We start from the raw sequence: 56805 nt of genomic DNA on the forward strand, positions 1-56805 counted from the left end.
TTCGAGGCCACCGACGGCACCGATTTCCGCGAGGGCGATCGCCTCTGGCTGTCCTGGGCGATGGCCAACCGTGACACCGAACTCTTCGAGGATCCGAACCACGTCCACCTGGACCGGACCGGCAACCGTCACTTCAGTTTCGGCCTCGGTATCCACCGCTGCATCGGATCGAACGTCGCCCGTACCGTCTTCAAGCGCATGCTCGTCGCGGTGCTCGACCGGATGCCCGACTACCGGTGTGATCCACAGGGCGCGGTGCACTACGACTCGATCGGGGTGATCCAGGGGATGCGTCACCTGCCCGCGACATTCACTCCGGGGCCGCGCACCCACTCGAGCCTCGCCGACACCCTCGTCGAGGTGCAGAAGATGGTGGACGACGAGAATCTCGCCGAACCTCTTGCCCTGTCCCGAGCGCAGCAGAAAGGGTAGGGCGCGTGCCCGAGACCCCTACACGCCCCCTTCCCCAGCTGACCCCGGCCAACGAGTTCTACTGGAAGTCGGGCGCCGACGATCAACTGCGCATCCAGGAGTGCACCGGCTGCCGGGAACTGCTCCATCCGCCGCAGCCGGTGTGCCGCTATTGCCATGGGACCGAGCTCGGCGAACGTGTGGTGTCCGGCCGTGGCATCGTCGCAGGCTTCACCATCAATCAACGGTTCGCGCTGCCCGGTCTGTCGCCGCCCTACGTCGTCGCGCAGGTCGCGTTGGCCGAGGACCCACGAATCCGGCTGACCACCAACATCATCGATTGTGACCCCGAGGACGTCTATCTCGGGATGACCGTCGAGGTCGACTTCCTCGAGATCGGGGACGTCTGGCTACCCCTCTTCCGACCCGTCGGCGATCAACCGTCCGAACCCGCGGAGTTGCCCGACGACGAGATCGACCCCGCCGACTTCGCCCGGTATGTCCGTCCGATGGTCACGACCGACAAATTCGAGGACAAGGTCGCGCTCACCGGGGTCGGGATGTCGCAGATCGGCAGGCGTCTGATGAGACCGCCACTGTCGCTGACGATCGAGGCCTGCCAGGCGGCGGTCGCCGACGCGGGCCTCACCATGGCAGACATCGATGGCATCGCCACCTATCCCGGTGGCGGTAACGTCGGCGGCTTCGGAGAAGGCGGCGTCACCCCGGTGGAGGCAGCCCTCGGGATCCAGCCGACCTGGCACAACGGCGGCATCGAGACCTTCGGTCCGGGAGGCTCGGTCATCGCGGCCATGCTGGCCGTCGCCGGCGGCCTCGCGAGACATGTGTTGTGTTACCGCACGGTGTGGGAATCCACCTACGGTGAGCTCCTGAAGAACGGCACGATCGTCCAACCGTCCGGACGGACATCGAGTTGGATGGTGCCCTTCGGGGCGACCTCCGCTGCCCACACCCTGGCGCAGAACGCGCAGCGCCACTTCCATCGCTACGGGACCACCAAGGAGACCCTCGGCTGGATCGCACTCAACCAGCGCGCCAACGCCGGGCTCAATCCGACAGCGGTGTACCGCGATCCGATGACGATGGACGACTACCTCGGGGCCCGTCCGATCACCACCCCGTTCGGCCTCTACGACTGCGATGTACCTTGCGACGGTGCTGTCGCGGTGATCGTGTCCGCCGTCGAGGCCGCGAACGACCTGGCCCATCCCCCGATCCTCGTCGAGGCCGTCGGTACCCAGATCATCGACCGGATGGATTGGGACCAGAGCACTCTGACCCACGAGCCACAGGTGCTCGGACAGGCCGCACATCTCTGGACCCGCACCTCGCTTCGCCCCGAGGACGTCGACGTCGCCGAACTCTACGACGGATTCACGGTGAACTGCCTGTCCTGGATCGAGGGCCTCGGGTTCTGCGGCATCGGCGAATCCAAGGAATTCCTCGACGGCGGGAAGAACATCTCACTCCAGGGTCAGATCCCGCTCAACACGCACGGCGGGCAGCTCTCCCATGGCCGCACGCACGGCATGGGGCTACTCCACGAGGCCGTCGTGCAGTTGCGCGGTGACGGCGGTGACCGGCAGGTCGCCGATGCACGGGTCGGCGTTGTCAGCAGCGGTGGGCTCACCCCGAGCGGCGTGATGTTGCTCCGGAGCGTGGCGTGACCGCCGAACAATGGCTCGACGACTCCCCGGATGTCGTCCGTTCCGGCGTCGTCGACGTCGACGGCGTGCCGATGTCGGCGCTGATCGCCGAGGCACCCGACCCGCGGGCGGTGATCGTCGCGATCCACGGCGGTGCCACCAAGTCCGCATACTTCGACTGCCCCGGACATCCGGCCGCGTCCCTGCTGCGCGTCGCGAGCGCCGCAGGCTACACGGTCCTCGCCCTCGACCGACCCGGTCACGGGACCTCGAGACCGCATGCCGCCGAGATGGATGCCACGCGACGGGTGGAGCTCACCTATGGTGCGATCACCGGACACCTGACGGGCCTACCGACCGGTGCAGGAGTCTTCGTCTGGGCGCACTCGGTCGGCTGCGAACTCGCCGTCCGTATGGCCGCGGACGAGGCCCGCGCCGCCGAACTGTTGGGGCTCGAGTTGTCCGGGACCGGATTGGCGTATCAGACCGCGGCACAGGAGATCCTCGGGAGCCACGAGCGCAACGCACCGCCGGCCGGAGTGCGAAAGCTCTTGTGGGAACCCGCGGCTCTCTATCCACCCGGCATGCCCGGGGGTTCCGCCCTCGCCTCACCCACTCCCCCGGGCGAGGGAGCGGTGATACGTTCCTGGCCGCGCCGGGACTTTCCGACGCTGGCACCCGCGGTGGCGATACCGGTCCATTTCACTGCGGCCGCGCATGAGCGCATCTGGCGCAAGGACCCCGACGCTCTGCGCGACATCGCGGCACTGTTCACCGGTTCGCCTCGGGTCGTTGTCGACGAGCTGGCGGGCGGCGGCCACAATCTGAGCCTCGGCCACATGGCCCGCGCCTACCATCTCCACGTCCTCTCCTTCGTCGAGAGCTGCGTGGTGGGACGTATGCACCCGGATCTACCGTTCTCCTGACGTCGACCCCGGAAAGGGATGAGAGACATGCGAATCGGATTCATCGGATTGGGCAGCCAAGGTGGCCCGATGGCCCGACGGATCATCGATGCCGGTGAAGAGGTGGCCCTCTGGGGGCGGCGGCCGGAGACCCTGGTCCGGTACGCCGAGACCGGCGCGAAGATCGTCGGCAGCCCGGCCGAGGTCGGTGCCGCGAGCGATATCGTCTGTCTCTGCGTGGTCGCCGATCAGGACGTCCTGGACGTCGCCACCGGCCCCGACGGCGTGCTGTCCGGAATGAGCAATGGCGGGATCATCGTGGTGCACAGCACGGTTCACCCCGACACATGTCAGCGACTCGCCGACACTGCCCGCGACGTCGGGGTGACCGTCGTCGACGCACCGGTCAGTGGCGGCGGGCGGGCCGCCGAGACAGGCGACCTGCTGGTCATGGTCGGCGGCGCCGACGACGACGTGGCGCGGTGCCTGCCGATCTTCGAGATCTACGCGAATCCCGTGGTACATCTGGGGGATCTGGGTAGTGGCCAGACCACCAAACTGCTGAACAACCTGCTCTTCACCGCCAACCTCGCCACCGCCGTCGACACGATCGGGCTCGGAGACGCCCTGGGCGTGGACACCGCACGCCTTGCCGAGGTCATCACCCACGGCACCGCCAACAGTTTCGCTCTCGGACGCGTCGCTTCTGCCGGGGGCACGCTCGACCGGATCGCGATGCACGCGGGCGGACTGCTCCGCAAGGATGTCGGGTTGCTCGAAGGCATTGCCGGGGAACGGCGGAGCCACGGCGAGGCGGTTCTCGCCGCCGCCCACGCGGCCTTGCAGCGGATGGGATCGGAGTCATGACCGAGGTCGCGTGCGTCGGAGTCGGGCGGATGGGTCTGCCCATCGCCGATCGCCTCGTCCGGGCCGGGCACACCGTCACCGCATTCGGCCGCACAGCCGAGACACGTGAACGGCTACACACCAAAGGGGTTCGCGCTCACTCCGACATCGCCGACGTCGCCACGCCGAGCACCGACATCGTGCTGGTCACCGTGCTCACCGATGAGCAGGTGCGCGAGGTGTGTCTCTCCGGCCCACTCGGTTCTCGCCTGTCGCCCGGGTCCACGATCGTGATCCACACCACCGGTAGCCCCACTACCACCGAGGAGATCGCGGAGGTGATGGCGCGCCGCGACATCCGGGTGATCGACGCCGCCGTCAGCGGTGGCCCGCACGACATCGCAGCCGGTGGGCTCACCCTGTTCGTCGGTGGCGACAGCGACACCGTCGATCACCTCCGACCGGTTCTCGGCGCGTATGCCGACCCGATCCTGCATGTCGGCGCGCTCGGCAACGGGCAGCGCGTGAAGCTCGTCAACAACGCCCTGTTCGCAGCACAGATCGGGCTGGTCCGGGCCGGCGTCGGCCTCGGCGCCCGACTCGGCATCGACGAGTCGACCCTCTTGACGGCACTTCCCCATGGCAGCGCCGACAGCCGGGCTCTGGCCGGCATCGCGCGTCGCGGATCGGTCGACTCGTTCGCCGATGCCGTCGGCGAGTTCGTCGGCAAAGACCTCGAGATCGTCCGGTCGGTCGCCGCCGAACTCGGTGGCGATCTCGGCCCGATCGAAGCCCTTCTGACCGAGACCGCACGCTCGATCTGAGATGGCTGAGGTCATCGTGAGTTCGATCTTCTTCCGCTCCGACGACGAGGACGACGGCCCTGCGATCCGAGAGTTGCTGATGGACGCAACCCTGGCGGTGATGCAGTCCGACGGATATCCCGCCGTGACGCCCACGAGGATCGCCGCCACCTCTGGTGTGGCACAGGCCGTGGTGGCGCACCACTTCCCGAGCATGGACGCACTGTTCGTGGCCGTTCTGCAGCGTGACGCCCAGGCGGCCCTCGGGCGATGGCGTCGAGCGCTCACCGACGACGATCCGCTCGGCGCTCTGTGGCTGATCAACAGTGAGAGCCGGACGACCCAGCTGAACGCTGAATTCATGGCCCTGGCCATCCACTGCGAGGCCGTGGCGGTCGAACTGAGGACCTACGCACGCCGAGCACGTGAGATCGAGACGGCCGCTTTCGACATGGTGCTCCGTGCCCGCGGCATCGACGTCCAGAAATATCCCCCGGTGGTCCTGGCGACGATTCTCAGCGGTATCGGCCGGACCATGACCGGCGAGGCGGCGCTCGGCATCACCGGAGCACATGCAGAGACCATGGAGTTCATCGAGCGTTGTCTGCGACAGTTCGAGATCGCCTCGGCCTCGGACAGATAGGCCGAGGCGACTCGTAGGCTCCTACTTGAGCAGGCTGCCCCCGTCGACCGGGAGTGCGACACCGGTGATGAAACGGGACTCGTCGGACGCCAGGAACAGCACCGCGCTGCTGACGTCCTCGGGCTCCACCCAACCGATCGGCAGCACGTGCATCATCTGCGCGACGATCTTCATGTCCTCGGGTCCCGGGTTCTCCAGATCCGGCCGGAACAGTTTCATCGTCCCCTCGTTCATGAACATCGGGGTGTTGACGTTGGTGGGGAGGACGGAGTTGACTCGGATCGATTCCGCGCCCAATTCGACGGCAAAGCTCTTCATCAGGCCGATCACGCCGTGCTTGGCGGCGATGTAGTGGCCGGTGTTCGGGTACGCCTTGGCGCCACCGACCGAGCTGGTCAGCACGACCGACCCGCCGTTCCCCGTCGCGAGCAGATGTGGCACAGCCGCTTTCACGGTCTTCCAGACGCCCGCCAGGTTCACGTCGATCATGTCCTGCCAGTCCGACTCACTGGTCTTGTCCAGCGTCTCACCACCGTTGCCGATGCCGGCGTTCGCCACCACCACGTCGAGGCGGCCGAGCTGTTCCACTCCGTTGTCGAGCGCGGCCTTCAGCGCGTCGTAGTCACGGACGTCGGCCTCCGCCGCGACGATACGACGATTCTGGCCCTTGACGAGCTCCACCGTCTCCGCGAGATCGGCCGAGGTCGCTGCAGCGATCGCCGAATCGGCGGTCACCGGTCCGCAGACGTCGACGGCAATGATGTCCGCGCCTTCGGATGCCAGCCGGACCGCATGACTGCGTCCCTGCCCTCGTGCTGCCCCGCTGATGAAGGCTACCTTGCCTTCCAGGCGTCCACCCATGTCTCCCAACCTTTCATCTTCAATCACATTCGGTCTGTTCAGGTTCCGTCGCGCCGGACGACTCCTCGCGGCAGGATCAAGGGGAGATCGTTGTAGGTGACGATCCCCGGCGGGGCCGCGACGACAGCGGGTATCGCGTTCAACGGCGGAATCGCCGTCATGATGTGCCCGAGCACCATGAACTCTTCCATCGTGGTCGCCTCGAAATCCGGCGGTGGCAAGAATCCCACCGTCATCCTCACCGTCGGCCGACCGGCCACCTCGATGACCCAGCCGTCCTGATCGATCTTCCAATCGGGTTGCAGCGTCTGGCCCTTTCGCCACCGCACGTTGATCTCCACCGCCGTCTGGTCACCGGCGATGCCCTTCCAACTCGCATGAACCCCGGCGACACATCCGGCCGGAATCGACCAGGAACCGAGGTCCAGATCCTCTGTGGTCTGCGCATATTCGGCATCGCAGCGCACATCGTCGAGCTCGATCCCGAGTGCGTCGGCGACCATGCGCACGGCCTCGCCGAACACGCCGGTACCCTGCGCCGTCATGACCGGCAATTCCGGGTCATCGATGGGCCTGCCGAAACCGACCGGTTTCTCCGTCTCCGGGGAGTCGTAGAAGGTGGTGTCGGCGGCCTCGTTGACCGTGATGCGGTCGACCCGATCGCAGATCCCGGCCGCGACGATGGACAACTGGTTCACGTAACCCGGACTGATGCCCGACCCGAACATGCTCGATCCGCCGCGCAGGCACGCCTCGGCGATGCGCTCGCGCCCCTCGCCCTGATTGTGCCCGGTGATGAACGACGCGGTGGCCACCACATTGATCCCGGACTCGAGGATTCGGACCAGCTCGTCGACATCGATCCACATCGGGTTGTAGACCACGACATCGGGTTTGAGCCGCAGGAGCGCCGCGACGTCGTCGGTCGCCGCGATACCCAGGGGCCCGACACCGGCGAGCTCACCGACGTCCCTGCCGACCTTGTCCCTCGACCAGGCGTAACACCCGACGAGCTCGTAGGAGGGATTCGCCGCGATGGCCGCGACCGAACTGCGGCCCACATTGCCGGTGGTCCACTGCACCACCCGGTGGACGGGTTTGTCGGACATGCGATCTGCTCCTTCGTGTCGGCCGGATCAGATCTTGGTGTAGACGGTCTTGGTCTGCAGGTAGGCCTCGATACCTTCGCGACCGAACTCGTGTCCCCAACCCGACTGCTTGTAGCCGCCGAACGGCATCGCGTGGTCATAGACCATCTGGCAGTTGAGTGTGACCGTGCCCGCCTCCAGTCGCTTGGCGAGTCCGTGCGCGCGACTCACATCATTCGTCCATGCGGTGGCCGCGAGTCCGTAGCTCGAGTTGTTGGCCATCGCGATCACCTCGTCGTCGTCGTCGAACGGCAGGATGGCGACAACCGGTCCGAAGATCTCACGTTGGAACAGACGCATCTCGGGATCGACGTCGGTGACCACGGTGGGATGCACGAAGTAGCCTCTGCGGTCCAGGCGGTGCCCACCGGTGACCACCTCGACCCCGTCTTTGCGTCCCTCGTCGATGAAGCCCATCACGCGCTTGAGTTGCTTCTCGCTGATCAGCGGACCGATGTGCACGTTCTCTTCCTTGGGACCGCCGAGCTGCAGACCGTTCGCCACACCCGCGATGCCTTCCACGACCTGCTCGTACACCCCGCGCTGCACAAAGATCCGCGACCCGCAGATACAGCCCTGACCGGAGTGGATGAAGATTCCCATCGATGCCATCAGGATCGCCTGATCGAGATCGGCATCGTCGTAGATCAGGACCGGGGACTTGCCGCCGAGTTCGAGTGTGACCCGCTTGAGGTTTCCGGCCGCGGCGGCCACGATCTGTTTGCCGACCTCGGTGGAACCGGTGAATGCGATCTTGTCGACATCAGGGTGCTCGGTGAGCGCCTTGCCGGCCGTGTGGCCGTACCCCTGCACGAGATTGACGACTCCCTCGGGGACGCCCGCCTCGTCGAGGATCTTGTGCAGCAGCATCGCCGACAAGGGGGTCTCCTCGGCGGGCTTGACCACGCAACTGCAGCCGGCAGCAAGGGCGGGAGCCAGTTTGGTGGCCCAGTTGAAGACGGGTCCGTTCCACGGGAAGATCAGCCCGACAACGCCGTACGGTTCCCGCAGGGTGTAACCGTGCGCGTTGGAGAACAATTGCGCGACCCCGCCGGTCATCTGGATGTCGTGGGCGATGCCGTTGATCTTGGTGCACCATCCGGCGTAGTACCGGAACATCTCGGCGGCAGTACCCATGATCGCCTGCGCCTGGTCGACCGGCATCCCGGTGTTGAACGAGTCGAGTTCGGCGAGGTCCGCGGCGTGGTCATCGATCAGATCCGCGACGCGCCACAGGATCTTCGCGCGCTCGCTGGGGGCCTTTCCCACCCACACCCCGGATGTGAAGGCATCCCGTGCCCTGGCGACGGCCTCGTCGACGGCCTTGGCACCGCCGTCGGTGAACTCGGCGATCTGCTCCTCGGTCACCGGATCGATGACCGGGATGACGTCACCGTAACCGGCGCGTTTTCCGAGCTCATCCACTATTGTCTGTACAACCATCCTCGCTACCTCACTTGACTCGGCTGACCCCGCGGACTACACCACGAGGGAATCGTGATCGGACCAATACTGTTCGCGCAGTCTGCGTTTGTAGAGCTTCCCATTGGGATCCCTGGGTAGGGATGCGACGAAATCCATTGCACGCGGGCACTTGTAGCCCGCGAGGCGCGATCGGACGTATGCCAGGAGCTCGGCGGCGAGTTCCTCGCTCGTTCCCGCGCCGTCGACCGGTTGCACGAGCGCCAGCGCAGACTCGCCCATCTCGTCATCGGGTACCCCGATCACCGCGACATCGGCCACCGACGGATGGGTGGCGAGTACGTTCTCCGCCTCCTGCGGATAGATGTTCACCCCGCCGGAGATGATCATGTGCGCGGCCCGATCGGTCAGGTAGAGATAGCCGTCCGCGTCGAGTCGCCCGATGTCACCGAGCGTGCGCCACCCTTTGTCGTTGGTCGCCGCCGACGTCTTGCCCGGGTCGTTGTGGTATTCGAACGGCCTGCCCCCCTCGAAGTAGACCTCGCCGGTCTCACCGGGCGGCAGCTCGGACCCGTCGGGGCCGACGATGTGACACGTCTCCATCGGTCGCCCCACCGATCCGCGATGTGACATCCATTCCTGCGCCGTGATGAAGGTGGTGCCCACATCTTCGGTGCCCGAGTAGTATTCGCTGATGATCGGGCCCCACCACTGGATCATCTGCTCTTTCACTCCGATGGGGCACGGTGCGGCGGAATGGATCACACTTCGCAGGCTCGACAGATCATGGCGCTCCCGCTCCGCCGTGGAGAGCCGGAGGAACCGGGTGAACATGGTGGGCACGAATTGCCCCGTGGTGACGCGATACCTGTCGATGAGCTCCAGGCCCTGCGCCGCATCGAAGCGCTCCATCACGACCACCGTCGCCCCCAGCCGTTGCCATGACATCGAAAAGATCAGGGGCGCACCGTGGTACAGCGGGGCCGGGCACAGGTACACCGCGTCGTCGGTGTCGCCGGTCATCGCCAGACCCGCTGCGATCTGCACGGTCGGCGCGGAGGGATCGCCCAGAGGCGTCAGCGGCAACGGCTTGCGGACGCCTTTCGGTCGGCCGGTGGTTCCCGACGAATAGAGCATCTCGCGTCCCTCGCACTCACCGTCGATCGGGCCGGGTGGCGAATCGCGCAGCAGTTGCTCATAGCACTCGAAGCCGTCGACCTCGCCGTTCGCAGCGATTCGCACCGGGATCCGACTCAGGTCGAGGCCACCGATCACATCGGCCAGCTGCTCGCTCGTCACCAGGGCCACCGCCCCGCTGTCGTCGAGGATGTACTGGACCTCCTCGGCGGTCAGATGCCGGTTGACGGCGGTGAAGTACAGGCCGCTGCGTTGTGCGGCCCACGTGACCTCGAGATAGGAACGGTTGTTCTCCATGAGGATCGCGACGACTGAACCCGTCTGGACTCCCCGCTGCCGCAATACGCCGGCCAGTTGCCTCGATCGCACCTCGAGATCTCGGAAGGTGACGGTCTCGCCGTCGGCTCCCATCACGATCGCCGGCCTGGTCGGCGTCCGCAGGGCATGCCAGGCGAGGGTCATCGGCGCGGCGTTCACGATCGGCACCCCCTCCGGAGAAGAACAGAGTTCTGTCAGAACAAGAATGGCATTCCGCGGCGGGATCGACAAGCGTTTCGAGAAAGAATCCTGAGCGAGTGCTCAGCAGGGTGTGGCGGTGCGGAACGTCCGCCGACACAGCCACGCGGGCAGACCGCGCAGACGCGGGCCGTCGACCACCCTCGCCCCCGGCCGACCCCCGTTCAGGACGTCACCCGAGAAGCCGAAAACAGGCCGAGACGATCCGTGAGATGTCGTGGGCAGTAGGCGAGACCTTGCGCCACAGGTAGTCCGACAGCGCCCCGACAGTGGCGTTGGAGATCAGTCGCGCATCGAAAACGGGGTCCCCGCTGCCGAGTTCGCCGAGTGGCTCGTGCAGCAGTTCGGCAAGACGCGCGTTGACAGACGGAGGTGACGACATGACCTCCTGGTTCACGCTCCCGACATTCCACAGCACCGCACGAGTCGTCTGCGCCGAATCATCCTGCGCCTGTGACAGCACACCTTCCACCCACCGAACGACCCGTCCGCGAGCAGTCCCCTCTTTTCCCATCTGATGGTCCAGATAGCTGCAGAGACGATCGGTGCCGTCCTCGAGGATCGCGGCGATCAGGTCGTCCTTCGAGCGGAAGTGACGATAGAAGGCGTCATTCGACAGTCCGGCCGCGGCCACGATGTCGGCAACGCGAGGCACCGACGCGTGACCCGACCCGGCCATCACCGTGCGGCCGGCATCGATGAGCCGACGGATCTCGTCGGCATAGCCCGACTCGCGCTTGGCGACGGACCGTGCGGCGATCCGCCGAGCCACTCCCGATCCGTCCGACATGCGCGTTCCCCGATCCGTCGACTGTTCTGACAATTCAGAATTGCATTCTGTGGTTCGAGAATTATATTCTCATTGTGGAGAGGGGACAACATGGCATGGGATTTCGAGACCGATCCGGAGTATCAGGCGCAACTGGACTGGGCCGACGAGTTCGTCCGGAATGAGGTGGAGCCGCTCGACCTCATCTGGCCGCACGAGCAGTTCGTCCCGTTGGACGGCGCTCGCCGAAAAGCGATCGACCCACTGAAAGAACGCGTGCGGCAGAAGGGCCTGTGGGCCACGCACCTCGGCCCAGAACTCGGCGGTCAGGGACACGGGCAGCTCAAACTGGCGCTGCTCAACGAGATCCTCGGACGGTCGTCGTGGGCGCCGGTGGTGTTCGGCTGCCAGGCTCCCGACACCGGTAACGCCGAGATCATCGCGCACTTCGGCACCGCCACACAGAAGGAGCGTTACCTCAGGCCCCTGCTCGAAGGCGAGATCTTCTCGTCCTACTCGATGACCGAACCCCAGGCAGGAGCAGACCCGGCCAGGTTCGAGACGCGTGCGACACGCGACGGCGACGGGTGGGTCATCAACGGCTGGAAGTACTTCTCGTCCAACGCGGCCACATCGTCGTTCCTGATCGTGATGGCCGTGACCGATCCCGACGTGAGTGTGTACAAGGGCATGTCGATGTTCCTGGTCCCGTCGGACACGCCCGGCATCGAGATCGTCCGGAACGTCGGGTTGTACGGCGAACCGATGAACGGCGGATCGCACGCGCTGATCCACTACGACAACGTCCGGGTTCCCGACGACGACCTGCTGGGCGGAGCCGGGCAGGCGTTCGCGATCGCCCAGACCCGCCTCGGCGGTGGCCGAATCCACCACGCGATGCGCACCATCGGGCTCGCGCAGAAGGCACTGGACATGATGTGCGAGCGAGCGCTGAGCCGCGTCACCGCCGGCAGCGCGCTGTCGGACAAGCAATTCGTCCAGGGGTACATCGCCGATTCGTACGCGCAGCTCAAGCAGTTCCGGTTGTTCGTGCTGTACACGGCGTGGGAGATCGACAAGTACCAGGACTACAAGCGCGTGCGCAAGGACATCGCCGCGGTGAAGGTCGTGATGCCCACCGTGCTCCACGACATCGCCTGGCGTGCCATGCAGGTTCACGGCGCACTCGGGGTCACCAATGAGATGCCGTTCTTCACGATGATCCACGGTGCCGGAGTGATGGGCCTCGCCGACGGCCCCACCGAGGTGCACAAGACCACGGTCGCCCGGCAGGTGCTCCGGGATCACTCACCGACCGACGACATCTGGCCGAGCGAGTGGATCCCCAAGAAGCAAGGGGCCGCACGCGAGAAGTATGCGGAGTTCCTCGAACACGAAGTGGGTAACCGATGATCGACACCGAACGACTCGCAGACTGGATGGACGGTACCGGCCTCCCTGGCAAGGGTGAACCGATCGAGGCCCGATTCCTTTCCGGTGGAACGCAGAACGAGATCTACGAGATCACCCGCGGCGCAGAGCGTTGCGTGATCCGCATACCACCCGCGGCAGCGCCCCGGGATCGGGACAAGGGCATCCTGCGCGAATGGCGCATCATCGAGGCACTCGACGGCACCGACGTCCCGCACACCACCGCGATCGCGGCGTGTGAGGACACCACCGTCCTCGGCAGAGCGTTCTATCTCATGGGATTCGTGGACGGTTGGTCACCCATGGAGCACAAACGCTGGACCGAGCCCTTCACGTCAGATCTCGCGCTGCGACCGCAACTCGGGTATCAGCTCGCCGAGGGCATCGCACTTCTGTCCAAGGTGGATTGGCGCGCCCGCGGTCTCGACGGACTGGGCAGGCCAGAGGGATTCCATGAGCGCCAGGTCAGCCGCTGGACGGGCTTTTTCGAGCGCATCAAGGGCCGCGATCTCGACGGTATGGATGTCGCCACCCGGTGGCTGGAGGACAACCGCCCGATCGACTTCATTCCCGGTCTGATGCACGGCGACTACCAGTTCGCAAACGTCATGTTCCGCGACGGCACGCCCGCACGCCTCGCCGCCATCGTCGACTGGGAGATGGGGACCGTCGGCGATCCCAAGCTCGACCTCGCATGGATGGTGCAGGGCTGGCCGGAGGACACCTCCTCCGAGAAGGCTTCCGAATCCAGCTATGTCGACCTCCGCGGGATGCCCTCCCGAGATCAGATGGTCCAGCACTATGCCGAGGTCTCCGGTCGCCAGGTCGACGATCTCGACTATTACCTCGTGCTCGCCAAGTGGAAGCTGGCGATCGTTCTCGAACAAGGTTTCCAACGTGCCGGCGACGATCACAAGCTCCAGGCCTTCGGCGCGATCGTGCCCGAGCTGATGCGGTCGGCAGCCGACCTCGCGGAATCCACGGACTACCGGTCATGACGACGGCGACCGAGGAACTCCTGCAGGAGCGACACGGCGAGGTCATCGTGTTGACTCTCAACCGCCCCGACGCACGGAACGCCCTCACCGGCAGCCTGATCCGCTCCATCGGAGAAGCCCTGCTCGCGGCCGAGAGCGATACCGACACCCGGGCGATCGTGCTGACCGCGAGTGGCGACCGCGCGTTCTGCGCCGGCATGGACCTGCGCGCTTTTGCCGAGGGCGGTGACGTCGGCAGCGGGTCGGATCCGGCCACCGAGGCCTACTACCGACTCACCCGGGGAGAGACACCGATCCCGGTCATCGCTGCGGTGAACGGTGCCGCCACCGGCGGCGGTCTCGAACTACTTCTCGGCTGCGACCTCATCATCGCCTGCCGTGAGGCACGATTCGGACTGCCTGAGGCCAAACGCGGCCTGTTTCCTGGTGGGGGCGGCACGAATATCGGCACCCGAATCCCGCTCGGCGCCGCGCTGGAGATGACCATGACCGGGGAGTTCGTCAGTGCACAGCGAGGTTACGACCTCGGGCTGGTGAACGCGGTGGTCGATGCCACCGAACTCGTCGCCACCGCCCTCGACTACGCGCGGCGCGTGGGTGCGTGTGCGCCGTTGAGTCTGGCCGCGTGTAAAGAGTTGGTCCGGCTGGCGGTGACCGACCCGACGAAGGTCGCCGAAAGACTGCCGCATTGGCAGTCCGTGGTCTTCACCAGCCAGGACGCCATCGAAGGGGCGACCGCATTCATGCAGAAGCGGGACCCACTGTGGAAAGGCCGTTGAGGTGACGATTCGTGCGGCACTCTGCACGAGCCACGGACCGCCGGAAAACATTACGGTCCAAGAGATTCCATCTCCCACACTGGGTGACGGTCGAGTACGGATCCAGGTCGAGTTCGCCGCCGTGAACTTTCCCGACGTGCTCGTCGTCGCCAACGACTATCAGGTGAAGGTCCCGACCCCGTTCGTACCGGGCAGTGAGTTCGCCGGAATCGTCTCCGAAGTCGGCGGCCACGATGTCGGATTCGCGATCGGTGACCGGGTGATGGGGACAGGTCTGTTCGGTGCGTTCGCTGCTGAGGTGGTGACCGAGACCCGTTCGCTCAGCCATGTCCCGGATGGCATCGACACGCGTCTGGCGGCCGCGTCCGGCGTCGCATACCGCACCGCATACCACTCGCTACGCTCGGTCGCCCGGGTCGAGGCGGGCGATTCGATCGTCGTGCTCGGCGCCGGTGGCGGTGTCGGCCTCGCGGCCGTCGGCCTGGGAACAGCTCTTGGAGCCGACGTGATCGCAGTCGCGTCATCGCAGGAAAAGCTCGACGTGGCAAAGCGATACGGAGCAACAGGGCTGATCAATCACCGAGACGCCGACCTGCGCGCATCCCTGAAGGAGCTACTCCCCCAGGGCGCGGCAGCGGTGATCGATCCGGTCGGCGGGTCGCTGTCGGAGCCCGCGCTGCGTTCCCTGCGCCGAGGAGGCCGATTCGTGACGATCGGCTTCGCTTCGGGGGAGATACCGCGAATCCCGCTCAATCTGGTCCTGGTCAAGGGAATTCACATCCTCGGGTTCCAGTTCGGCGATGTCGCTCCCGACGAGTTCACCCGCAACGAGGAGGAACTCCGAACGCTCCTCTCCTCGGGTCAGGTCGTGCCCCACGTGGGGGCGGAGTTCCCCCTCGCCGAGGCCGCGCAAGCCCTGCGCACCGTCGCGGACGGCCGTGCGGTCGGGAAGGTCCTCATCCGCGTCCGCGGAGACTGACCGCGATCACCGGTCCACAGTTGACGACGGCCCGAACTCGTCGTGGTGCCGGGGAGATCGCCGACACCGTACGTCGCCGCACCGATTCTCGGAGCGGTGCGGCGACGTCCCCCGACCGTGTGACCGACGTCAGGGTGTCAGCTCGCCGGCACCAGGTGCGGCGGCGTCATGGCATGGTCTGCCGCGGTCCTGAACGACTCGATCGCGGTGAGCGAGTCCGGATCGACGTGAGCCGCCGCGAACGCCTGTCGTTTGAATGCCTGCGCCGCACAACTGAGCCGGTGTGACGTCGTCAGACAACGCTCGTCCAGTTCCAGCGGCAACCCCTCACCCCACAGCCGGATGTCGGCGAGTCCCCGATCGATCACCGATGTGGCCCCTGCCCGAATCCGCTCGTCCGCCGCGAAGACCTTTGCCGATATCGCCAGGGCCTGTGGCCACGGGCCCGCGCCGGGCTGATCGAAAGCCTTTCGGTTCACCAAGGAGTCGTGGAGATCGAAGAGTGGTGCGCCGAGGATCGCCAGCGGTCGGGTGTCCCCTTCCTCGATCACATGGACAGAGACATCCCAACCTGCCATCGACTGATCGAAGAGCCAGCCACCCGCGTGTTCGATCGCCTCCAACGGGTCGGTGGCGATCACCGCGAGCCGGTAGCGCAAGGGACGACGCCGCGCGACAGTTCGCGCTCGAGAGATCTCGTGTACTCCCGGAATACGGGCACCAGTGGAATTGACGGATCGAGCAACCATGATGTTTCCATTCCATTGATAAAGGCGATGACTTCCACGGCCTTTGCGGCCACATCCAGGTCCGAACGGAAGCGCCCCTCACGCTGACCGCGCCGAATTCCTTCGGCCACGGTCTCGACCGCCGCGTGATAGCGGAACAACAGCCGGTCGTGGAGCGGTGTGTCCGGTTCGAGGTTCTCCGCCTGTAACACGGTGAACATCCGAACCTGCTCCGGTGACCGTTCGAATCGGAGTGCGACGTTCTCGAGTTGCTCGAGAATGTCGCCCGTGCGATCCGCGTGCTCGTCGTCATCGGCGTCGCGAAGCTCCAACACCGCATGGAGCAGCTGCGCCTTCGACTCGAAATGATGCAGGAGACCTGCAGGCGTGACGCCCGCCTCCGCCGCGATCTGGGCCAGCGTCGTATTGCGCCATCCGTTTCGGCCCAGCAACTGCTGTGCCACTTCCAGGATGCGCCGCTTGCGCTCCTCACCTTTGGCAAGGAGTGCGTCATACGGACGTGTACCAGACGCCTGACTCACAATTTTCGTTCCTGACTGACCAGCGAACAAGTTCGGGGGGCTGCCCGAATCCAACCTAGTGAACACATAGTAGGTAGGTTCCGGGCATGTGACAAGCGTCTCATCTGACATCGATCACTGTCACGGTCACACCGCGCGACCGAGCGGGATAAGAGGCGTCCGATCGCAATTACGAGAATCACCCTCTCTTGTCACGATAGTATCGTTCTCAACAGGACGGCGCGAGAGGATCGCCGAAATCCTGCGACCGCGGCCGGTAACGCTGCACGTCACAGCTCTATCACGAGGAGATCATGCGTTTCATCTATCACTACCCCGAGACCAGCGGGCCCGACGGCGATCTCTTCGCTGCCGGCGGGATCAAGGAAGTGGCCGTCCACGCGGAACGAGCGGGATTCGAAGCATTCTCACTCAGTGAACATCCGGCTCCGGGCGCCCGGTGGTTGGCCACCGGTGGCCATCAGACCCTCGATCCGTTCGTCACGCTGGGATATGTGGCCGCCGCAACCGAACGACTGAGACTGCTGACCTACCTGGCGGTGGCGCCGTATAGGAACCCGCTCTTGCTCGCGAAATCGGCGGCCACCCTCGACACGCTTTCCGCCGGCCGGCTGATCCTCGGTCTCGGAGCCGGTTACCAGAAGAGCGAGTTCCATGCTCTCGGCGTCGACATCGCGGAGCGCAACGCATTGCTCGACGAGGCCCTCGACGTCCTCCCACTGCATTGGAGTGGCGAGGCGTTCACGTTCCAGGGCAGGCATTTCAGCGCACGCGACGTGATGTGCCGCCCCCGACCCGTGCAGTCGCCTATCCCGATCTGGATCGGCGGGAACTCGCGGCTCAGTCGTCGCCGGGTCGCGCGGGCAGGTCAGGGATGGATGCCGATGACCGGTGGCGCACAGTTGAGTTCGACTGCCCGAACCCCGATGCTCGATCCGGGTTCGCAACTCGGCGACATCATCGCCGAACTGCGTGGTGCCGCCGACTCGGCGGGCCGGACGGAGCCGATCGACGTCCTGTACTCCTATCAGGCAGAGGGGATCTCCGACCCCGCCGCCGACGCCGAGCGACACCGGGACGCATTCGCCCAACTCGAGAAGGTCGGTGTCACCTGGATCCTGGTATCGAGCCGGACCACCGACATCTCCGCGACCGCCGACTTCCTGGATGCCTTCGGCGCCACGTACCTGGCGCCCGGGCAGCGCTGATCTCGTGAGCTGGTTCGACGATCGGAGCGGGCTCGACGACACGGTGTCGGTGATCACCGGCGGCGCAGGCGGACTCGGCGAGAGCATTGCACTGGATCTCGCCGCCAACGGCGTTCGCCCGGCGGTGATCGACATCGATGCCACAGCGGTGGATGCGTTGCGCCGAGTTCTCACCGAACGGGGCCACGACGCGATCGTGCACTGCGGGGACGCACGGGACCCGCAGGCACTGGAGAAACTGTTCGGTACAGCGGCCGAACGTTGGGGACGAGTGGACATCCTGGTGAACATCGTGGGTGGCACCTTCCGTGCCGACTTCGTCGACAGCACCCCCAAGGGGTGGGATGCACTCCTGCGCACCAATTTCCACCATGTCCTGCATGCGTGCGCACTGGCGGTGCCGCGTATGCAGGCGGCGGGGCGAGGCGGCAGCATCATCAACATCACCACCATCGAGGCACATCGTGCCGCACCAGGGTTCGCCGTCTATGCGGCGGCGAAGGCTGCCGTCGAGCAATTCTCCCGGACGCTGGCGGTCGAGGTCGCGCCCGATCGGATCCGGGTCAACAACGTCGCACCCGACTTCGTGCCGACCCCCAATCTCGCGAGGTTCGGCCACGGAGAGACCCCGCCGATGGCCACCGCGGCAGGCGCTCGCATCGCGATCCCGATGGGGCGCGTCGGCGAGGTATCGGACGTCTCGAACGCCGTGGTGTTTCTCGCCTCGGGTCTGTCGAGCTATATCACCGGCACCACTCTGCACCCGGACGGCGGGACACTCGCCTCTTCTGGCTGGCTCAACTGGCCCGAGAGCGGCTGGGCCAACTATGCGCCCACATCCGTTCTCGCCCAGCTGAACACCGAAGTCATGGATGGTTCCGAAGCATGAGCGCAGTCTGAGGAGCGCCGGTCCGATCAGCCGATCGGCCACCCCTGATCTGCCCGGGCAACCAGTTCACGAACTCGATGCTTCTGCACCTTGCCCGACGCAGTGCGTGGAAAGTCCTCGACCTCGTGAATCTCCTCCGGCCACTTCTGGCGTGCCACGCCGGATTGTCTGAAGTGCCCTCGTAGGTCTTCCATGGTGGGCATCGGATGACCACTGCGCAGTCGCACCACCGCCGCAACACGCTCGCCGAGACGCGGGTCGGGGGCAGACACCACCACCGCGTCCGCGACCGCGGGTAGGGTCAGCAGAACCTCTTCCACCGCGGCGGCACTCACATTCTCTCCACCGCGAATGATCATGTCGGACTTGCGATCGATGATGGACAGGTAGCCATCGGCGTCGATCACGCCGATATCTCCGGTGTGGTACCAACCTTCGTCGTCGAAAGCACCGGCGGTCAGGGCTTCGTCGGTATAGCCCAGGCACAGGTCAGGACCGCGACTGAGCACCTCGCCGTCATCGCCCAAGCGGATCTCGACCCCTGTTCGAGGGGTTCCGTCCGTACACAGTCGCTTGTCCTCCGGCGCGGAACCGCTCGTGCCGGTCACAGATGGATGTTCGGTGCTGCCGTACGCCCGCGTCACGGTGATCCCCAGGCCGGTCAGACGCCGCGTCACCGCAGCGGGAATCGTGGAACCCCCGAGTCCGATGTGACTGACATACCTCAGGTGATCATTTCGGAAGTCCGGGTGATCGAGCAGACTGGTGACGAAGTACGTCGGTCCGCCGCCGAAGCCGACACCGTCGGAGTCCATCAGGCCGATCACCACTTTCGGATCCCATTCGTCGCACAGGTCGACCGCGGTGCCTTCGAGGATCGGCACCAGGAACGCTGTCAGCATGCCCATGAAGTGACCAACCGGAAGCGCATTGAGCTGGCGACCGCGGTCCCGCTGGTAGTTGGCGATCTGCTGACGAGTCTCGAATCCGAGGGTCTGGTGTGTGTGGACCACACCTTTCGGGTCGCTGGTCGTCCCTGAGGTGTAGGCGATCAGTGCCGCATGGCCGGGGTCCACGTCGAGGACGCCCTCCAACGGTTCGTCGGAGAGCAGCCCATCGAAACTGCTGCCGACGACACCGACGATGGGTACGTCGGCACTCACTGCCGGATCGTAGGTCATACGTCCGTGCCGCTCCGCGGTGACAAAGACCCTCGGCCGCGCATCTGCGAGGATGAATGCCACCTCCTTCGGTCCGTAGAAATGCACGATGGGGACCACGACGGCACCGAGAATCGATGAGGCCCAGAAGGTTGCGGCCGCTTCCATCCAGTTCGGCAACTGACAGGCGATCACGTCTCCGGGCCCGACACCGCGCGCCCTGAGACCCGCCGCCAAGCGACGGGCCACCATCTCCACATCGGCGAGCGTTCCTGCGTATGGCCGCACTTTGGAGTGGACGTGAAACCCGAGGTCTGCGTGCTCGTGCAATCCGCGGCTGAGTATCGTCCCCAGCGACTCATCGCTCCACCACCCCATCGCCAGGTAGTGGCTCCTCAGATCGTCGGGAATCGATCGCATCGGGACCGTGATGCTCACCGGCCGATCACAATCCCAACGATTTCGCGACGATCGTCCGCATGACCTCGCTCGTCCCCGCATAGATCCGCGCCACGCGCGCATCCGTGTAGAGGCGGGCGATCGGGTACTCCATCATGTACCCGTAGCCACCGAACAACTGCAGGCATCGATCCACCGCACGAGCCTGCATCTCGGTGCAGAACAGCTTCACCCGCGCGGCATCGGCCCCCGACAGTTCACCGTCCACCAGGGCCAGCACTGCCTGGTCGAGCATCGCCTGCGCCGCCTCCACCTCCGTCGAGACCGATGCCAACTCGAACTTGGTGTTCTGGAAGCCGGCGACCGGTTTGCCGAATGCCTTGCGCTCCGAGACGTATTCGATGGTCGCCACGAGGGCCGCCCGCGCTTGGGCGACCGACCCGGCCGCCACGGTCATCCGCTCCTGGGACAGATTGTGGCCCAGGTATCCGAAGGCCGCGCCTTCCTCGCCCAGGACGTTGGACACCGGAACCCGCACGTCGGTGAACGACAACTCCACGGTGTCCTGGACCTTGCAACCCATCTTGTCGAGCACCCGGCCGCGCTCGAAACCCTCCATCCCGTCCTCGACGACGAGCAGACTCAGTCCGGCACGGCGGTTCTCCGGATCTGTCGACGTCCGTGCGACCACGATGACCAGGTCCGCCAGCAGGCCGCCGGTGATGAAGGTCTTGGCGCCGTTGAGGACGAAATGATCGCCATCGCGTACCGCACTGGTGCTCACGCCCGCGAGATCCGACCCGGTCCCGGGCTCTGTCATCGCGATGGCCGTGAGCAACTGGCCGCTCGCCAGGCCGGGGAACCACCGGTCACGCTGCTCGGCATTCGCATAGCGCAGGAAATACGGCAGGATCACGTCGAGTTGGGTGCGCACGGTCGAGAGGGTGACCAGCGCCCGGGAGGCCTCTTCCTGCAGGATCACGTTGTAGCGGAAGTCCTCCTGTCCTGCCCCGCCGTACGCCTCCGGAATGGCCATGCCCAGCACGCCGAGTTCGCCGAGCCGGCCGAAGACGTCGCGGGGCATCTGACCGGCCTTTTCCCACTTCGGGTACTCGCCGACGACCTCTTTCGTCACGAAGTCCCGGACGAGCGCGCGGAACGCCTCGTGATCCTGGTGGTAGATCCCACGTCGCATGTCGGATTCCTCTCAGGCCGTCAGCTCGACCAGGGTGGCGTTGGCGGTGCCGCCGCCCTCGCACATGGTCTGGAGTCCGTATCGAATGTCGTTGTCGCGCATGTGGTGCAGCATTCGGGTCATCAGGATCGCGCCCGAGCCGCCGAGTGGGTGTCCCAGAGCGATCGCCCCGCCGAGCGGGTTCAGCCGTTCGACAGGAGCACCGGTCTCGGCGAGCCACGCCAACGGCACGGGCGCGAAGGCCTCGTTGACCTCGAATGTGCCGACGTCACTGAGCGACACACCGGTTTTGGCGAGGACCTTCTCGGTGGCCGGGATGGGGCCGGTCAGCATCAACACCGGGTCCGAGCCGGCCACCGCCCCACCTCGGTAGTGCGCGAGCGGAGTGAGGCCGAGATCGCGCGCACGTTCGGGTGTGGTGATCAACAGAGCCGCGGCGCCGTCGGAGATCTGAGACGAGTTGCCCGCGTGGATCACCCCGTCGTCGCGAAACGCCGGCCGGAGACCGGCGAGCTTCTCGACGGTGGAACCGCGCCGAACCCCTTCGTCGACCGACACCGTTCCGGCACCCGTCGCGACCGGGACGATCTGCTCGACGAACGCACCTCGATCGATGGCCGCGGCCGCCAGTTCATGTGACCGGACCGCGTACTCGTCGAGGACTGTACGGGACAGACCCCACTTCTCGGCGATCAGCTCGGCCGAGATCCCCTGGTTGAAGGTGAAATCGTCATAACGGGTCAAGACCCTGGGGCCATACGGCATCCCGGTGGAGCGCGCAGAACCGAGCGGCACCCGACTCATCACCTCCACACCGCCCGCGACGACGACGTCCTGCTGGCCCGACATCACGGCCTGGGCGGCGAAGTCCAGCGCCTGCTGGCTGGAACCGCACGCGCGGTTGATGGTGGTACCCGGGATCGACTCGGGCCATCCGGCCGCCAGCACCACGTACCGCCCGATGTTGCTCGACTGGTCGCCCACCTGCGAGACACAGCCCCACACGACGTCGTCGACGATCGTCGGGTCGATGCCCGTACGACGGGCCAACTCCTGCAGCACCACCGCGGAGAGATCAGCGGCGTGCATCTCCGACAATCCGCCGTTGCGTTTGCCGACCGCGCTGCGCACGGCTTCGACGATGACGACTTCACGCATGTCCACTCTCTCCGATCTCGTTTCCCGGCACGCTCCCCGGCGGAGGTACTGCCCACCGCCCGGTGAACGCCGGCTGCTTCTTCTGTGCGAACGCGGCGTACGCCGTGCCCGCGTCCGAGGTCCCGAAATTGATCACCTGCGCGCGCGACTCACGGGCCAGTGCTTCGTGCAGCGAACCGTCGGCCCCTTCGTTCAGCAGGGATTTGATCTGGGCAAGCGCCACCGGCGGACCTGCGGCCAGTTGCTGCGCGATCGTCTCGACAAAACCGTCGATCTCGTCGGCATCGACCACCCAGGTCACCAACCCCAGCGCGTGCGCCTGCACCGCATCGATCATCTCCGCCAGCAGCGCAAGACGTTTCGCCTGCTGCAGCCCGACGAGACGTGGGAGGTGCCACGATCCACCGAGGTCCATGGACAGGCCCCGACGAGCGAAGATCTGCGAGAAGCGGGCATCGGGGCTGGCGACCACCAGGTCACAGCCGAGGGCCAGATTCCACCCGGCACCGACCGCGACACCGTCCACCTTGGCAATCGTCGGGATCGGCAGGTCATGCACCGCCATCGCGACATCGGCCAGGATGCGCATCTTGTCCACGGGATGGCGCGGATCGGGTTTCGAGATGTCGGCGCCCGAACAGAACGAGCCACCGGCGCCGGTCAGGACCAGGGCCCGAGGACCCTCCGCACGTGCGGTGTCCTCCAGCACATCTCGGAGTGCGCACCACGCGGTCCAGTCGAGGGCGTTCTTGCGACCGGGCCGGTTCAGCGTCACGGTGCGGACGCCCGACGCGTCGTCGGTGACCACCACCCCCGTATCCGCGTCGTGGGTGCTCATCGGTCGAACGCCGGACCGACTGCCCCCTGGGTGCGCAACTCGGCGATGTCGTCGGCGCCGAGTCCGAGGCCGGCCAGCACGCTGTCGGTGTGCTCCCCCAGTCCGGGGATCGGACCCATGACGGGGTCGAAACCGGCGATCACCGGCGGTGGCAGGATCGCCGGTATCGGCCCGTTCGGGGTGTCGACCTCCCGCCACCGGTCACGCTCGGCGAGATGCGGGTGCGCGATGACATCGCTCGGAAGGTTGAAGCGTGCATTGCCGATACCCGCCGCGTCAGCGGCCTTCTGGATGTCGAGGAGATCGTGCTTCGAGCACCAGTCGCCGATGGCCGCGTCGAGGATGTCGCGATGGTCGACCCGTCCGGCATTCGTGGTGAATCGGGGGTCGGCCGCAAGATCGCCGCGCTGCAGGATCTCTGTCGCGAGTCGTTGCCATTCACGATCATTCGTGGTTCCGAGTACGACTTTCTGCGCATCGGCCGTGGGGTAAGCGCCATACGGGGCGACCGCAGGCGAACCCATACCGCGCGGCTGCTGGTCGATCCCGGTGTGCCGGGTGTAGTTGAGCGCGTAGCCCATCAGCTCGGCCATCGTGTCGAACAGGCTCACCGCCACGGCACCCCCGCGTCGGGGCCGTTGCGTGTCGCGTCCCTGTCCCACCATCAGCGACAGGATGGAGATGGCCGAATAGAGCCCGGAACAGACGTCGGCCATCGGCGGCCCCGGCTTGGCAGGCGCGTCAGGGTATCCGGTGATCGCGCACGCACCCGACTCTGCCTGGGCGAGAAGGTCGTAGGCACGCTTGTGCGACAGCGGACCGCCCGGTCCGTACCCGTCGATCTCCACCACGATCAGCTCGGGATGACGGTCCGCGAGATCATCTGGGCCGATGCCCATCTTCGTCGTGGAACCGGGTGCCAGATTGGACACCAGGACGTCGGCGTCACCGAGCAGCCGGTGCAGCACGGCCATCCCGCCGGCCGACTTGAGATCGATGGTGATGGACTCCTTGCCGCGGTTCACCCAGACGAAGTGGGCGGCCATGCCGTTCACGACGTCGTCGTAATGGCGTGCGAAATCCCCACCGTTGGGGTTCTCGACCTTGATCACCCGGGCACCCAGATCGGCGAGGGTCCGCGTACACATCGGCGCGGACACCGCCTGCTCGAGAGCGACGACGGTGATACCGGCGAGCGGCCCGTCCGATGGCGTTGCGGCGGTGTCGAATGCCTCGACCGACGTCGACATCACATCACCATGCCACCGTCGACCGGCAGCACCTGTCCGGTTATGAACGACGCCGCATCAGACGCGAGGAAGACGAATGCGCCTGCGACCTCGGACGGTTCGGCCCAGCGCCGCAACGGAATCCGGTTGAGCATGGTCGGCGCGAAACGCTCGTCGGTGCGAATGGTCTCGGTCATCGGCGTCGCAGCCAGCGGCGCCAGGGCGTTGACCAGGATCTGCTTGCGCGCCAGCTCGCGGGCGAGCGATTTGGTGAGTCCGATGATCCCGGCTTTGGCCGCAGAGTAGTTCACCTGCCCGAGTGTTCCGGTGATCCCCGCCGACGACGTCACGTTGATGATGCGGCCGGTGCCGTCGGTCGCCAGGTGGGGCAACGCCGCCTGTGCACAGTTGAACGCGCCCATCAGATGGATGTCGAGCATCCGCCGGATGCTGTCCCCGGTGGTGTCGGCGAACATGGCAGGTGCCGTCACCCCGGCATTGTTGACCACGATGTGGACGTGCCCATCCCCCAGTGCGGCCGCACGACTCATCACGCCGTCAGCGGCGTCGCGGTCGCTGACGTCGAGTGCCATGCTGTCGGCCTTGCCGCCCGAGAGCGAGATCTTCTCGGCGACCTCGGCCGCGGCCGATTCGTTCACATCGGTCACCATGACCGCCGCTCCCGCGGTGGCCAGTGCCGCGGCCACCGCCGAACCGATGCCACCGGCGGCACCGGTGACGACGGCTGCGCGGCCCGTCAGGTCGAACATCGTGTTGTGGCCCATCAGTAACTCCTCGGCATGCCCAATGTGTGCGATCCCAGATAGTTGAGGATCATTTCCTGACTGATCGGAGCGATCCGCATGACACGCGCCTCGCGGAAGTAGCGTGCCACGTTGTACTCCTCCGAGTACCCCATGCCGCCGTGGGTCTGAAGAGCACGGTCGGCGGCGGTGAAACCTGCTTCCGCACAGAGGTACTTGGCGGTGTTGGCTTCGCGGCCACAGGGTTTCCCGTTGTCGTAGAGCCAGGTGGCCTTGCGTAACACCAGTTCTGCCGCATCGAGGTGTGCGAGGGAGTCGGCCAGCGGGAACTGGATGCCCTGATTCATCCCGATCGGACGGTCGAACACCTCACGTTGCTTCGCGTAGGTCACGGCCCGGTCGAGTGCGACGCGGCCGATGCCGAGCGCCTCCGCTGCGATGAGCATGCGTTCCGGGTTGAGTCCGTCGAGGAGGTACTTGAAGCCCTTGCCCTCTTCTCCGACGCGATCCTCCTCCGGCACGTACAGGTCGTCGATGAACAGCTCGTTGGAGGTGACCGCATTGCGGCCCATCTTCTTGATGGGCCTGATGTCGACGTGTTCCCGATCCAGATCGGTGAGGAACAGCGTCATCCCGTCGGTCTTCTTCTCGACCTGGTCATACGGCGTCGTGCGGGTGAGCAGGAGGATCTTCTCGGCCTCCATCGCCTTCGAGATCCACACCTTGCGTCCGTTGATCACGTAGCCGTCACCCGTGCGCCGCGCTGCCGTGGTGATGCGCGACGTGTCGAGGCCCGCACCCGGTTCGGTCACGCCGAAACACACATGCAGGTCGCCGTTCACCACGCGCGGCAACGTCCGCTGTTTGAGTTCTTCGGATCCGTGGACGACAACCGGTTGCATACCGAAGATCGAGAGATGGATCGCAGTCGCCGCGTTCATCGCGCCGCCCGACCGCGAGACCTGTTCGAGGAGGATGGAGGCCTCCGTGATCCCCAGGCCGTGCCCGCCGTACTCCTCCGGGATGGTCATGCCGAGCCAGCCGCCGTCGGCGATGGCCTGATAGAACTCGGTCGGGAACTCGTGTGCGAGATCCTTCTCCATCCAGTACTGGTCGTCGAAGCGACCTGCCAACTCGGCAACCGACTTCCGGATCAGCTCTTGATCCTCGGTCAGATCGAAACTCATCCCTGCCGACATGCAGGAACCTCCTCTCACGAAGTGGCGGACACATGTCCGCACCGGCTCATGCCCAGTGGCGCGAGCCGGTGCGACATCGGTCCGTCAGTCTGATGCGGGCAGCGATTTCGCCGCTTTGAGGCTCATCGCCTCGCCGTTGCACTCCAACGATCCCGATCCGGAAGACGTACACAGGAGCTCGACCGTCTCGTCGCCGGTGACGTACCGCTTGCCGATCAGCGTCGCGGGCTGCGATCCGTCGGGTGCCGGCGATGTCACGGTCTTCGCAGCCTGCAGAACAGTTCCACCGCAGGTGATCTCCGGATTCACCTCGGATGTCGCGGCGACCACGACCACCTTGGTGGAACACGTCGAGCAGGCCAGTTGTTCACCCGCGCGCAATGGCAGCACTTCCGTGGTCATCGTGAATGCCCTCCTTCACCTGTGTCGAATGTGCACCGACCGCCGGGGCACTGCCCGTGACGAGCCGGTCACCGAAACTGTCGAGATCGAATGCCTGCCGCGCCAGCCAGAACCGCAGGAAGTTCGTCAGGGAGTACCTCAGGAACACTGCCGAGCCCACCACCGCCACCGCGATACCGGTGAGTGCGATCGTCAGCGCATCCCGCTGCACCAGTGGGTCGGACGTGTTGTGCGACATCAGATAGGCGATCACCCCGAGGGCGATCCCCAGCACCATTCCCACGACCCCGAGCCTGACCCAGAGCTGGGATCTGGCGGCGGCCGGATCCGGGATCTTCAGCTTGTCGAGTTCTCGCGTGAATCGTTCTGCCCGGTCATCGGATGCAGCGGTCATGTGGCGCTCCCTAAGTAGAGGTTGGCGAGTTCGTTCCTGAGTGATCGGCCGGGTGGCCCGTCGTATTCGACCCGTCCGCGGACGAGGACGGCGGCATGATCGGCCATGTCCAGGACAGCCGACGCGAATTGCTCGACGACGAGGACCGCGACACCGTCGCGCGCGATCTGCGCGACCTGCTCGTAGAGCTTCTCGACCACCAGAGGAGCCAGGCCCATGGACAATTCGTCGAGAAGCAGCACAGCTGGGTCCGTCACCAACCCACGCGTCAGGGCGAGCATCTGTTGTTCACCGCCCGACAGGGTGCCGGCGGTCTGGGAGGCTCGTTCCTTCAGGATCTGAAACCTGGAGAATGCGAGTTCTTCGACCTCCTCTCGCGACTTGCCGGTGAACGTCATCATCCAGAGGTTCTCGCGGACGGTCAGATTCGGGAATACCCCGCGGCCCTCGGGGATCAGACAGATACCGGCCGACGCGGCATCCCTGGAAGCGATACCGGTCACGTCACGACCGCCGTACAGTAACCGTCCCGCATCGGCCGGATGCACTCCCGCTGCCACTTTCTGGGTCGTGGTCTTGCCGGCGCCGTTGGGTCCCAGCAACGCCACCACCTGACCGGCACCGACACTGATGTCGACACCGTGCAGGGCCGTGATGCCTCCGTAGCCGGCACGGACGTCGCGGAGTTCGAGTAGCGGTGGAATCATGCTGTCCCCAGATACGCGTCGAGTACTGCAGTGTTCTGCCGCACCGTCTCCGGTGGACCTGACATGATGATCGTCCCCAGATCGAGGACGTGGACCTCGTCACAGACACCCATGACGAGTTCCATGTCGTGCTCGACCAGCAATACCGCTACGCCGTCCTGCGCGACCGAACGTAAGATCTGTGCGAATCGTTCGGTCTCGTCGGCGTCCTGTCCGGCCGCCGGCTCGTCCAACAGAATCAGATCCGGTTTCGTGGTGAGAGCCCTGGCCACCTCAACCTGACGGCCGACACCAGTCGGCAGGGAATCAGCCAGCCGGTCCACATACGCTCCGAGCTGCACCCGTTCGATCACTCCGTCGACCATGTTGGCCGCGTCGCGGCCGCTGTGTCGGAGTTCGGCTGCGACGAGCAGATTGTCGCGGACGCTCAGCCGACCGAAGAGCTCCAAGCCCTGGAACGTCCGTGCCATTCCACGCTTCGCGCGTTGCGCCGGTCCGAGGCGAGTGATGTCTTCGCCGTCAAGGAAAACAGAGCCCGAGCTCGGCCGCCGCAACCCCCCGATGACGTCGAACAACGTGCTCTTTCCTGCGCCGTTCGGGCCGATCAACCCAGTGACGTGTCCACGCTCGGCGGACAGCTCGACGTCGGAAAGCGCGCGGTGCGCGCCGAACGACACGGATACATCGTCAACTCTCAGTAGCGATGGCACGATCCAACACCTCCTCATCGTCGTTCACCCACGGACGGCTGATCCCCCACCATTCGACGGGGATCTCGGCATCGGGATATTCAGGTCCCTCACCGTTGGAATGGGCACGCCGGTCTCGCCATCCGGCGATCGCCGGGGTCAGCAAGGCAGCGGCAAGCATCGCGACGAAAAAGAGGTAGCCGTTGATGGCATCGGCGAGTCGCAGCAACCAGAACACCAAGGTCCACACCACCAGCGCCGCCATGACGAGGGGATCCGCGAAGGCGGCGTTCCATTGCTTTCGCATTGCAGCGATGCCCCCCTCCTTCACCGCCTTGGCTCCGAATGCGATGCCGAGGAGTGCCGGAATCGCCTGCGACACCTCCCGCAGCATCGGCCACAACACTCCGATTGCGTTGAGTGGCCCAGCGAGCGCCGCACCCGTGAACAGGCCGCTCCCCACTGTTCCCAATCCGGCCAACACCACGACCAGGAAGATCGGAAGTCCAGAGATGAAGCTGAACTGGTCTCCAGTGACCGAACCGAGTTGCATGCCGTACAAAGCGCCTCCGAGTCCCGCGAGCGCGGAACTCAAACCGAAGACAAGCATCTTGGATAGCAGCAGATTGCCGCCAAGAGTCGCGTAAGCCGCCTCACTGTCTCGCAGCGCGATCAGCCTCCGCCCGAGGCGTCCTCGCCGCAAGAGCGCCACACCGAACGTGGCCACCGCGAGGACAGCCGCGGTGAAAACGGTGATGCGCTGCGGAGTATCGATCGCGTACCCGAGCAGAGTCGGCCCCGGCACCTCCACCGAACCCTGATCGAAGAACGAAACCCGCAACCCGAACAAATCAAATGATGGGAGGGTGAAAATCCACCGGTCGAAGATGACCGCGATTGCGGCCGTGCCCAGTGCGAGATAGACCCCAGACAACCGCAATGCCGGCAGCGCGATCGCTGCTCCCACGATCCCGGCGATCACCATGGCTGCGATGATTGCCCACCACTGACCGTTCGCGCCGAGATGACCGCAGACGATCGCACCGATACCGGCGAGAGTGATCTGACACAACGAGATCTGGCCCGCATACCCCGCGAGTGGTACATACGACAGGGCCAGCACACCGAACGCGAAGATCTGCCCATAGGTGATGAGGTCACTATCGCTGAGCACCGTCGCGAGAATCAGACCGGACCACACGGTCACGAGCGCGAGGAAAACCGCTCCTCGAAGGGACGGCAATGGCACCGGGCTCAGTTGCCGATCCCTACCCCGCAACCGTCCGTGCGGGAACGCAAGTAGGGCAAGCAGGAGCAAGATCGCGGGAGCCGCCAAGCGGATTCCGGGCAGGTACGCGTTCTGGGGGAGGTAGCCCGTCAGGTAACTCTCCATGCACCCGACCACTACCGCGCCGAGGAAGGTGAGCGGAAGGCTCTTGAGGCGACCGAAGATCGCCGCGGCATACGCGCTGACGATCACCAAGGAGAGTGACATCGCATCCAGCGCGACAACCGGGGCGATCAGAACACCGCCGATGGCGGCCAGTTCGATCCCCAGTATCCACGCGATCCGATTTGCCCGCACCGGGTCTGCTCCGGTGAGCCCGACGAGCGATCGGTCGTCAACGGTTGCACGCATCTCGGTACCGGCCCGTGTACGGAACAGCAGCACTCGAAGTCCCACGGCAACCAGGATGGCAACGATCATGGTGAGTGCTTGATGCCATGTCACCGTGGCGCCGAAGACATGGAACGGCTGCTGGTCGGCGAAGAACTGCGGCAGGTTGCGCGGTTCGTTCGGATCCCAGATCCACCGCGCGAGCGCAATGAGGCCGCTCAACAACGCAACCGTCATCACCAGCTTCTCGGCCTCACCGAGAGGCTGCACCGGACGCATCGCGACCTCGACGAGCAGTCCGAACAGCGGCGTCAGCACGCCGAGTACCACCACCAGCGACAACCAGACAGGCCAGCCCCAGCCAATGCTGAACTGCCAGTATATGAATGCCGCCATCATGCCGGCGGCACCATGAGCGAAGTTGAAGACACCTGTGGTGGTGTAGGTGACGACCAGCCCGCCGCTGATCACTGCGTAGATCGCGGCGGTGCTGAGTCCGACCACGCCAAAGGCGAGGAATTGATCCATTACTGCACGTCACTCATGCTCTTGCCGACATCGGTCAACTTCATTCCGTTGCCGTATTGACCTGTCCACTTCTTCACTGGGATGTTGCAGCGGTACGCTCCCTGGTCCGCACCGAAGTCGGCAGGCTCCCAACCGTTCGCGGTCGTCTTCTCGACGTTGAAGCACGGCGACGGCGCCGCACCCGGCGTGAGATTCTGCGGTGCCTGCAGGCCACCCGCGGTCCATTGCGTTTCCTTCGTCGCGGCGCTCATCAAGCACGATCGCGTCAGATTGTCACCGCAGCTCGCGGCGGACTTCGCGAACACCAGCCACGACGAGAAGGCGCGAAGTGAAGGAAGGGTGATGGTCGCGCCTGGAGCATATTTCTTGTATAGCTCCTTGAGCTGGTTCATCACCGGTTCGGTGCTCTCTATCGGCAGGACACCACCGAGGTCGACGAGGTTGTTCTGCTTCGCCGCGGATGAACCGATCAGATCGAGGAACGCCTGACTGTAGGCGTTGTTGTTCGCGTCGATCCAATCCGGCTTGTAATTCATACTGGTCAACACGCTTTCGAGCTTGGCGAGTTGGTTGTACTGCCCGAAGAAGATCAGCCCCTTGACCCCCTTGTTCTTGATTGCCTGGGCATAGGGGGTCCAGTCGGAGACTCCTGCGGCCGGGTACAGGTCGTTGTATACGAAGGTGCCGCCGGCGGCCTTGACGGTCTCGGTCTGGATGTCGCCGAGGACCTTGGTGACCGGCGAGTCCCCGTTGATGATGCCGATCGCGTTCGCGGACTGCGGATAGGCATCCTTCAGCAGCCACTCGCGGAACTGATAGTAGGGCAGATACCCGAAGACTTGCGACGGCGAGGCCTGCACGCTGAGGTCCGCACCTAGCTCGGACATTTGAGCGACCTGCGCGGGAAAGTTCGGAAGCAGACAGGACAGTCGTTCTTTGGTGCCCAGGCCATCCAGAGCGGCGCCGCCGCCGACAAGTGCGAAATCCTGCTTGCAGGCCTCAGACATCTGCTGTCGCACCGCCATGAGCTTGGTGTCATGAGTGTTGGCCACGATCTTGCGGCCGTTGATCCCGCCATTGTCGTTACACCACGAGGTGAAAACCTTTGCAGCGTCCACGAATTCCGCATTCTTGGTGAAACCGACGTCGGAGAGCACGCCGACCTGTATCTCCGAATCGCTGACGCCCTGGGCGGTGGCACCTTTTGCGGCCCCCTTCTTGCACACATCCGTCAGATCACCGAACGAACTCGAGACGCTCGACGAGGACGCTGTACCCTCTGTCCCGGTTTCCTCGGACCCGCTGCCATCTCGGCCACCACATCCTGCGGCCGCAAACGCCACCACCACCATGGCGGTCGCGAATATTCGCTGTGCTTTCACCTGATTCTCCTCAATGACGTCTCCGGGCCCGCAAATCCCACCGGGATCGAGAGCGTCTGGCGAAGGCTGCCGAACAAGCACCGCAGCACAGCCATGACATCGATGCTCTCGCTAATGAGAAACTAGCTTCTCGTAAACGAAGAATCAACAGATTTGGAGACCCAGATCACAAACGATCCCAACCCCGACCTCGCGACGTCGCCGAACGCACCCGACCCCCTGAGACCGGGCCCACCCCGTCCGCCGTCCCCGCCACGAAGTATGCGCCGATGGATTGACTCGAGCGGCAACTCGTGAAAACGTAGTACTCGTCAATGAGAATATGATTCTCCAAAGGAGGGCCGGATGCGGCTGACACCCTTGCCTGGCGAACAGTGGGACGACGACGTCGATGCTGCACTGGCCGGAATGCTGCCGAAGCGACGCCGAAACCCCCAGGGCGCGGGAAACGCGCTGGCAACCCTCGTACGTCATCCAGATCTGACCAAGGCCTTCATGCCGTTCAACGTGCACTTGTTGTTCCGGTCCACGCTGTCAGACCGGATGCGAGAGGCCGCGATCCTCCGGGTGGCGGAACTGAGCGAATCGCCCTATGAGCTCGAGCACCACAGGGGGATGGGCCAGGCCGCCGGAATGACACTCGAGGAGATCGAGGACGCCCGCATGGGCGTCGCGCTCGAACCCGTCGAACAACTCGTCCTCGATGCAGTCGGTGAGCTCGATCGTCACCACGCGATCCTCGACGGGACCTGGGCTTCCCTAACCGAGCATCTGACCGACCGGCAGATGATGGACCTGGTCTTCACCGTCGGCGCCTACGCCACCTTGTCCATGGCATTCAACACGTTCGGCATCGAGCCGGATCGCGAACTCCAGCCTGAATACGAAAGGTAAACCATTGGCACACTTCAAGAAACCCGCCGAGGGAAGTTGGACCGAGCACTTCCCCCAACTCGGGACCGATCCGGTGGACTACACCGACTCGATCGATCCCGCGTTCTATGAGAGCGAACGTGAGGCGATCTTCAAGAAGACCTGGCTCAACGTCGGCCGGGTCGAGCGGCTCCCGAAGAAGGGCAGCTACTTCACGCGCGAACTGGCGGCGGCGAACACGTCGTTGATCATCGTCAAGGGCAAGGACGACGTCGTCCGGGCCTTCCACAACGTCTGCCGGCATCGTGGCAACAAACTGGTGTGGGACGACTTCCCCAACGAGGAGACCTCCGGTACCTGCCGGCAGTTCACCTGCAAGTACCACGCCTGGCGGTACGACCTCACCGGCGATCTGAGCTACGTCCAGCAAGAGGGCGAGTTCTTCGACCTCGACAAGCAACAGTTCGGACTCAAGTCGGTCCGGTGCGAGATCTGGGAAGGGTTCATCTTCATCAACCTCGACCCGAACGCCGAGTCGCTCGAGGACTATCTGGGCACCTATGGCAAAGGGCTGCAAGGCTATCCGTTCCACGAGATGACCGAGGTCTACAGCTACCGCGCCGAGGTCGGCAGCAACTGGAAGCTCTTCATCGACGCCTTCGCCGAGTTTTATCACGCCCCCGTCCTGCATCAGAAGCAGGCGGTGAAGGACGAGGCCGACAAGCTCATGAAGGTCGGTTTCGAAGGCCTGCACTACGACTTGCAGGGCCCTCACTCGATGGTCTCGTCGTGGGGAGGCATGGCTCCGCCCAAGGATCTGAACATGGTCAAGCCGATCGAGCGCATCCTGCGGTCGGGCCTGTTCGGTCCATGGGATCGGCCCGACATCGAGGGTCTGGATCCCTTGCCGCCCGCGATCAACCCCGCAGGCGCGGTCCCCTGGGGCGTCGACGAGTTCGAGTTCTTCCCGAACATGTCGCTGCTGTGCTGGGCGCCGGGCTGGTATCTGACGTACCACTATTGGCCAACCGCGGTCGATCGGCACATCTTCGAGGCCAAGCTGTACTTCGTGCCGCCGAAGACCGTCCGCGAGCGCCTCGCCCAGGAGCTGGCCGCAGTCACCTTCAAGGAGTACGCGTTGCAGGACGCCAACACCCTCGAGGCGACCCAGAAGATGATCGAGACCCGCACCGTCACCGATTTCCCCTTGTGCGACCAGGAGATCCTCCTGCGTCACCTCCACAAAACGGCCGTCGACCACGTCAAGGAGTACGAAGATGCCAAAGCTGCCAGCTGAATTCGCCGAATTGGAGAAGTACTCGGACTGGTGCCTGCCCACCGAGGCGCAACGCTATGCCAAGCGGCTCGAGTCGAGCATGGCGGACATGCAGGAATTCTACGACGCGGCGATGAAGCGCCTGGACGACGCGTGCGTCTTCGGTGACAAATTCCCCCTCGATGACCTGCCCGAGGACGTACGTTCGCTGGTCCACCTCATGCAGTCGCTCGTGATGGTGTCGTTCCCCGTGGAGGTCTGGAAGCAACCGCGTGTCCCCGACAGCGGTGCCGCCTGGGCGGAACTCGTCTCCGAACCCGTGGTCTGATGGTCACTCTCAAGGCGGCCGGTCTGGTCGACGTCGACACGGGTGAGCTGATCACCCCAGGCATCATCCGTGTCGACGGCGATCGGATCGTCGGAATCGGTGGCGAGCCCGACGGCGAGATCATCGACCTCGGCGACAACATCCTCCTCCCCGGATTGATGGACATGGAGGTCAACCTGCTGATGGGTGGGCGGGGCGAACGGCCCGTCTACTCAACGGTCCAGGATGATCCGCCGACCCGGATGCTGCGTGCGGTGGGCAATTCCCGCCGCACGCTGCGGGCCGGCTTCACCACCGTCCGCAACCTCGGACTCTTCGTCAAGACCGGCGGATACCTGCTCGATGTCGCGCTCGGCCGGGCCATCGACGCCGGCTGGGTGGACGGCCCCCGTGTGGTGCCGGCCGGACACGCGATCACCCCGACCGGCGGACACCTCGACCCGACCATGTTCGCGGCCTTCGCGCCGCACGTCATGGAGCTCACCCTCGAAGAGGGGATCGCCAACGGGGTCGACGAGGTCCGCAAGGCGGTGCGCTATCAGATCAAGCACGGCGCCCAGCTGATCAAGGTGTGCGTCTCCGGTGGCGTGATGTCCCTGACGGGAGCACCGGGGGCGCAGCACTATTCGTTCGACGAGTTGTGCGCGATCGTCGACGAGGCCCACCGCAGAGGGCTACGGGTCGCCTCGCACACCCATGGCGCGGAGGCCGTCAAACAGGCGGTCAAGGCCGGCATCGACTGCATCGAGCACGGCTTCCTGATGGATGACGAGGCCATCGAGATGTTGGTCGCCAACGACAGCTTCCTCGTCCCGACGACGCGCCTGGCCGACGCCATGGATGTCTCGCACTCCCCACCGGAGTTGCAGGCGAAGGCTGCCGAAATGTTCCCGAAGGCCCGGATCTCGGTGAAGAAGGCCTACGACGCCGGGGTCAAGATCGCCGTGGGCACCGACGCGCCCGCGATCCCGCACGGCAAGAACGCCGACGAACTCGTCGCGTTGGTGGAGCGCGGCATGCCGCCATCCGCGGTGTTGCGCGCCGCCACCGCGACAGCGGCCGAGCTGATCAACGTCGAGGATCGGGGCCGGCTCGCCGAAGGTCTGCTCGCGGACATCATCGCGGTTCCGGGAAACCCCCTCACGGACATCACCGTCACCCAGGATGTCCGATTCGTGATGAAAGGCGGCAAGGTCTTTGTCCAGAAGTGACACCTCCAGAAATGACGACCTGATCGAGATCGAGCAACTGCTCGCCAAATACGCGGTCACGATGACCAAGGGCGACACCGACGGCGTGGTGTCGGTGTTCACGCCGGACGGCACCTACAGCGCGTTCGGTGAGATCTACCCCCTCGACCGTTTTCCGCAACTGGTCGCCGCGGCACCCAAAGGCCTCTTCCTGACCGGAACGGCCCTCATCGACCTCGACGGCGACGGTGGCGAGGACACCGCAACCGGCACCCAGCCACTCTGCTTCATCGACCACACCCAGCAGGACATGCGCATCGGTTACTACGACGACACCTACGTCCGCACCGACGACGGGTGGCGATTGCGCACCAGGGCGATGACGTTCATCCGTCGCAACGGTGAGCACAATTCCGGTCGGCCCCACGCGATCTCCTTCACCGGGGAATGAACACACAGGAGTTCCGGGCGGCGGTGCGCGGGTGGCTCGACACCCATGACCTGTCCCCCGGTGACGACCATTCCTTCGACGCCCAGGTCGCCCAGCTGTCCCGTGTCCGACGGGCTCTCCACGACGCCGACTGGATGCGCTACGGATGGCCCGCCGAGGTCGGCGGCCTCGGCGGCGAGGCGGTGCTGCGGGCAGTGCTCGGCGAAGAGGTCGCGACACGCAACCTGGCCGAACCCGGCATCTACTCGATGATCGAGGTGCTCGCGCCGACTGTCATCTCCTACGCGCGGCCCGAGTTGGCTGCCGAGATGGTGCCACGACTGCTCAACGGCGACGAGCAGTGGTGCCAGGGCTTCTCCGAACCCGGATCCGGCAGCGACCTGGCCTCCCTGAGTACGCGCGCTGCACCGGATCCCGACGCAGACACGTGGATCATCAACGGCCAGAAGGTATGGACCAGTCTCGCCCAGTTCGCCGCCCGGTGCGTGCTGCTGACTCGCACCGGCCCCGGCCACGAGGGCATCACCGCGTTCTTCGTCGACATGGACACCCCGGGCATCACGGTGCGACCGCTACGGACGATGCACGGCGTCGACGAGTTCGCCGAGGTCTGGTTCGACGACGTCGTGGTACCGGCCGATCGGATGCTGGGTCGGCCGGGCGACGGGTGGCGGGTCGCCATGGACCTGCTGCCACATGAGCGATCGACGTGTTTCTGGCATCGCATCGCCTACCTGTACTCCATCCTGGACAATCTTGTGCAGCAGTCGGATCCCGCTGACGACCTCGATCTCGGCGCGGCCTACCTCGCGGCGCACACCGTCCGGTCCCGCTCGTATGCGACGCAGCAGCGGCTCGGCGCGGGCGGGCGTCTCGGGCCCGAGACGTCGGTCGACAAGGTGCTGCTGGCGACCGCGGAACAACAACTCTTCGACACCTGTCGCGATCTCGTCCCCGGTGCGGTCGAGTGGACTGACCCGGTGCTGCGTTCGGAATATCTCTATTCACGTGCAGCGACCATCTACGGCGGCACGGCCGAGATCCAGCGCAACATCATCGCGCGCCGACTACTCGATCTGGGAAAGGGCGACAGTGGATAGCGCCGAACAGGATCTCTTCGCCGACACCCTGCGCAAGGTCATGTCCTCGAGTTCCGGGCCTGTCCTCGACAAGGCGCTCGGCGAACTCGGATGGTCGGAGATGCTGGCCGACATCCCCGACGTCGCCATCCCGCTCGTCTTCCGCCTACTCGGCGAAACCGGCACGCACAGTTCCGTTCTCAACGACGTGCTGTTGATCGACCACGACGGAGAACCCGGATCCGTGGTACCGCTGCCGTTTGTGGGCCGGCGGTGGGTGGAGTGGGCGCGAGAGCACGCAGACGGGCATGACTCGATCGATCCGGAGCTCCCCCTTCACGAAGTGGCCCGTGGCGTCGAGGTGCCGATCGCGCGGGCTCGTCTGGCGCTCGGATGGTGGCTGCTCGGATCCAGCCGGGCCATGCTCGATCTGGCGCGGACCCACGCCCTCGACCGCACACAGTTCGGTCGACCGATCGCCGCCTTCCAAGCGGTTCGTCACCGACTCGCCGAGACCTTGGCGGCCATCGAGGGGGCCGAGGCCACTCTTCTGGTTGCCCAGGACGACTTCGGCGCGCTTCTCGCCAAGGCAGCGGCCGGCCGGGCCGCCTCGATCACGTCTCGTCATGTCCAGCAGATCCTCGGCGGGATCGGCTTCACCGCCGAACACCCGTTCCATCGACATGCCCGCAGGGTCATCATGCTCGATTCGCTGCTGGGTACTCATCGGGAGCTGACACGCGAGGCCGGTGCCCGGATCCGGGCCTCGCAGACCGCTCCGCGGTTGATCGACCTCTGAGCACGGGCGTCTCACCCACGTCGCCATCGCATACCGGTCATCACACACTTCGGGCCGGCCTCGAATCGATGCCGGCCCGAAGGGGTTTCCGTGTGTCAGGCACAGGCAGGAATCTGTCCCCCGTCACCCTGCACCGCCATCAACGCGCAGAAGGTGTCGGCGGAGACCTTCCACTTCCCGTCTTCCTTGATCGCCTGTCCGGTCTGACCCGGCATCACCGGGTTGGCCTGCATCAGCAGGTCATACGTGACGTCGGCATGGTCGGCGTCGGTGACCTTCACGTCCTTCACCGCCACCGTCGTCTGCATGGACTGCGGATTCTTCGTCAGCCCCTGCAGCACCGGCAGGAACGCGTCGCCGTTCTCGATCAACGCGGCCCGTTCCGCAGGCGGGGTCTGACCGTTGAAGAAGACCACATATGCGTCGGTGATCTCCTTGGTGGTGGCCGGGTCCGCGGCGGCCGCGGCCATCGATGTCGATGCCATCGAACTGGTTGCGCTCGAGCCGGAATCACTCGAGTCCGAGTCGCTACAACCGGCAGCGACGCCGACGATCATGACCGCCCCCGCACACATGGCCAGAGCCCGCGCGGTGAAAGTTCTGCGCATGGTGGTGTCCTTTCTCGTGGACGCTCGACATCACGAGCCGCCCAACTGATTCATGAAGCGTCGACGGCAGTGGGTGCCGGCGACCGAGTGTGATAATCACATTCTCTCCCTAGAGAATAGGACAATCACCTGCTCGTTTCTGCCGAAACTGAGAATTTCCTATGAGCAATATTGTTGCCGCGCGGACCATTTGACCCCGCCCGACCGACTCAGCCCATTCGGCCCTTCATCTCGTCGAGATGGACGAGCACAGGAAAACCACTCATGCTCAGCGCATTTCCGTGTCCGGTCTGATGGATGTCGAACACCGACTGGATCGCCGCATAGAAGCCCTGGACATCGAGCGTCTGGTTGACCGCCCGCTTGGCCTGACGCAAGGCGAAGGGAGGCATGGTCGCGATCTTCGCCGCCATCTCCGCGGTACGCGCATCGAGCTCGTCTCGTGGAACCACGAGGTTCACCATGCCGGTCTGCTCCGCCTCCGCGGCCGTGACCGGGCGTCCGGTGAAGAGGATCTCCTTGGCCTTGCGCGGGCCCAGTTCCCAGGTGTGGCCGTGATATTCGACACCACCGATACCCATCATCACGACGGGATCGGAGAACTTGGCATCCTCCGATGCGATGATCAGGTCGCACGGCCAACAGAGCAGAAGGCCACCTGCGATGCAACGACCCTGCACCGCAGCGATACTCGGCTTGGGGATGTTTCGCCAGCGCAGGCTGTAGTCGAGGTATCGTCGGGACTCCGTGCCGTAGACCATCTCCAGAGTGATCTTGTCCGGCCTCGGGCCACCACCGTTGAGGTCATGCCCGGACGAGAAGTGCTTGCCCTCGCCGCGCAAGACGATGACGCTCACGTCCGGATCGTCGGCCGCCCTGGTCCACGCCGCGTCCAGCTCGTCGAGGAGCTCGGCGTTCTGGGCGTTGGCCACCTCCGGACGATTCAGCGTGATCGTCGCGATCCTGTCCTTCACGTCATACAAGATGTTCATCTGTGTCCTTCATCGATACCGCCTCAGCGCCTGGGTAATCCGAGCACTCGCTCCGCGATGACATTCCGCTGGATCTCCGAGGTACCACCGGCGATGGTGTAACCGAAACTGCGCGCATAGCGTTCGAACCAACTGGTGTACAGCATCTCGAGATCCATGTGGTTGTACGGTGCGGTCAGCCCGGGGTGCGACAGCCCGGCCTCGCCTGCGGCGGCGAGTGCATGCTCGGTCGCGTTCTGCACGGCTTCCGAACCCATGAGCTTGAGCACCGACAACGCGGGCACATCCTGCTCGCCCCGGGCCGCCCGGCCCAGCGCCTTCGAGCCGAGCAACCTGAGTGCGTACGAGTCCATCACCAGCGTCGCGTACCGATCGCGGTCGAGTACGGTCTCCGGTCGGTAGTCGCGGAGCAGATCCTCCAGACGCTCGGCAAAACTGAGCCACAACAGGGTTCGCTCGTGACCCAGCGACCCGTTGGCGACGTGCCACCCCCCGTGGAGCTCACCGATCAGATTCTCGGCAGGCACCCGCACATCCTCGAAGAAGACCTCGTTGAAGTCGAGATCCGTTGGAGACGAGATCGCCCCGAACGGGCGACGGGTCACGCCGGGCAGATCAGTCGGGATCAGGATCGCGCTGATGCCCTTGTGTTTGGGCGCATCGGGGTCGGTGCGCACAAAGGTCAACAGGACGTCGGCGTCATGGGCTCCCGACGTCCAGACCTTCTGGCCGTTCACCACGAACTCGTCGCCCTCGAGTCGCGCCTTGGTGCGCAGGGAGGCCAGATCGGAGCCGGCCCCCGGCTCACTCATCCCGAGCGACGCGGTGATCTCGGCACGCAGGATGCGCACCGCCCACCTGCTCTTCTGCTCCGGGGTCCCGAAGGTCAGCAGCGAAGCCGCGATGATGCCAAGACCCTGTGGGTTGTAGCTGTGGTAGATGCGCCGTCGCGACAGCTCGACGAGATGGACGTATTGCTGCAGGATTCCGGCGTTGCGTCCCCCGAACTCTGGCGGGTTCCCGGGCTGTAGCCATCCGTGATCGAATTGCAGGCGTTGCCACTCACGTGCCCAATCCGGTATGTCCGAACTGGATTTCGTCCTACGGACGGCTTGCGCCTCCGTCGGGAGATGCTCGTCGAGGAATGCGACGAACTCCGCCCGGAACTCCTCGACATCGGTGTCAAAGTTGAGTTGCACGATACTCCTCGGTGATCAATGCCCGGTGTTCGTCGGAACCACCGAGCATCAGTTCTCCTGCCTTGGCACGCTTGAGTGGGAACTGCAGATCGTTCTCCCACGTGTATCCCATCGCACCGAACAGCTGATAACCGTTGCGGAAGACCAGCGACTGACACTCTCCCGCCGAGGCTTTCGCCATCGACGCCGCCAGTCGCATGTCGGCGCTGCCCGTCGCGATCGTCAGCGCGCTGTAGTACGCGAGCGCCCGGGCCCGCTCCACCGCGACGTGCATGTCGGCCGCCTTGTGCTTCACGGCCTGGAAGCTGCCGATCGCGACACCGAACTGCTGGCGATTGGTCACATGCTCGAGGGCGAGGTCGAGGATGCGCTGGCACGCACCGACCATCGTGATGGACATCCCCATCAACGCGACGGCGCGTGCACGCGCGACGTCGGGAACCGGATTGCGCCGTGAATCCGGGACGCGAACAGACGGAAACGTGATATCAGCGACATGCATCAGCGGGTCGAAGCACGGCACCCGCGTCACGATCGCGACATCCGCGGGGATCACGAACACCCCTGCGGCGGTCACCACGGCGAATTGCTCGGCGCGGTCGCCATCGAGAACGGTCCGGCAGGTACCCGAGAGCAGCCACCCCTCGTCGTCGAGATGTGCGGTGACACCGGTCGGAACCGCCGCACCCGTCCTGCCGGGTTCGGCCAACTCTCCGGCCAACGGCGCGAACTGTGTCACGGTCGCGAGGAACGGCGTCGGATCGGTCGCCGCGCCCATGCCCTCCAAGGCGATGGCGAGCTCGACGGATTCGGCGGGTTCCACCAGTTCCGTCCAGCCCTGATCGACATACGTCGCCCAGAGTGGCGCCGGATCGACGTCGTCGTCGACCACCTGCCGGATCCATGCCGGCGAGCATTCCTTCGCCAGCAACTCCCGCACGGTCTTACCCCATAGCCGCTGGTCGGAATCGAACTCTACGAGCACGGACACTCTCCTCTCGGCTTCCTGTGTGCCCCGACGACTGACGACGACGGAGAGACTGATCTATCCACAAATTGAGAATAGCGTTCTCCATTTGAGAATGGAACACTTTCAACTTGTAGAGCGCCCTTCGCCGCGATGCATTGTTCACTCAGCTAAACTCGGCCTATGCATAGGCAACTCGGCGGAAATCGGGCGCTATGACAAGCGCGAACGAAGAGCCCGCATGGAAGCAGCGCGCGGTCGAGCGGTCGATCAAGACCGCCAAACTGCGTGCCGAACAACGCGTACAACGCTTCCTCGACGCTGCGCAGGCGATCATCACCGAGAAGGGCACGACCGAGTTCACGGTGCAGGAGGTCGTCGAGCGGTCGAAACAGTCCTTGCGGAGTTTCTATCTGCAGTTCGACGGCAAGCACGAATTGCTCCTCGCGCTGTTCGAGGACGCGCTGAGCAAGTCCGCCGACCAGATCCGAGCGGCCGCGGCCACCGAGACCGACCCCATCGAACGGGTCCGGGTCGCGGTGACCCTGCTGTTCGAGTTGTCCCGACCGGACCCGAATGCCAAGCGGCCCTTGTTCAGCGACTTCGCACCGCAGCTGCTCCTCACCCATCCGACCGAGGTGCGCGTCGCACACGCGCCACTGGTCGCCCTGCTGTCGGAATTCCTCGAGGAGGCCTCCGCCGCAGATGAATTGCGCGAGGGCCTGAATCCACGGCGGGTGGCCGCGATGGTGATGCAGACGGTCATGTTCATCGCTCAGTCGAGCGCGCCCACCGAGGACCCCGACAATCATCCCATCACCGCCGACGAGGTCTGGGAGTTCTGCGCGCAAGGATTCAGTCGCGACGCCTGACGTCCGAGAATCGTATTCTCATTTTCGCAATCTGCGATTACACTGCCGTCATGGCAACTGACTGGCGTGAGCTGATCTCCGTTCTCGACCTGCGTGACTGCACACCGATCGGTGTCGGCGCCTCCGATCGTTCCTCGGCCACCACCGGGGCTACGTCGGTGCCCACCGCGAGTTGCTACCGCGGCACCAACCTCTCGCTCCCGTATCGGCGTCTGTTCGGCGGGCAGTTGCTCGCGCAGTTCGTGGCGGCGGCGGGCGTGGCCAGTCCGGAGAAGACCATCAGGTCGATACACGCCAACTTCTTGCGAGAAGGAATGGTCGACGAAGACGTCACCTACGAGGTCGACCATCGACACCGCGGACGTTCTTTCGACACCTTGCAGATCAGTGCCACCCAGACCGATCGGCTCATCGCCGTGGCGACGGTGGCGATGCATGTCGCCGACGAGGGGCCCGACATCCAGACGATCGACCCCGTCCCCGATCTGCCCGGCGCCGAGGACGAGATCACCGTCGGATTGTTGCCCTGGGAGATCCGGTCCCTCGACGACCTCGACGACCCGGCCTCTGCCGCACCGCACCACGAGATGTGGATGCGAACACCGCCGGCCGATGACGACCGTGCGTATCCCTGCGTCGCCGCATACGCCACCGATCTCACCGTCATCGGTACGGCGCTGCGACCGTTGGACGGATTCAGCCAGGGCGGCAACGGAACCGCCTTCCATTCGGCGGTGACCTCACACACGATGTGGTTCCATCGACCCGTTCGCACCGACCAGTGGCTCCTGATCCGACAGGACAGCCCGATCATCGCGGGCGGACGGTGTTACGGCCGAGGTGACATCATCACCGAGAGTGGCTCGCTGGTCGCCTCTTTCGCGCAGGAGGCAGTTGTCAGGATGGCGTCGTGACCGCGGCCGCCGTCTCGCCCGCGGTAGCCGGTGCGACCACACCACGTCGTCATCGGTGTGTCCAGTGGGCCACCGGCAACATCGGCGCCCGCTCGCTGCGCGCGATCATCGAGCACCCCCACCTCGAACTCGTCGGGGTGTACGTGACCTCGCCGGAGAAGCACGGAGCCGATGCAGGCGATCTGTGCGGAGTGGCAACGGTCGGGGTGAAGGCCACCGACAGCGTCGATGACATCATCGCGCTGACACCCGACTGCGTCGTGTACATGCCCGCTGCGCTCGACGTCGACGAGGTCGCCCGGCTCCTCGAAGCCGGGATCGACATCGTCACCACGCGCGGCGAGTTCCACCGTCCCGCGAGCATGGACGCCGGCCTGCGTGAGCGTATCGAGCACGCGTGTCTCGCCGGTGGTACGTCGATCCATTCGACCGGCAGCAGCCCGGGGTTCATCACCGAGGCGATTCCGTTGGTACTCAGCTCCATCCAGCGCCGCGTCGACATGATCGCGATCGACGAGTTCGCAGATCTCTCCCGTCGGAACTCCCCCGACCTGCTCTTCGGCATCATGGGCTTCGGCGGCCAGGCGCGCGAATTCGAGGACTATCGTCTGGAGTACCTCCGCGGCAGCTTCGGTCCCTCGCTCCAGCTCGTCGCCGAGTCGATCGGGATGCCGCTGGATGCGGTCGAGGTACACGGTGAGGTCGGGCTGACGACGCACGAGGTGTCGATCGCCGCGGGTATGCTGCCCGCGGGTTCGGTCGGCGCCCAACGGATCACGGTCTCCGGCATACGCGGCGGCCGGGAGATCCTCCGTTTCCGCGCGAACTGGTACTGCACCTCCGACATCGAACCACGGTGGGATCTGCTGGCCACCGGCTGGCGCGTCGTCGTCGACGGGGACGCGCCGCTGTCGGTCGACATCAACATGCCGATCGACCTCGATCACATGGCCGAGACCACGCCCGGCTACACCGCCAACCGAGCGGTGAACGCGGTACGCCACGTCTGTGCGGCCGCTCCCGGAATCCGCACCTCGGTCGACCTCCCGCAGATCGTTCCCGACCTCTCCTGAACCGCCGACAGCAATCCGGTTGCTGTCGGCGGAATTCGGGTTGCTGTCGGCGGGTTCGCTAGACGGGGGCGATCAGTTTCTCGGCCGCCGTGTACGGATCCATCCCACCGGACACCACGGCGTCGACGAGCTCCGACAACGCCGGGTGCGTGCGCAGCCGGGTCATCGCGAGTGACAGGATCTGACCGCGCAGCCGAGCCGCGCGGCGCACCGGGTCGTCGTCGCGACGATGATTCTCGATCGCCTCCACCAGCTCGCTCACCCCCTCCCCCCGCGAGGCGACGAGCGTCATCACCGGCACCGACGACTCCATGCGCAGGTCTCGCACCGTCTGATCGGCGCCTTCCCGATCCGCCTTGTTCACCACCAGTAGGTCGGCGACCTCGAGCAGACCGGCCTTCGCCGCTTGGACTGCATCGCCCGCACCAGGATTGAGGATTACGACGGTGGGATCGGAGACCGCGGACACCTCCACCTCCGACTGGCCCACTCCCACGGTCTCGACCAGGACGACGTCGTAGTCGAGTGCCTCGAGGAGCCGGATGGCGGCCGGTACCGCGGAGGCGAGACCCCCGAGATGGCCGCGGGTCGCCATCGACCGGATGAACACGTCCCGGTCGTCGATGTGCTGGGTCATCCGGATCCGATCGCCCAACAGGGCGCCTCCGCTGTACGGCGAGGTGGGGTCGACCGCGAGGACCGCGACCCGCTTTCCTGCCGATCGATAGGCGGCGACAAGTGCCGTGATGGTGGTGGACTTCCCGGCACCGGGCGGCCCGGTGATCCCGATGGCGGAGATCGACTGCGCCGCGGGTCCGATCGCCTCCAGCACCACGTCCCGACCGGCACCCTCGACGAGGCTGAGCAGCTTACCGGCCGCGCGCGCCGATCCACCCCGCGCAGCCGCCAACTGATCGTCGACGGACGCGCGCAGCGATCTCTCGTCAGCCATGGACCTCGACGACCGTCGCCGATCCGATGCCGCCGCCCGCACACATCGATGCGACGCCGATACCCCCGCCACGCCTTCTCAATTCATAGACCAGCGTGGTCAGCATCCGGGCGCCACTCGCCGCGACCGGGTGCCCGAGCGAGCACCCACTGCCGCTCACGTTGACGATCTCGGGATCGATGTCGAGCAGCTTCACGCATGCGACACAGTTCGCGGCGAAGGCCTCGTTGATCTCGAACAGATCGACGTCCGACAGTGAGAGTCCCGCGCGCTTGAGCGCTTTCGGGATCGCGGTCACCGGCGACAGGCCGGTCTGCGCCGGATCGACACCCACCGACGCCCACGACCGAACCGTGGCCAGCGCCGGCAATCCGAGTTCGTCACTCGCGATCGCGAGCACCGCGGCCGCGTCGTTCGCTCCGCTGGCGTTACCCGCGGTGATGGAGAAACCTTCGATCTCGGGGTGGAGCGGTTTGAGCGATGCCAGCTTCTCCAGGCTCGTCTCCCGCCGCGGATGTTCGTCGACGGAGAACAGACCGTGGACGGTCTTGATCGGCACGATCTCCTCGTCGAACCGCCCGGCATCGATCGCGGCGATCGCGTTGCGGTGCGAGCGCAGCGCCCACTCGTCCATCTCGGTCCGCGAGATGCCCGCCGCAACAGCCGAATTCCAACCGACGGTGATCGACATGTCCTTGTTCGGCGCATCAGGCTGGTTGGGATGGGTCGGCGACATCCAGGGCTCGATCCACTCCTCACCCACCCGGAACCTCGACTTCGGCGAGGTGGACGCGGAATTGACGCCCCCGGCCAGGATCACGGTGTCCATGCCTGCCCGGATGCTGCCGGCCGCGGTCTGCACCGCGGCTAGCCCGGCCGCGCAGTGCCGGTTGACCGCGAGGCCCGGTACGTCGACCAGGCCCGCTGTGATCGCGGCGTGACGCGCGATCACGCCGCCGCCGTAGAGGCCCTCGCCGAGGATCACGTCGTCGACGGGCGCGGAACCCAGGTCCTCGACGACGGCCGCGACGGTGTGTTCGGCGAGGTCGAAGGCATCGGTGTCGCGCAACGTTCCCTTGAACGCGGTTCCGATCGGCGTCCGGCGAGCGGAAACGATGACGGCATCAGGCATTGTTCTTCTCCAGTTCGGTGTTCTGCTCAGCGGTTGCCAGGTCATTCATCAGAGTGCGGCGCAGCAGTTTTCCGGTTTCGGTGCGTGGCAGGACGGGCGTGAACACGATCGAGTCCGGGGTCTTGGACGAGCGCAACCGGTCGCGGACCCAGGTCCTGATCTCCTCGGGATCTCCCTCGCCGACGACGACGGCCACCAGCCGTTGTCCCCACTCCGGGTCCGCCACTCCGACGACCGCCGCCTCGGCGACGGCGGGATGCTCCATCAACACGTCCTCGATCTCGGCCGGGGCGATGTTCTCACCGCCCCGGATGATGGTGTCGTCGGCGCGGCCCTCGATGTAGAGGTACCCATCGTCGTCGAGGCGGCCGAGATCACGTGTCGGAAACCATCCCTCGTCGTCGAGCACGCTCCGGCCCCCGTACTCACCCGAGATCTGATCCCCGCGGACGAACACGAGCCCCTCGACCCCGGCCGGCAGGTGTTCGCCGTCCTCGTCACGGATGGTGACCTCGATGCCGGGCAATGGGCGGCCCACGGAACCGAGACGACCGCGGATCGCGGCATCGTCGGATCCGATGGCCACCCGGTGGTCGTCGGGAGCGAGCACCGCGATCGACGACGCGGTCTCGGTGAGTCCATAGGCATTCACGAAATTCGTGTCCGGCAGCGCCCGCAGCGCACCCTCGATCACGGATCGGGGCGTCCGCGCGCCGCCATAGGCGAGATTCTTCAGGGAGGGCAGCCCCACACCGTCGGCAGGCAATGCGTCGATCACCCGGGCGAGCATCGTCGGCACCAGCATGGCGTGGGTGACCGATTCGGATCGCACGGTGTCGATCCATTGCGCGGCATCGAATCCCGTCGCGTAGACGATCCGACGTCCGGTGTAGAGATTGGACATCAGGTTCGTCAGTCCGGCGATGTGATAGGGCGGCACCGCGACGAGCGCCGCGTCCTCGACCGCCGCGGAGTTGAACTCGAGTGTGTTGAACACATATGCCAGCAGGTGCCGCTGGCGTAGCACCGCTGCCTTGGGTTCCGACGTCGTCCCGCTGGTGTAGATCACGACGGCGACCGAGTCGGGATCCGACAGGTCTGCGGTGAGTTCGTCCGGGGCCGGGTCGGGACGATCGTCGAGTCCGGTGAGCCAGCGGTCGAGCTCGCCTGATCGCAGGATCACGGCGTCGGGATGCTTGCCCTCGAGTCCCGTGAGCGCGGTGTCGCTGAGCCGGTAGTTGAGTGGCACGAACGGGATACCCGCGAACGCCGCCCCGAAGAGCGCCACCGGGTAGGCGAGGTCGTTGACGCCTTCATAGAGCACCGCCGAGTGCCCGGCGAACGAATGTGCCGCCCGCCGCGCCAGCACGGCGAGCTCCACCGCGGTCACGGAGCGTCCGCCAGAGGTGATGACCAATCTGTCATCGACTTCTGACGCCATTTCGAGGATCATGGTGATGTTCATGAGAACATTATTCTCTCAGAGAGAGAGTCTTAGTCGCAAGAAGGGAAATGCGAATGGATATCGCGGGCACTTCAGCACTGGTGGTCGGCGGAGCCGGCGGACTGGGCGAGGCCACGGTCCGCCGGCTGCACGCGGCCGGAGCACATGTGGTGGTGGCAGACCTCGCCGACGAGAAGGGCAAGGAACTCGAGGCCGAACTCGGCGTGCGCTATGTCCGCACCGACGCGACATCGACCGATGACGTCAATGCCGCGATCGCCGAGGCCGAGGAGGCCGCGCCGTTGCGGATCTCCGTCGACACCCACGGCGGGCCGGCGTCGGGTGGACGACTCGTCGGAAAAGACGGCAGTCCTTTGGATCTCGACGGTTTTCGGACCACCATCGACGTCTACCTGACCGGCGTCTTCAACGTCATGCGACTGTCGGCGGCCGCGATCGCACGCCAGGAGGCGACCGACGCGGGTCGCGGCGTGATCGTGAACACCGCGTCGATCGCAGCCTACGAGGGACAGATCGGACAGCTGCCGTACTCGGCGGCCAAGGGCGGTGTGGTCGGCATGACACTCGTCGCCGCGCGCGACCTGTCGCCGCTCGGCATCCGGGTCGTCACGATCGCGCCGGGGACGTTCAACACCCCGGCGTACGGAAAGCATGCCGATCAGCTGGAGGAGCACTGGGGCAAGCAGGTTCCCTGGCCCAAGCGCATGGGACAGTCGCCCGAGTACGCGGCACTCGTGGAGCACATCTGCTCGAACGACTACCTCAACGGCGAGGTCATCCGCCTCGACGGCGCGCTGCGCTTCCCACCGAAGTGACCGTCCTCGACGGCAAGGTCGCCTTCGTCGCCGGCGCGAGCCGGGGCATCGGGGCGGCCGTCGCCGCGGCACTGGCCTCGGCCGGTGCCGCGGTGGCGGTGGCGGCCCGCACCGAGACGGTCGGACGCGTCCCGGGCACGATCCACGATGTCGCCCAGTCGATCACCGCGGCGGGCGGTAAGGCGCTCCCGGTCGCGTGTGACATCACCGACGAACAATCGGTGGCCTCCGCGTTCGACACCACCGCCGACGCATTCGGCGGTATCGACATCGTGGTCGCGAACGCCGGTGTGCTGTGGCTCGGGCCCGTCGAGTCGACACCGCTCAAACGGTGGCAACTCTGCCTCGATGTGAATCTGACCGGGACGTTCCTGGTGACCAGGGCCGCGATCCCGCATCTGCGGGCGCGCGGCGGGGGCTCTCTGATCGCGGTCACGACGAGTGGTGTCGGGATGATCGACCGCGGGGCCAACGCGTACTGGGTTTCCAAGGCTGCGGTGGAGCGGCTCTATCTCGGTCTGGCACACGACCTTCGCGACGACGACGTCGCGGTCAACTGTCTGAGCCCGACCCGGGTGGTTCTCACCGAGGGCTGGCAGGCCGCCGGTGGCGGACGGGAGATTCCGCCGGAGATGGTCGAGCCACCGGAGACCATGGGCCATGCCACGACGATCCTGGCCGCACAGCGAGCCGACGGCATCACCGGAACGGTCCAGCGTTCCGAGGAACTGCTGGCCGCTCACTCCCCAGCCGCCCGGCGGTCCTGAACCTCCCGGGATTCTGGCCGCACCAGCGTCTTCCGGCGTGCAGCTGATGCTGCAGCCAGAGGCCGACGGTGCGGCCAGAACGGCCGACTCAGCTCTTGGGCGCCGTCAGACGCGCGATGGTGGCCCGGAAGTCGTCGGTCTGGAACGAGAGATCCTCGGCCGCATTTGCGTAGTCGAGGCTCGCGAGCACCGCTCGTTCGAGGTGGATGTTGAGCATTCGCTTGGTGGACTCGACGGCCTGCTGCGGCAGCTCCATCATCTTCTTCGCGCACGCGACCGCCTCGGCGAAGGGGTCGTCGGCCACGTGGTTCGCCAGCCCGAGTCCGACCGCCCGTTCCGCCGAGATCCGGGTGCCGGTCAGCGCGAACTCCTTGGCCTGCAACAGACTTATCTGCAGTGGCCAGGTCAGCGGACCCCCATCGGCCGCGACCAGGCCGACCTGGACGTGCGGGTCGGCCAGGTAGGCCGCCGGATTCATGTACACCATGTCGCTGAGGGCGACGAGAGTGCATCCCAGCCCCACCGCGGGCCCGTTGACCGCACTGATCACCGGGACCCGGCACCTGGCCATGCCGAGCACCAGTTCACGCCCGTGCCGAATGGTCTTGGCCCGCAGAGCCGGGTCCTCACCGAGCTCCTTGAGATAGCCGAAGTCACCTCCCGCCGAGAACGCCTTGCCACGACCCGTGAGCACTGCGGCGCGCACCTCCGGGTCCTCACTCAGGCGCGTCCACAGGTCGGCCAGACCGGAATGCAGGGCGTCGTTGACCGCGTTGAGTGCGTCGGGACGATTCAGCGTGATGATCCGCAGTGGCCCCTCTGCGGTGACCTCGATCTCCTCGGGCATCCCGTACATGTCACACTCCCAATCCGAGCAGTCTCGATGCGATGATGTTCTTCTGGATCTGCGACGTACCGCCCATGACACTCTGTGCACGGCTGTACAGGTACGCGCTCAACAGTTCCGGATCCTTGGTCCCGCCGACCGACACAGCCGCGTGGCCGACGGACTGATCGACCCAGGTCATCAAGAGTTTGTCCAGCGATCCCTCCGACGTGTGCGAGACACCGTCGAGTTGTTCGGACAGGCGCCTGCGCACGTGCAGTCGCAGCATCTCGGTCTGCACTGCCGCCCAGGCGATCTCTTCCGAGTACTCGTCCGAGCGCTTGGCCAGCTGGCGCACGAGTTTGCCGTAGCGGGCCACATATCCCAGCGTCGAGGGCTCCCGCTCGTGCCCGACGACGGTCATCGCGAGCGGCCATCCTTCGCCTGGTGCGCCGACCATCTGATCAGCCGGCACCCGCGCGCCCTCGAAGAGCACCTGGCCGAATTCCGTGGTGATGCCGCTCATCATCTTCAGTGGCCGCTGTTCGATCCCCTCCTGCTTCATCGAGATGATGAACGCGGAGATGCCGCGGTGCCGAGGGGCCTCGGGATCGGTACGGGCCAACAGCAGACACCAATCCGCCACGTCGGAATAGCTCGTCCAGATCTTGTGCCCGTTGATCACGTAGTCGTCGCCCTCACGGGTCGCGGTGGTCCGCAACGACGCCAGATCCGATCCTGCGCCGGGTTCCGAGAATCCCTGGCACCAGCGCTCGGTGCCGTCGATCATTCCCGGCAGGAACCGTTCCTGCAGTTCCGGACTCGCATGGCGCCCGAGCCCGTGCAGCAGATAGCCCAGGCTCGGCCGCGGCGGCGCGCCGGCACGGGCGATCTCCTCGTCGAGGATCACGTCGTAGACCGGCGCCAGGTCGTGGCCACCGAATTTCGCCGGCCAGGAGAGGCCGAAGAAGCCTGCCTCGTAGAGCGCCTGGTGCCACTCGCCCTGGCGGGCCCAGTATTCGTCACCGGACGTAGGGAACTCGGCGGCGTGCTCGGAGAGCCAGCCCCGCAGTCGTTCCCGGAATGCGCTTTCGTCGGTGGAGTCACGATAGTCCAAGGTCGATCTCCTTCAGGCTCACCGGAAAGTTCTCGGTAGACACCAGAACTCGCCGCAGATGGACGTGGGCGAGGCATTCCCACGTGTTGCCGATGCCGCCGTGCACTTGAATCGAGTTCTCGCACACGGTCCGGGCGGATCGTGCGCAGTACAGCTTGGCCATCTGGGCGGCACCGACCGCTTCGGCCGGTGCCAGTTCGTCGACCGCCCACGCCGCGTGGCGGAGAATGCTCGCCGAACCCTCGAGTACGGCGAGACTCTCGGCCAGCATGTGGCCGACGGCCTGATAGGAGCCGATCGTCTTCCCGTACTGCTCCCGGATCTTGGCGTAGTCACAGGCCAGGGCCTGGGCGCCACGGGCCGCTCCGAGGATGTCGGCGGCGGTCACCACCAATGCCAGTGCACGAAAGCGTTGCGCGTCGTCGGCCGACAGCGTCGCGATCGACGAATCATTCACCGTGTCAACGTTCTTGGCGACCCGTGTGAGGTCTTCTGACGGCACGATCCCGCCGGCGGTCCCCTCCCGGACGGAGGTTCCGTCCAGGGTCACCACGCGGTCGAGACCATCGGCGTCGGGGGCGAGGCCGTCGATTGCCAGGGTTGCCGCGGCTGCACCGTCTCCGGCGTGCCGGAGCAGATCGTCGGCGAGGATCGGTCCGAGGAAGGCCGCGTCGACCAGTCCTCTGCCGAACTCTTCGGCAACGATCGCGACCTCGACACCGGTCGCGCCGTCGGACCGGAGACTGCGCCAGCCTGTTCGGTCGATCGTCGCCGCGAGCCGATCCCGCCTGGTGCCGTCCTCGAGGTCGGCGACCGCGCCGGGACCCAGATCGTCGGCCAGTTTGGCTGCGGCGTCGCGCAATTGCGATTGCTCACTTGTCAGACGTACATCCATGGCTCTCCTCCAACACTCTGTCTCTCACCACCGTGTCTCTCAGCACGCGGCGCAGCACCTTGCCCGACGGGAGCCGGGGTATGTCGTCGACGAACACGATCGCGCTCGGCCGCTTGTAGGTGGCCAGCGATGCACCGACGAGGTCGATGAGGTCGCCGGGTTCGATCGGCGTGACCGTCCGCACCGCGGCGACGATGCGTTCACCCCCGACTCCGTCGTCGACGCCGAACACCGCGCAGTCGGCAACCGCGAGATGCCCGTGCAGCACCGCTTCGATCTCCGCCGGCGCCACCTGGAAGCCACGGACCTTGATCATCTCCTTCGAGCGATCGACGAGGGCGATCCAGCCATCGTCGTCCACCACACCGACGTCACCGGTGCGATACCAGCCGTCCACGAAGGCGTCGTCGTTCTCGGATTCGGGCAGATAGCCCGCCATCAGGGACGGGGACCGGACCACGATCTCTCCGGGCACCCCCGGCGGCGACGGCGCACGCGTCTCGAGGTCGACAGCCCGGACGTGCACGCCGGGGACCGCACGGCCCACGGTGTCGAGACGCGCCCCGTCGATCGGGTTGCAGGCGATCACCGGGACTTCGCTGGCACCGTAGGCGGGCAACCAACCGACACCCGTACGGCGGGTGACCTCCTCTGCGACACTCGTCGTCACGGGCGTTGCGCCCCACATGATGTACCGGAGGGAGGACAGATCGAAACTCTCCAGATCCGGATGCGATGCGATCGCCAACGCGATCGGTGCGACCGCCATCTCGACGGTGATCCGGTCGATCTCGATGTGCCTGAGCATGGTGTCGAGGTCGAAACGGCGGTGCAGCCGAACCCAGACGCCCGTATCGAGTGCGGTGACGATGTTGAGAAGGCCGAGGATGTGCGACGGCGGGGTGAGCACCTGGATGCGATCCGCGTCGGTCAGCTCCAGCGCAACCCGCCAATGCCGGACAGCGGCACCAAAGGACGCATGGGTGTGCCGCACGGCCTTGGGCAGACCCGTGGTGCCCGAGCTGAACACGAACACAGCGTCGTCCTCGGGGTCCGGTTCTGCGAACGCCGCACCTCCGCGCGGGATCGTCTCGTCGAGATCGCGCATGGTCATCAGACCGGCCAGGACCGCGTTGTCGCCGACCGCGTGGGTGGCGCCCGAAACGTCGAGCGCATGAGTGACCTCGACCGTTCGCCACGCGGGACTGATCAGCACCACGGCCGCACCGAGCCGCCAGATGGCACGCACGGCCACGACGAATTCAGGGCGATTGGAGGACATCAGGGCGACCCGCGAACCCCGTCGCACCCCGGCCGCCGAGAGTTCGGCGGCAAGGCCGCCTGCCAGCTCATCGAGTTGGCGAAGGGTGTAGGTCGCGTCGTCGAAGGCGAGGGCCACTGCCTCCGTCACGCCATCACCCCCTTCGGACAGATTCCGGTCGAATCACCGGGATCTCCCACAAGCACCTTGAGAAGATCGTACCTCAATGAGAGAATATAGTTCTCACAGAGGCAGAATCTCAATACCGAGAGGATGGACCGTGGCGAGAGCACCACTGTTCCAGCAAGCGACCGTGACCCGGGTCGTCAAGGAGACCGACGACGCGCGTACCTACGTACTCGCTCCGGAGACGGGGCCGGTGACCTACAGGGCGGGCCAGTTCTGCACCTTCCGCGTGACCGTCGACGGCGAGGAGCTCTACCGCTCCTACTCCATGTCCAGCTCGCCCGAGACCGACGACGAGCTGGCCACCACCGTCAAGCGGGTGGCGGGTGGGCGGGTGTCGAACTGGATCCTCGACAACATCGGGGAGGGCGATGTGATCGACATGTCACGTCCCGCCGGGCTCTTCTGCCTCACCGACGACACCGCGCCGATCCTGGGTTTCAGTGGTGGCAGCGGGATCACCCCGATATTCTCCATCGCCAAGAGCGCGCTCGCGACAACCAACCGTGCGGTCCGACTGCTCTGCGCGGACCGCGATCGGGACGCCGTCATCTTCGACGCGGGGCTCGCGGAGCTCGAGAAGCGTTACCCCGGCAGACTCTCGGTGATCCGCAGCCTCGACGAGCAGAACGGCTTCCTCACCGAATCGGCCGTCCGCGATTTCATCGGCGACGATCTCGACGCGAACTTCTATGTCTGCGGCCCGGAACCCTTCATGGATCTCGTCGAGTCGACCCTGCCCGAGTCCGCATCCATCCACATCGAGCGCTTCGGCGCCGCCGCAGCCCTGCCGATCGCGGAGTCCGACGAGGCGGAATCGACCGTGCGGGGAGGCGACGACCTCGAATCCGGTGCGGCCACCACGTCGTCGGACTCCACGCCCGACGACGGTGTCACCGGCACGATCACCATCAAACTCGGGCGCAAGAAGGTCACTGTCGACCGCCAACCGAACGAGACCCTGCTCGAGTCGGGGCGGCGGGCCGGACTGACACCACCGTTCTCGTGCGAAGCCGGCAACTGTGCCACCTGCATCGCCCACCTCGACGAGGGCACCGCCACGATGCGGGTCAACGACGCCCTCGAGGACGACGAGATCGAGGACGGTTACGTGCTGACCTGCCAGGCCGTACCCGACACGGAGACAACGGTCGTCGACTACGAGGCCTGATCGCTCGTCACCTCGCGACATCCACACCGCACCACATCATCGACAGCACGAGAAAGGAATCACACATGCCCAAAGGCATTCTGATGGTAGAAGGTCGCCCGAGCTCGCCGGACCGCGCCGAGGAGTTCGGCCAGTGGTACGACGAGGTGCACATGCCGGAGGTACTGAAACTCGACGGCTTCGTCTCGGGGCGACGCCTGCGTCCGATCGATGACGACGGCACGCTCGTCTCCCTCTACGAGATCGACGGCTCCGATCTGAAAGATGCTGCCCGAGGGCTCTTCACAGCATTTCGCAACGGCGGGTTCACCATGAGCGATGCCATGCAGATGGACCCGCCGCCGGTCATGCGCTTCCTCGAGGTCGTCACCGAGAGCTGATCACCGACCGGTGCCGAGATCCTTCGCCGGCACCGATGAGCGCATCGGCGGGCATCCCTCTCAGCCCGTCGGTGCGTTCATCTCACCGAGCGTCGGCGCGGGCGTGTAGTCCGGCTCGTATCCGTCCACGTGTATCGGACATCCCACAGCGCTGCGCGGGCCGACCGCGACCACCGCCTCGGGGGTGTCGTCGAGCGCTTCGGGCAGGGTGCGCACCGCTGCCGCCGGCACACCCCACTTGCGCAGTCGTTCTTGCCAATTCACGGCGGAATCCGCTGCCAGGGCGGTGGTGACCAGATCGATCACGGCATCACGATTGGCCGCGCGTTCGGCCATCTGCCAGAACCCGGCGACACCTGCTTCCTCGGCGAACGACTTCCAGAACGAATCGTGGGTGATGAACAGCGCCAGATGTCCCTCGGCGGTCGGGAAGATCTGCGCCGGTACATAGAACGAATGCGCACCGTGCGGCCGACGCACCGGTCTCACACCGGCGTCGAGGTAGGCCGAGGCGTGATAGTTGAGTTGCGACAGCATCACGTCCCGGAGCGAGACGTCGAGCTGTCCACCACGCCCCGAGACGATCTGGGCGAGGAGGCCGAGTGCGGCGGTGAGTCCGGTCGAATTGTCGGCAGACGAGTAGCCCGGCAGGGTCGGCGGCCCATCCGGGTCACCGGTCATCGCCGCCACTCCGGTCGCCGCCTGCACCACGTAGTCGAAGGCCGGATCGTCGCCGCCGTTGAGTCCGAAGCCGGTGATCGCGACGCAGACGATGCGTTCGTTGAACTCTCGCAACGACGAATACGTCAACCCGAGACGGTGGATCGCCGACGGTTTCAGATTGACCAGCAACGCGTGCGCGGTCCCGACGAG

The 56805-nt window shown here is 65.5% G+C and carries 58 protein-coding genes (2 of these 58 running past the window's edge); 26 read left to right on the plus strand and 32 right to left on the minus strand.

The genetic code is table 11. The annotated features are described in order from the left end of the window. The 6 genes in view from IDF66_RS07545 to IDF66_RS07570 are tightly spaced (at most 27 nt apart) and all read left to right on the plus strand, a layout consistent with a single transcriptional unit that may run on beyond the window. On the plus strand, positions 1–432 hold the final stretch of the coding sequence (locus IDF66_RS07545; protein WP_190266386.1) for a cytochrome P450. Its footprint begins 933 nt before the window's first position; 432 of the gene's 1365 nt are visible here — the last part of the coding sequence; its start codon lies off the left edge, out of view; the stop codon is at positions 430–432. A 5-nt stretch (positions 433–437) separates the two neighbouring features. Continuing rightward, the gene (locus tag IDF66_RS07550) at positions 438–2099 is read left to right on the plus strand and encodes a thiolase C-terminal domain-containing protein (RefSeq protein WP_190266387.1); all 1662 of its coding nucleotides are present in this window, start codon (positions 438–440) and stop codon (positions 2097–2099) included. Beyond that, on the plus strand, positions 2096–3004 hold the full coding sequence (locus IDF66_RS07555) for an alpha/beta hydrolase (RefSeq protein ID WP_317628623.1): 909 nt from the start codon (positions 2096–2098) through the stop codon (positions 3002–3004). The genes IDF66_RS07550 and IDF66_RS07555 overlap by 4 nt, the downstream gene beginning before the upstream one ends. 27 nt (positions 3005–3031) lie before the next feature. Then, the gene (locus IDF66_RS07560; protein WP_190266388.1) at positions 3032–3850 is read left to right on the plus strand and encodes an NAD(P)-dependent oxidoreductase; all 819 of its coding nucleotides are present in this window, start codon (positions 3032–3034) and stop codon (positions 3848–3850) included. Continuing rightward, positions 3847–4653, plus strand: a complete 807-nt coding sequence (locus tag IDF66_RS07565) for an NAD(P)-dependent oxidoreductase (protein ID WP_190266389.1) — start codon at positions 3847–3849, stop codon at positions 4651–4653. Before IDF66_RS07560 ends, IDF66_RS07565 begins: the two co-directional genes overlap by 4 nt. A 1-nt stretch (position 4654) precedes the next feature. After that, positions 4655–5275: a TetR/AcrR family transcriptional regulator gene (locus tag IDF66_RS07570; protein ID WP_164307286.1), complete on the plus strand. Its 621-nt coding sequence runs from the start codon at positions 4655–4657 to the stop codon at positions 5273–5275. 21 nt (positions 5276–5296) lie between these two features. Here IDF66_RS07570 and IDF66_RS07575 read toward each other — a convergent pair whose 3' ends face one another. The 5 genes from IDF66_RS07575 to IDF66_RS07595 form a co-directional block, all read right to left on the minus strand. Next, complete coding sequence (locus tag IDF66_RS07575) at positions 5297–6136, minus strand: mycofactocin-coupled SDR family oxidoreductase (RefSeq protein WP_164307287.1); 840 nt, start codon at positions 6134–6136, stop codon at positions 5297–5299. A gap of 38 nt (positions 6137–6174) precedes the next feature. Beyond that, positions 6175–7245 (minus strand): NAD(P)H-dependent amine dehydrogenase family protein, encoded by a 1071-nt coding sequence (locus IDF66_RS07580; RefSeq protein WP_190266390.1) that lies wholly within the window; start codon positions 7243–7245, stop codon positions 6175–6177. 27 nt (positions 7246–7272) lie between these two features. Beyond that, the gene (locus tag IDF66_RS07585) at positions 7273–8727 is read right to left on the minus strand and encodes an aldehyde dehydrogenase family protein (protein ID WP_164307289.1); all 1455 of its coding nucleotides are present in this window, start codon (positions 8725–8727) and stop codon (positions 7273–7275) included. A gap of 36 nt (positions 8728–8763) precedes the next feature. Further along, a complete protein-coding gene (locus IDF66_RS07590) occupies positions 8764–10305 on the minus strand; it encodes an acyl-CoA synthetase (RefSeq protein ID WP_190267377.1) in 1542 nt (513 codons plus the stop codon). Between the two features lie 226 nt (positions 10306–10531). Then, a complete protein-coding gene (locus IDF66_RS07595) occupies positions 10532–11149 on the minus strand; it encodes a TetR/AcrR family transcriptional regulator (RefSeq protein ID WP_190266391.1) in 618 nt (205 codons plus the stop codon). 90 nt (positions 11150–11239) lie between these two features. On the opposite strand from IDF66_RS07595, the gene IDF66_RS07600 reads away from it, so the two are divergent. Genes IDF66_RS07600 through IDF66_RS07615 form a run of 4 tightly spaced genes read left to right on the plus strand, consistent with a single transcriptional unit; the run spans position 11240 to position 15315 of the window. Beyond that, positions 11240–12541, plus strand: a complete 1302-nt coding sequence (locus IDF66_RS07600) for an acyl-CoA dehydrogenase family protein (RefSeq protein WP_190266392.1) — start codon at positions 11240–11242, stop codon at positions 12539–12541. Further along, the gene (locus IDF66_RS07605; RefSeq protein ID WP_190266393.1) at positions 12538–13557 is read left to right on the plus strand and encodes a phosphotransferase family protein; all 1020 of its coding nucleotides are present in this window, start codon (positions 12538–12540) and stop codon (positions 13555–13557) included. The genes IDF66_RS07600 and IDF66_RS07605 overlap by 4 nt, the downstream gene beginning before the upstream one ends. Continuing rightward, positions 13554–14336: an enoyl-CoA hydratase/isomerase family protein gene (locus IDF66_RS07610; RefSeq protein ID WP_190266394.1), complete on the plus strand. Its 783-nt coding sequence runs from the start codon at positions 13554–13556 to the stop codon at positions 14334–14336. Before IDF66_RS07605 ends, IDF66_RS07610 begins: the two co-directional genes overlap by 4 nt. 7 nt (positions 14337–14343) lie before the next feature. Beyond that, a complete protein-coding gene (locus tag IDF66_RS07615; RefSeq protein WP_190267378.1) occupies positions 14344–15315 on the plus strand; it encodes an NADPH:quinone oxidoreductase family protein in 972 nt (323 codons plus the stop codon). Between the two features lie 137 nt (positions 15316–15452). Here IDF66_RS07615 and IDF66_RS07620 read toward each other — a convergent pair whose 3' ends face one another. Both IDF66_RS07620 and IDF66_RS07625 read right to left on the minus strand, forming a co-directional pair. Then, positions 15453–15956: a hypothetical protein gene (locus IDF66_RS07620; protein ID WP_190266395.1), complete on the minus strand. Its 504-nt coding sequence runs from the start codon at positions 15954–15956 to the stop codon at positions 15453–15455. After that, on the minus strand, positions 15953–16585 hold the full coding sequence (locus tag IDF66_RS07625) for a TetR/AcrR family transcriptional regulator (RefSeq protein ID WP_317628702.1): 633 nt from the start codon (positions 16583–16585) through the stop codon (positions 15953–15955). Before IDF66_RS07625 ends, IDF66_RS07620 begins: the two co-directional genes overlap by 4 nt. Positions 16586–16878: 293 nt before the next feature. Here IDF66_RS07625 and IDF66_RS07630 point away from each other — a divergent pair, with 293 nt between their 5' ends. Both IDF66_RS07630 and IDF66_RS07635 read left to right on the plus strand, forming a co-directional pair. Continuing rightward, a complete protein-coding gene (locus tag IDF66_RS07630) occupies positions 16879–17793 on the plus strand; it encodes an LLM class F420-dependent oxidoreductase (protein ID WP_190266396.1) in 915 nt (304 codons plus the stop codon). Beyond that, entirely contained in the window at positions 17753–18682 is a 930-nt protein-coding gene (locus tag IDF66_RS07635; RefSeq protein WP_223309387.1) for an SDR family NAD(P)-dependent oxidoreductase, read from the plus strand. The genes IDF66_RS07630 and IDF66_RS07635 overlap by 41 nt, the downstream gene beginning before the upstream one ends. Before the next feature lie 26 nt (positions 18683–18708). Here the strand turns inward: IDF66_RS07635 and IDF66_RS07640 are convergent, their stop codons facing one another. From IDF66_RS07640 to IDF66_RS07700, 13 genes are all read right to left on the minus strand, one after another. Further along, positions 18709–20262: an AMP-binding protein gene (locus IDF66_RS07640; RefSeq protein ID WP_190267380.1), complete on the minus strand. Its 1554-nt coding sequence runs from the start codon at positions 20260–20262 to the stop codon at positions 18709–18711. 25 nt (positions 20263–20287) lie between these two features. Further along, positions 20288–21436 (minus strand): acyl-CoA dehydrogenase family protein, encoded by a 1149-nt coding sequence (locus IDF66_RS07645; protein ID WP_190266397.1) that lies wholly within the window; start codon positions 21434–21436, stop codon positions 20288–20290. Positions 21437–21448: 12 nt separating this feature from the next. Then, positions 21449–22594, minus strand: coding sequence for a thiolase family protein (locus IDF66_RS07650; protein ID WP_190266398.1), 1146 nt, complete (start codon positions 22592–22594; stop codon positions 21449–21451). Next, positions 22587–23432: an enoyl-CoA hydratase/isomerase family protein gene (locus IDF66_RS07655; protein WP_190266399.1), complete on the minus strand. Its 846-nt coding sequence runs from the start codon at positions 23430–23432 to the stop codon at positions 22587–22589. Before IDF66_RS07655 ends, IDF66_RS07650 begins: the two co-directional genes overlap by 8 nt. Next, positions 23429–24682 carry a CaiB/BaiF CoA transferase family protein gene (locus tag IDF66_RS07660; protein WP_190266400.1) on the minus strand — a complete coding sequence of 418 codons (1254 nt, stop codon included), beginning with the start codon at positions 24680–24682 and terminating at the stop codon, positions 23429–23431. The genes IDF66_RS07655 and IDF66_RS07660 overlap by 4 nt, the downstream gene beginning before the upstream one ends. Next, positions 24682–25446, minus strand: a complete 765-nt coding sequence (locus IDF66_RS07665) for an SDR family NAD(P)-dependent oxidoreductase (protein WP_190266401.1) — start codon at positions 25444–25446, stop codon at positions 24682–24684. Before IDF66_RS07665 ends, IDF66_RS07660 begins: the two co-directional genes overlap by 1 nt. Next, positions 25446–26624: an acyl-CoA dehydrogenase family protein gene (locus IDF66_RS07670; RefSeq protein ID WP_190266402.1), complete on the minus strand. Its 1179-nt coding sequence runs from the start codon at positions 26622–26624 to the stop codon at positions 25446–25448. The genes IDF66_RS07665 and IDF66_RS07670 overlap by 1 nt, the downstream gene beginning before the upstream one ends. A gap of 84 nt (positions 26625–26708) precedes the next feature. After that, positions 26709–27026, minus strand: coding sequence for a hypothetical protein (locus IDF66_RS07675; protein WP_190266403.1), 318 nt, complete (start codon positions 27024–27026; stop codon positions 26709–26711). Next, on the minus strand, positions 26992–27420 hold the full coding sequence (locus IDF66_RS07680) for a hypothetical protein (RefSeq protein WP_164307305.1): 429 nt from the start codon (positions 27418–27420) through the stop codon (positions 26992–26994). Before IDF66_RS07680 ends, IDF66_RS07675 begins: the two co-directional genes overlap by 35 nt. After that, positions 27417–28127, minus strand: coding sequence for an ABC transporter ATP-binding protein (locus IDF66_RS07685; protein ID WP_223309388.1), 711 nt, complete (start codon positions 28125–28127; stop codon positions 27417–27419). The genes IDF66_RS07680 and IDF66_RS07685 overlap by 4 nt, the downstream gene beginning before the upstream one ends. Beyond that, complete coding sequence (locus IDF66_RS07690) at positions 28124–28837, minus strand: ABC transporter ATP-binding protein (protein WP_317628624.1); 714 nt, start codon at positions 28835–28837, stop codon at positions 28124–28126. The genes IDF66_RS07685 and IDF66_RS07690 overlap by 4 nt, the downstream gene beginning before the upstream one ends. Next, positions 28815–30962 (minus strand): branched-chain amino acid ABC transporter permease, encoded by a 2148-nt coding sequence (locus IDF66_RS07695; protein ID WP_190266405.1) that lies wholly within the window; start codon positions 30960–30962, stop codon positions 28815–28817. The genes IDF66_RS07690 and IDF66_RS07695 overlap by 23 nt, the downstream gene beginning before the upstream one ends. After that, positions 30962–32314, minus strand: a complete 1353-nt coding sequence (locus IDF66_RS07700; RefSeq protein ID WP_190267382.1) for an ABC transporter substrate-binding protein — start codon at positions 32312–32314, stop codon at positions 30962–30964. Before IDF66_RS07700 ends, IDF66_RS07695 begins: the two co-directional genes overlap by 1 nt. A gap of 375 nt (positions 32315–32689) precedes the next feature. On the opposite strand from IDF66_RS07700, the gene IDF66_RS07705 reads away from it, so the two are divergent. From IDF66_RS07705 to IDF66_RS07735, 7 genes are read left to right on the plus strand one after another with little or no spacing between them, the layout of a single operon-like run. Beyond that, a complete protein-coding gene (locus tag IDF66_RS07705) occupies positions 32690–33238 on the plus strand; it encodes a carboxymuconolactone decarboxylase family protein (RefSeq protein WP_190266406.1) in 549 nt (182 codons plus the stop codon). Positions 33239–33242: 4 nt separating this feature from the next. Then, positions 33243–34514 carry an aromatic ring-hydroxylating oxygenase subunit alpha gene (locus IDF66_RS07710; protein WP_164307308.1) on the plus strand — a complete coding sequence of 424 codons (1272 nt, stop codon included), beginning with the start codon at positions 33243–33245 and terminating at the stop codon, positions 34512–34514. Beyond that, positions 34495–34821 (plus strand): hypothetical protein, encoded by a 327-nt coding sequence (locus IDF66_RS07715; protein ID WP_190266407.1) that lies wholly within the window; start codon positions 34495–34497, stop codon positions 34819–34821. The genes IDF66_RS07710 and IDF66_RS07715 overlap by 20 nt, the downstream gene beginning before the upstream one ends. Next, positions 34821–36032 (plus strand): metal-dependent hydrolase family protein, encoded by a 1212-nt coding sequence (locus IDF66_RS07720; protein ID WP_164307310.1) that lies wholly within the window; start codon positions 34821–34823, stop codon positions 36030–36032. Before IDF66_RS07715 ends, IDF66_RS07720 begins: the two co-directional genes overlap by 1 nt. Further along, positions 36019–36462: a nuclear transport factor 2 family protein gene (locus IDF66_RS07725; protein ID WP_164307311.1), complete on the plus strand. Its 444-nt coding sequence runs from the start codon at positions 36019–36021 to the stop codon at positions 36460–36462. The genes IDF66_RS07720 and IDF66_RS07725 overlap by 14 nt, the downstream gene beginning before the upstream one ends. Then, complete coding sequence (locus IDF66_RS07730) at positions 36459–37562, plus strand: acyl-CoA dehydrogenase family protein (RefSeq protein WP_190266408.1); 1104 nt, start codon at positions 36459–36461, stop codon at positions 37560–37562. Before IDF66_RS07725 ends, IDF66_RS07730 begins: the two co-directional genes overlap by 4 nt. Then, entirely contained in the window at positions 37555–38340 is a 786-nt protein-coding gene (locus tag IDF66_RS07735) for an acyl-CoA dehydrogenase family protein (protein WP_387999133.1), read from the plus strand. Before IDF66_RS07730 ends, IDF66_RS07735 begins: the two co-directional genes overlap by 8 nt. A gap of 95 nt (positions 38341–38435) precedes the next feature. Here the strand turns inward: IDF66_RS07735 and IDF66_RS07740 are convergent, their stop codons facing one another. The 4 genes from IDF66_RS07740 to IDF66_RS07755 form a co-directional block, all read right to left on the minus strand. Beyond that, positions 38436–38948 carry a hypothetical protein gene (locus tag IDF66_RS07740; protein WP_164307313.1) on the minus strand — a complete coding sequence of 171 codons (513 nt, stop codon included), beginning with the start codon at positions 38946–38948 and terminating at the stop codon, positions 38436–38438. A 209-nt stretch (positions 38949–39157) separates the two neighbouring features. Further along, positions 39158–39940, minus strand: a complete 783-nt coding sequence (locus IDF66_RS07745; RefSeq protein WP_164307314.1) for an enoyl-CoA hydratase — start codon at positions 39938–39940, stop codon at positions 39158–39160. A 23-nt stretch (positions 39941–39963) separates the two neighbouring features. Further along, complete coding sequence (locus tag IDF66_RS07750; protein WP_190266409.1) at positions 39964–41139, minus strand: acyl-CoA dehydrogenase family protein; 1176 nt, start codon at positions 41137–41139, stop codon at positions 39964–39966. Next, the gene (locus IDF66_RS07755; protein ID WP_190266410.1) at positions 41123–42124 is read right to left on the minus strand and encodes an acyl-CoA dehydrogenase family protein; all 1002 of its coding nucleotides are present in this window, start codon (positions 42122–42124) and stop codon (positions 41123–41125) included. Before IDF66_RS07755 ends, IDF66_RS07750 begins: the two co-directional genes overlap by 17 nt. A gap of 197 nt (positions 42125–42321) precedes the next feature. Between IDF66_RS07755 and IDF66_RS07760 the strand changes: the two genes are divergently transcribed. From IDF66_RS07760 to IDF66_RS07770, 3 genes are read left to right on the plus strand one after another with little or no spacing between them, the layout of a single operon-like run. Beyond that, positions 42322–42978, plus strand: a complete 657-nt coding sequence (locus IDF66_RS07760) for a TetR/AcrR family transcriptional regulator (protein WP_190266411.1) — start codon at positions 42322–42324, stop codon at positions 42976–42978. Positions 42979–43028: 50 nt separating this feature from the next. Next, entirely contained in the window at positions 43029–43892 is an 864-nt protein-coding gene (locus tag IDF66_RS07765) for an acyl-CoA thioesterase (RefSeq protein WP_190266412.1), read from the plus strand. After that, entirely contained in the window at positions 43889–44965 is a 1077-nt protein-coding gene (locus IDF66_RS07770) for an NAD(P)H-dependent amine dehydrogenase family protein (protein WP_190266413.1), read from the plus strand. Before IDF66_RS07765 ends, IDF66_RS07770 begins: the two co-directional genes overlap by 4 nt. A gap of 58 nt (positions 44966–45023) precedes the next feature. Here IDF66_RS07770 and meaB read toward each other — a convergent pair whose 3' ends face one another. Genes meaB through IDF66_RS07785 form a run of 3 tightly spaced genes read right to left on the minus strand, consistent with a single transcriptional unit; the run spans position 45024 to position 48514 of the window. Then, entirely contained in the window at positions 45024–45917 is an 894-nt protein-coding gene (gene meaB, locus IDF66_RS07775) for a methylmalonyl Co-A mutase-associated GTPase MeaB (RefSeq protein WP_190266414.1), read from the minus strand. Beyond that, complete coding sequence (locus IDF66_RS07780) at positions 45910–47049, minus strand: thiolase family protein (RefSeq protein WP_190266415.1); 1140 nt, start codon at positions 47047–47049, stop codon at positions 45910–45912. The genes meaB and IDF66_RS07780 overlap by 8 nt, the downstream gene beginning before the upstream one ends. Then, positions 47042–48514, minus strand: coding sequence for a class I adenylate-forming enzyme family protein (locus tag IDF66_RS07785; RefSeq protein WP_190266416.1), 1473 nt, complete (start codon positions 48512–48514; stop codon positions 47042–47044). The genes IDF66_RS07780 and IDF66_RS07785 overlap by 8 nt, the downstream gene beginning before the upstream one ends. Positions 48515–48567: 53 nt before the next feature. Here IDF66_RS07785 and IDF66_RS07790 point away from each other — a divergent pair, with 53 nt between their 5' ends. Both IDF66_RS07790 and IDF66_RS07795 read left to right on the plus strand, forming a co-directional pair. Continuing rightward, a complete protein-coding gene (locus tag IDF66_RS07790) occupies positions 48568–49329 on the plus strand; it encodes an SDR family oxidoreductase (protein ID WP_164307322.1) in 762 nt (253 codons plus the stop codon). Continuing rightward, positions 49326–50096 carry an SDR family NAD(P)-dependent oxidoreductase gene (locus IDF66_RS07795; RefSeq protein WP_190266417.1) on the plus strand — a complete coding sequence of 257 codons (771 nt, stop codon included), beginning with the start codon at positions 49326–49328 and terminating at the stop codon, positions 50094–50096. Before IDF66_RS07790 ends, IDF66_RS07795 begins: the two co-directional genes overlap by 4 nt. 88 nt (positions 50097–50184) lie before the next feature. Here the strand turns inward: IDF66_RS07795 and IDF66_RS07800 are convergent, their stop codons facing one another. Genes IDF66_RS07800 through IDF66_RS07815 form a run of 4 tightly spaced genes read right to left on the minus strand, consistent with a single transcriptional unit; the run spans position 50185 to position 54345 of the window. Next, positions 50185–50952: an enoyl-CoA hydratase/isomerase family protein gene (locus IDF66_RS07800; RefSeq protein WP_190266418.1), complete on the minus strand. Its 768-nt coding sequence runs from the start codon at positions 50950–50952 to the stop codon at positions 50185–50187. A gap of 1 nt (position 50953) precedes the next feature. Next, a complete protein-coding gene (locus tag IDF66_RS07805) occupies positions 50954–52039 on the minus strand; it encodes an acyl-CoA dehydrogenase family protein (protein WP_190266419.1) in 1086 nt (361 codons plus the stop codon). After that, positions 52026–52934 (minus strand): acyl-CoA dehydrogenase family protein, encoded by a 909-nt coding sequence (locus tag IDF66_RS07810; RefSeq protein WP_190266420.1) that lies wholly within the window; start codon positions 52932–52934, stop codon positions 52026–52028. The genes IDF66_RS07805 and IDF66_RS07810 overlap by 14 nt, the downstream gene beginning before the upstream one ends. Further along, a complete protein-coding gene (locus IDF66_RS07815) occupies positions 52912–54345 on the minus strand; it encodes a class I adenylate-forming enzyme family protein (protein WP_190266421.1) in 1434 nt (477 codons plus the stop codon). The genes IDF66_RS07810 and IDF66_RS07815 overlap by 23 nt, the downstream gene beginning before the upstream one ends. Positions 54346–54475: 130 nt before the next feature. Here IDF66_RS07815 and IDF66_RS07820 point away from each other — a divergent pair, with 130 nt between their 5' ends. Beyond that, entirely contained in the window at positions 54476–55552 is a 1077-nt protein-coding gene (locus IDF66_RS07820) for a 2Fe-2S iron-sulfur cluster-binding protein (RefSeq protein WP_190266422.1), read from the plus strand. Between the two features lie 65 nt (positions 55553–55617). Continuing rightward, on the plus strand, positions 55618–55932 hold the full coding sequence (locus IDF66_RS07825; RefSeq protein ID WP_164307329.1) for a hypothetical protein: 315 nt from the start codon (positions 55618–55620) through the stop codon (positions 55930–55932). Positions 55933–55992: 60 nt separating this feature from the next. On the opposite strand, the gene IDF66_RS07830 is transcribed toward IDF66_RS07825, so the two are convergent. Beyond that, a protein-coding gene (locus IDF66_RS07830) for a CaiB/BaiF CoA transferase family protein (protein WP_223309389.1) crosses the window boundary here: on the minus strand, positions 55993–56805 show its 3' portion. It continues 261 nt past the right edge of the window; 813 of the gene's 1074 nt are visible here — the last part of the coding sequence; its start codon lies beyond the right edge, outside the window — the gene reads right to left on this strand; the stop codon is at positions 55993–55995.

The sequence above is a fragment of the Gordonia hankookensis genome, from assembly GCF_014673215.1.
Classification (GTDB): domain Bacteria; phylum Actinomycetota; class Actinomycetes; order Mycobacteriales; family Mycobacteriaceae; genus Gordonia; species Gordonia hankookensis.

Bases quoted from the DNA above. Each gene is read 5' to 3' on its own strand.
- IDF66_RS07825 (WP_164307329.1), top strand. From the start codon at position 55,618: ATGCCCAAAGGCATTCTGATGGTAGAAGGTCGCCCGAGCTCGCCGGAC.
- IDF66_RS07790 (WP_164307322.1), top strand. From the start codon at position 48,568: ATGGATATCGCGGGCACTTCAGCACTGGTGGTCGGCGGAGCCGGCGGA.
- IDF66_RS07630 (WP_190266396.1), top strand. From the start codon at position 16,879: ATGCGTTTCATCTATCACTACCCCGAGACCAGCGGGCCCGACGGCGAT.
- meaB (WP_190266414.1), bottom strand. From the start codon at position 45,917: ATGGCTGACGAGAGATCGCTGCGCGCGTCCGTCGACGATCAGTTGGCG.
- IDF66_RS07720 (WP_164307310.1), top strand. From the start codon at position 34,821: ATGGTCACTCTCAAGGCGGCCGGTCTGGTCGACGTCGACACGGGTGAG.
- IDF66_RS07650 (WP_190266398.1), bottom strand. From the start codon at position 22,594: ATGCGTGAAGTCGTCATCGTCGAAGCCGTGCGCAGCGCGGTCGGCAAA.
- IDF66_RS07560 (WP_190266388.1), top strand. From the start codon at position 3,032: ATGCGAATCGGATTCATCGGATTGGGCAGCCAAGGTGGCCCGATGGCC.
- IDF66_RS07610 (WP_190266394.1), top strand. From the start codon at position 13,554: ATGACGACGGCGACCGAGGAACTCCTGCAGGAGCGACACGGCGAGGTC.
- IDF66_RS07665 (WP_190266401.1), bottom strand. From the start codon at position 25,446: ATGGGCCACAACACGATGTTCGACCTGACGGGCCGCGCAGCCGTCGTC.
- IDF66_RS07595 (WP_190266391.1), bottom strand. From the start codon at position 11,149: ATGTCGGACGGATCGGGAGTGGCTCGGCGGATCGCCGCACGGTCCGTC.
- IDF66_RS07565 (WP_190266389.1), top strand. From the start codon at position 3,847: ATGACCGAGGTCGCGTGCGTCGGAGTCGGGCGGATGGGTCTGCCCATC.
- IDF66_RS07705 (WP_190266406.1), top strand. From the start codon at position 32,690: ATGCGGCTGACACCCTTGCCTGGCGAACAGTGGGACGACGACGTCGAT.
- IDF66_RS07670 (WP_190266402.1), bottom strand. From the start codon at position 26,624: ATGTCGGCAGGGATGAGTTTCGATCTGACCGAGGATCAAGAGCTGATC.
- IDF66_RS07730 (WP_190266408.1), top strand. From the start codon at position 36,459: ATGAACACACAGGAGTTCCGGGCGGCGGTGCGCGGGTGGCTCGACACC.
- IDF66_RS07700 (WP_190267382.1), bottom strand. From the start codon at position 32,314: ATGGTGGTGGTGGCGTTTGCGGCCGCAGGATGTGGTGGCCGAGATGGC.
- IDF66_RS07580 (WP_190266390.1), bottom strand. From the start codon at position 7,245: ATGTCCGACAAACCCGTCCACCGGGTGGTGCAGTGGACCACCGGCAAT.
- IDF66_RS07760 (WP_190266411.1), top strand. From the start codon at position 42,322: ATGACAAGCGCGAACGAAGAGCCCGCATGGAAGCAGCGCGCGGTCGAG.
- IDF66_RS07660 (WP_190266400.1), bottom strand. From the start codon at position 24,682: ATGTCGACGTCGGTCGAGGCATTCGACACCGCCGCAACGCCATCGGAC.
- IDF66_RS07680 (WP_164307305.1), bottom strand. From the start codon at position 27,420: ATGACCGCTGCATCCGATGACCGGGCAGAACGATTCACGCGAGAACTC.
- IDF66_RS07810 (WP_190266420.1), bottom strand. From the start codon at position 52,934: ATGGATGTACGTCTGACAAGTGAGCAATCGCAATTGCGCGACGCCGCA.
- IDF66_RS07655 (WP_190266399.1), bottom strand. From the start codon at position 23,432: ATGAGCACCCACGACGCGGATACGGGGGTGGTGGTCACCGACGACGCG.
- IDF66_RS07645 (WP_190266397.1), bottom strand. From the start codon at position 21,436: ATGCGACGTGGGATCTACCACCAGGATCACGAGGCGTTCCGCGCGCTC.
- IDF66_RS07585 (WP_164307289.1), bottom strand. From the start codon at position 8,727: ATGGTTGTACAGACAATAGTGGATGAGCTCGGAAAACGCGCCGGTTAC.
- IDF66_RS07780 (WP_190266415.1), bottom strand. From the start codon at position 47,049: ATGCCTGATGCCGTCATCGTTTCCGCTCGCCGGACGCCGATCGGAACC.
- IDF66_RS07635 (WP_223309387.1), top strand. From the start codon at position 17,753: ATGCCTTCGGCGCCACGTACCTGGCGCCCGGGCAGCGCTGATCTCGTG.
- IDF66_RS07695 (WP_190266405.1), bottom strand. From the start codon at position 30,962: ATGGATCAATTCCTCGCCTTTGGCGTGGTCGGACTCAGCACCGCCGCG.
- IDF66_RS07715 (WP_190266407.1), top strand. From the start codon at position 34,495: ATGCCAAAGCTGCCAGCTGAATTCGCCGAATTGGAGAAGTACTCGGAC.
- IDF66_RS07765 (WP_190266412.1), top strand. From the start codon at position 43,029: ATGGCAACTGACTGGCGTGAGCTGATCTCCGTTCTCGACCTGCGTGAC.
- IDF66_RS07745 (WP_164307314.1), bottom strand. From the start codon at position 39,940: ATGAACATCTTGTATGACGTGAAGGACAGGATCGCGACGATCACGCTG.
- IDF66_RS07685 (WP_223309388.1), bottom strand. From the start codon at position 28,127: ATGATTCCACCGCTACTCGAACTCCGCGACGTCCGTGCCGGCTACGGA.
- IDF66_RS07740 (WP_164307313.1), bottom strand. From the start codon at position 38,948: ATGCGCAGAACTTTCACCGCGCGGGCTCTGGCCATGTGTGCGGGGGCG.
- IDF66_RS07590 (WP_190267377.1), bottom strand. From the start codon at position 10,305: ATGACCCTCGCCTGGCATGCCCTGCGGACGCCGACCAGGCCGGCGATC.
- IDF66_RS07600 (WP_190266392.1), top strand. From the start codon at position 11,240: ATGGCATGGGATTTCGAGACCGATCCGGAGTATCAGGCGCAACTGGAC.
- IDF66_RS07800 (WP_190266418.1), bottom strand. From the start codon at position 50,952: ATGTACGGGATGCCCGAGGAGATCGAGGTCACCGCAGAGGGGCCACTG.
- IDF66_RS07675 (WP_190266403.1), bottom strand. From the start codon at position 27,026: ATGACCACGGAAGTGCTGCCATTGCGCGCGGGTGAACAACTGGCCTGC.
- IDF66_RS07570 (WP_164307286.1), top strand. From the start codon at position 4,655: ATGGCTGAGGTCATCGTGAGTTCGATCTTCTTCCGCTCCGACGACGAG.
- IDF66_RS07575 (WP_164307287.1), bottom strand. From the start codon at position 6,136: ATGGGTGGACGCCTGGAAGGCAAGGTAGCCTTCATCAGCGGGGCAGCA.
- IDF66_RS07605 (WP_190266393.1), top strand. From the start codon at position 12,538: ATGATCGACACCGAACGACTCGCAGACTGGATGGACGGTACCGGCCTC.
- IDF66_RS07640 (WP_190267380.1), bottom strand. From the start codon at position 20,262: ATGCGATCGATTCCCGACGATCTGAGGAGCCACTACCTGGCGATGGGG.
- IDF66_RS07785 (WP_190266416.1), bottom strand. From the start codon at position 48,514: ATGAACATCACCATGATCCTCGAAATGGCGTCAGAAGTCGATGACAGA.